At 67.7% G+C, this 50,174-nt stretch carries 43 protein-coding genes; 12 read left to right on the forward strand and 31 right to left on the reverse strand.

The window, feature by feature from the left end; genetic code table 11:
- Positions 1-923, forward strand: a 923-nt coding sequence (locus tag LWF15_RS33345; RefSeq protein WP_232814985.1) for a helix-turn-helix domain-containing protein, incomplete at its 5' end; no start/stop codon positions are given.
- Positions 920-1,309, forward strand: coding sequence for a DUF397 domain-containing protein (locus tag LWF15_RS33350; protein ID WP_232814986.1), 390 nt, complete (start codon positions 920-922; stop codon positions 1,307-1,309). The genes LWF15_RS33345 and LWF15_RS33350, both read left to right, overlap by 4 nt.
- A 171-nt stretch (positions 1,310-1,480) precedes the next feature.
- On the opposite strand, the gene LWF15_RS33355 is transcribed toward LWF15_RS33350, so the two are convergent.
- From LWF15_RS33355 to LWF15_RS33370, 4 genes are all read right to left on the reverse strand, one after another.
- Positions 1,481-2,497: a lytic transglycosylase domain-containing protein gene (locus LWF15_RS33355; protein WP_232814987.1), complete on the reverse strand. Its 1,017-nt coding sequence runs from the start codon at positions 2,495-2,497 to the stop codon at positions 1,481-1,483.
- Positions 2,494-3,099: a hypothetical protein gene (locus LWF15_RS33360; RefSeq protein WP_232814988.1), complete on the reverse strand. Its 606-nt coding sequence runs from the start codon at positions 3,097-3,099 to the stop codon at positions 2,494-2,496. The genes LWF15_RS33355 and LWF15_RS33360 overlap by 4 nt, the downstream gene beginning before the upstream one ends.
- Positions 3,096-3,746 carry a hypothetical protein gene (locus tag LWF15_RS33365; protein WP_232814989.1) on the reverse strand — a complete coding sequence of 217 codons (651 nt, stop codon included), beginning with the start codon at positions 3,744-3,746 and terminating at the stop codon, positions 3,096-3,098. Before LWF15_RS33365 ends, LWF15_RS33360 begins: the two co-directional genes overlap by 4 nt.
- Positions 3,747-3,877: 131 nt before the next feature.
- Complete coding sequence (locus LWF15_RS33370; protein WP_232814990.1) at positions 3,878-5,260, reverse strand: MinD/ParA family ATP-binding protein; 1,383 nt, start codon at positions 5,258-5,260, stop codon at positions 3,878-3,880.
- Between the two features lie 288 nt (positions 5,261-5,548).
- Between LWF15_RS33370 and LWF15_RS33375 the strand changes: the two genes are divergently transcribed.
- The 8 genes from LWF15_RS33375 to LWF15_RS33410 all read left to right on the forward strand — a co-directional run bounded on the left by LWF15_RS33375 (position 5,549) and on the right by LWF15_RS33410 (position 13,962).
- Positions 5,549-5,932, forward strand: coding sequence for a DUF6668 family protein (locus LWF15_RS33375; RefSeq protein ID WP_232814991.1), 384 nt, complete (start codon positions 5,549-5,551; stop codon positions 5,930-5,932).
- A gap of 64 nt (positions 5,933-5,996) precedes the next feature.
- Complete coding sequence (locus LWF15_RS33380) at positions 5,997-6,308, forward strand: hypothetical protein (RefSeq protein ID WP_232814992.1); 312 nt, start codon at positions 5,997-5,999, stop codon at positions 6,306-6,308.
- Positions 6,309-6,435: 127 nt separating this feature from the next.
- Entirely contained in the window at positions 6,436-7,152 is a 717-nt protein-coding gene (locus LWF15_RS33385) for a hypothetical protein (protein WP_232814993.1), read from the forward strand.
- Positions 7,152-8,768, forward strand: coding sequence for a hypothetical protein (locus tag LWF15_RS33390; protein WP_232814994.1), 1,617 nt, complete (start codon positions 7,152-7,154; stop codon positions 8,766-8,768). The genes LWF15_RS33385 and LWF15_RS33390 overlap by 1 nt, the downstream gene beginning before the upstream one ends.
- The gene (locus LWF15_RS33395; RefSeq protein WP_232814995.1) at positions 8,765-10,264 is read left to right on the forward strand and encodes an SCO6880 family protein; all 1,500 of its coding nucleotides are present in this window, start codon (positions 8,765-8,767) and stop codon (positions 10,262-10,264) included. The genes LWF15_RS33390 and LWF15_RS33395 overlap by 4 nt, the downstream gene beginning before the upstream one ends.
- 143 nt (positions 10,265-10,407) lie before the next feature.
- Positions 10,408-11,787, forward strand: coding sequence for a hypothetical protein (locus LWF15_RS33400; RefSeq protein ID WP_232814996.1), 1,380 nt, complete (start codon positions 10,408-10,410; stop codon positions 11,785-11,787).
- On the forward strand, positions 11,784-13,514 hold the full coding sequence (locus tag LWF15_RS33405) for a type IV secretory system conjugative DNA transfer family protein (RefSeq protein ID WP_232814997.1): 1,731 nt from the start codon (positions 11,784-11,786) through the stop codon (positions 13,512-13,514). The genes LWF15_RS33400 and LWF15_RS33405 overlap by 4 nt, the downstream gene beginning before the upstream one ends.
- Positions 13,507-13,962 carry a DUF4913 domain-containing protein gene (locus LWF15_RS33410; RefSeq protein ID WP_232814998.1) on the forward strand — a complete coding sequence of 152 codons (456 nt, stop codon included), beginning with the start codon at positions 13,507-13,509 and terminating at the stop codon, positions 13,960-13,962. Before LWF15_RS33405 ends, LWF15_RS33410 begins: the two co-directional genes overlap by 8 nt.
- A gap of 45 nt (positions 13,963-14,007) precedes the next feature.
- On the opposite strand, the gene LWF15_RS33415 is transcribed toward LWF15_RS33410, so the two are convergent.
- The 23 genes from LWF15_RS33415 to LWF15_RS33525 all read right to left on the reverse strand — a co-directional run bounded on the left by LWF15_RS33415 (position 14,008) and on the right by LWF15_RS33525 (position 43,354).
- Entirely contained in the window at positions 14,008-16,653 is a 2,646-nt protein-coding gene (locus LWF15_RS33415) for a relaxase/mobilization nuclease domain-containing protein (protein ID WP_232814999.1), read from the reverse strand.
- A 53-nt stretch (positions 16,654-16,706) separates the two neighbouring features.
- Complete coding sequence (mobC, locus tag LWF15_RS33420; protein WP_232815000.1) at positions 16,707-17,090, reverse strand: plasmid mobilization relaxosome protein MobC; 384 nt, start codon at positions 17,088-17,090, stop codon at positions 16,707-16,709.
- Positions 17,091-17,427: 337 nt separating this feature from the next.
- The gene (locus LWF15_RS33425; protein WP_232815001.1) at positions 17,428-17,694 is read right to left on the reverse strand and encodes a hypothetical protein; all 267 of its coding nucleotides are present in this window, start codon (positions 17,692-17,694) and stop codon (positions 17,428-17,430) included.
- Positions 17,695-17,772: 78 nt separating this feature from the next.
- Positions 17,773-18,252, reverse strand: a complete 480-nt coding sequence (locus tag LWF15_RS33430) for a hypothetical protein (protein ID WP_232815002.1) — start codon at positions 18,250-18,252, stop codon at positions 17,773-17,775.
- A 251-nt stretch (positions 18,253-18,503) separates the two neighbouring features.
- Complete coding sequence (locus LWF15_RS33435; RefSeq protein WP_232815003.1) at positions 18,504-19,280, reverse strand: hypothetical protein; 777 nt, start codon at positions 19,278-19,280, stop codon at positions 18,504-18,506.
- A gap of 196 nt (positions 19,281-19,476) precedes the next feature.
- Positions 19,477-20,502: an ArdC-like ssDNA-binding domain-containing protein gene (locus LWF15_RS33440; protein ID WP_232815004.1), complete on the reverse strand. Its 1,026-nt coding sequence runs from the start codon at positions 20,500-20,502 to the stop codon at positions 19,477-19,479.
- Between the two features lie 149 nt (positions 20,503-20,651).
- Positions 20,652-21,065 (reverse strand): hypothetical protein, encoded by a 414-nt coding sequence (locus LWF15_RS33445; RefSeq protein WP_232815005.1) that lies wholly within the window; start codon positions 21,063-21,065, stop codon positions 20,652-20,654.
- Positions 21,066-21,948: 883 nt separating this feature from the next.
- The gene (locus tag LWF15_RS33450) at positions 21,949-22,320 is read right to left on the reverse strand and encodes a hypothetical protein (protein WP_232815006.1); all 372 of its coding nucleotides are present in this window, start codon (positions 22,318-22,320) and stop codon (positions 21,949-21,951) included.
- Positions 22,321-22,596: 276 nt separating this feature from the next.
- Positions 22,597-23,427, reverse strand: coding sequence for a hypothetical protein (locus tag LWF15_RS33455; RefSeq protein WP_232815007.1), 831 nt, complete (start codon positions 23,425-23,427; stop codon positions 22,597-22,599).
- Positions 23,428-24,259: 832 nt separating this feature from the next.
- Positions 24,260-24,670: a hypothetical protein gene (locus LWF15_RS33460; RefSeq protein WP_232815008.1), complete on the reverse strand. Its 411-nt coding sequence runs from the start codon at positions 24,668-24,670 to the stop codon at positions 24,260-24,262.
- 99 nt (positions 24,671-24,769) lie between these two features.
- Complete coding sequence (locus tag LWF15_RS33465; protein WP_232815009.1) at positions 24,770-25,111, reverse strand: hypothetical protein; 342 nt, start codon at positions 25,109-25,111, stop codon at positions 24,770-24,772.
- Positions 25,112-25,222: 111 nt separating this feature from the next.
- Positions 25,223-25,615 (reverse strand): hypothetical protein, encoded by a 393-nt coding sequence (locus LWF15_RS33470; protein WP_232815010.1) that lies wholly within the window; start codon positions 25,613-25,615, stop codon positions 25,223-25,225.
- A 750-nt stretch (positions 25,616-26,365) separates the two neighbouring features.
- On the reverse strand, positions 26,366-26,635 hold the full coding sequence (locus LWF15_RS33475; RefSeq protein ID WP_232815011.1) for a ParB family protein: 270 nt from the start codon (positions 26,633-26,635) through the stop codon (positions 26,366-26,368).
- Between the two features lie 411 nt (positions 26,636-27,046).
- On the reverse strand, positions 27,047-27,676 hold the full coding sequence (locus tag LWF15_RS33480; RefSeq protein WP_232815012.1) for a hypothetical protein: 630 nt from the start codon (positions 27,674-27,676) through the stop codon (positions 27,047-27,049).
- 203 nt (positions 27,677-27,879) lie between these two features.
- A complete protein-coding gene (locus LWF15_RS33485; RefSeq protein ID WP_232815013.1) occupies positions 27,880-28,356 on the reverse strand; it encodes a DUF6573 family protein in 477 nt (158 codons plus the stop codon).
- An 83-nt stretch (positions 28,357-28,439) separates the two neighbouring features.
- Complete coding sequence (locus LWF15_RS33490) at positions 28,440-29,066, reverse strand: hypothetical protein (RefSeq protein WP_232815014.1); 627 nt, start codon at positions 29,064-29,066, stop codon at positions 28,440-28,442.
- 278 nt (positions 29,067-29,344) lie between these two features.
- Complete coding sequence (locus tag LWF15_RS33495; protein WP_232815015.1) at positions 29,345-30,976, reverse strand: ParB/RepB/Spo0J family partition protein; 1,632 nt, start codon at positions 30,974-30,976, stop codon at positions 29,345-29,347.
- 82 nt (positions 30,977-31,058) lie between these two features.
- A complete protein-coding gene (locus LWF15_RS33500) occupies positions 31,059-31,418 on the reverse strand; it encodes a hypothetical protein (protein ID WP_232815016.1) in 360 nt (119 codons plus the stop codon).
- A gap of 1,448 nt (positions 31,419-32,866) precedes the next feature.
- On the reverse strand, positions 32,867-34,654 hold the full coding sequence (locus tag LWF15_RS33505) for a coiled-coil domain-containing protein (RefSeq protein WP_232815017.1): 1,788 nt from the start codon (positions 34,652-34,654) through the stop codon (positions 32,867-32,869).
- An 818-nt stretch (positions 34,655-35,472) separates the two neighbouring features.
- The gene (locus LWF15_RS33510; RefSeq protein WP_232815018.1) at positions 35,473-36,276 is read right to left on the reverse strand and encodes a ParA family protein; all 804 of its coding nucleotides are present in this window, start codon (positions 36,274-36,276) and stop codon (positions 35,473-35,475) included.
- Positions 36,277-36,305: 29 nt separating this feature from the next.
- The gene (locus tag LWF15_RS33515; protein WP_232815019.1) at positions 36,306-37,754 is read right to left on the reverse strand and encodes a ParB/RepB/Spo0J family partition protein; all 1,449 of its coding nucleotides are present in this window, start codon (positions 37,752-37,754) and stop codon (positions 36,306-36,308) included.
- A gap of 1,033 nt (positions 37,755-38,787) precedes the next feature.
- A complete protein-coding gene (locus LWF15_RS33520) occupies positions 38,788-39,852 on the reverse strand; it encodes a hypothetical protein (protein WP_232815020.1) in 1,065 nt (354 codons plus the stop codon).
- Positions 39,853-39,871: 19 nt separating this feature from the next.
- Positions 39,872-43,354 (reverse strand): hypothetical protein, encoded by a 3,483-nt coding sequence (locus tag LWF15_RS33525; protein ID WP_232815021.1) that lies wholly within the window; start codon positions 43,352-43,354, stop codon positions 39,872-39,874.
- Between the two features lie 485 nt (positions 43,355-43,839).
- On the opposite strand from LWF15_RS33525, the gene LWF15_RS33530 reads away from it, so the two are divergent.
- Complete coding sequence (locus tag LWF15_RS33530; protein WP_232815022.1) at positions 43,840-44,157, forward strand: hypothetical protein; 318 nt, start codon at positions 43,840-43,842, stop codon at positions 44,155-44,157.
- A 73-nt stretch (positions 44,158-44,230) separates the two neighbouring features.
- Here the strand turns inward: LWF15_RS33530 and LWF15_RS33535 are convergent, their stop codons facing one another.
- From LWF15_RS33535 to LWF15_RS33545, 3 genes are read right to left on the reverse strand one after another with little or no spacing between them, the layout of a single operon-like run.
- Positions 44,231-44,416 (reverse strand): hypothetical protein, encoded by a 186-nt coding sequence (locus tag LWF15_RS33535; protein ID WP_232815023.1) that lies wholly within the window; start codon positions 44,414-44,416, stop codon positions 44,231-44,233.
- A 31-nt stretch (positions 44,417-44,447) separates the two neighbouring features.
- Complete coding sequence (locus tag LWF15_RS33540) at positions 44,448-44,648, reverse strand: hypothetical protein (protein WP_232815024.1); 201 nt, start codon at positions 44,646-44,648, stop codon at positions 44,448-44,450.
- A gap of 5 nt (positions 44,649-44,653) precedes the next feature.
- Positions 44,654-46,174, reverse strand: a complete 1,521-nt coding sequence (locus tag LWF15_RS33545; RefSeq protein WP_232815025.1) for a coiled-coil domain-containing protein — start codon at positions 46,172-46,174, stop codon at positions 44,654-44,656.
- Positions 46,175-46,473: 299 nt separating this feature from the next.
- Here LWF15_RS33545 and LWF15_RS38320 point away from each other — a divergent pair, with 299 nt between their 5' ends.
- Positions 46,474-46,638, forward strand: coding sequence for a recombinase family protein (locus LWF15_RS38320; protein ID WP_408624554.1), 165 nt, complete (start codon positions 46,474-46,476; stop codon positions 46,636-46,638).
- 218 nt (positions 46,639-46,856) lie between these two features.
- Here LWF15_RS38320 and LWF15_RS33550 read toward each other — a convergent pair whose 3' ends face one another.
- Complete coding sequence (locus tag LWF15_RS33550; RefSeq protein ID WP_232815026.1) at positions 46,857-49,316, reverse strand: hypothetical protein; 2,460 nt, start codon at positions 49,314-49,316, stop codon at positions 46,857-46,859.
- Positions 49,317-50,174: the final 858 nt, after the last annotated feature.

A 50,174-nucleotide genomic window follows, 5' to 3' on the forward strand; every position in this document is an offset into this window, starting at 1 on the left:
CGTCAGCTCAGGGCTACCCCAACGACGCAGCTGCACGACGATTCATCGGCAGGACGGTGAACGAAGCGCGCGAGGCCTTGAAGATGAGCCTGGATCAACTGGCCATCGAGGCCGAGTGGACCAAGTCATCACTCCAGCGCGTCGAGAAGGCGGATCCGCACGTCCGGTTCAAGCCACGAGACTTCCGAGGCCTCCTCACTGCACTCGGAGTCGAGGACGACTTCCAGACCGTTCTCATGGGCCTGGCAGCCACGCTGCAGAGCAGCCAGAAGGGCGACGCCTCCACGGAATGGTGGAGGCAGTACATCGGCCATGCCGTCCCCGCGTGGTTCGAGCTCTACATCCGGCTGGAGCACGAAGCCAGCCTGATTAGGACGTACGAGGCCGAGCTGATCCCCGGTGTCCTCCAGGTTCGTAGCTACGCAGCTGAGGTCATCAAATACTCCCTTCCCAGCCTCTACTCAGATGAGGAGGCCGAGCAGCGCATCGAGGCACGGATGCAACGACAGACGCTGCTTACCCGCGAGAACCCACCGCACCTTTCAGTGATTCTCAACGAGGCCGTCATCCGGCGAACCATCGGTATGGGGACGGACATCGCGCGAGACCAACTGGAAGGGCTCCTAAAAGCCGGTGCGCTCCCCCACGTGGAGCTGCGTATTCTGGCGTTCGAGGCAGGCATCCACGGAGGGATGACCGGAGCCGCGGGATTCAGTGCACTGACGTTCCCGCTGCTACCCGGAACCGATAAGCCCGTTGAAAGACCGATGGTTTACAGCGACTTCACAACGGGCGCCCTGTACCAAAGCGAGCCAGAGGACGTTGCGTCCCACAATCGCGTCTGGGACGCCTTGGGAAGCAAGGCTCTCGACCCACGGGCCTCTGAGGAGGCCATCCGTACAGCCCTTGGAGAACTGTCATGAGCTCTGACATCACCCCGATCCGCACCACCCCCCGTGGCTATTTCAAAGCTCAGGCGAGCGGCGGGAACGGTGGCAACTGCGTAGAGGTCAACCTCGACGCCGTTGTCACGGAAGGGAAGATCCGACTGCGGCACAGCAAGCACCCCGAGGTCGCGCCCTTCGAGTACGACCGCACCGGCTGGTCCGCCGTTCTGACCGGTACACGCGCTGGCTCGTGCCCCGGCGCTGACATGGATCAGCTGGCAAGCAAGGGTGTGGTGTTACTGCACGACACCACGAATGCAGCGACCCCGCCATTCACGTTCACGGCGGCCGAATGGGCCGCCTTCGAGGACGGCGTCGCCAAGGGCGAGTTCGACATCGCAACCGAACCCAGCGTGGCGTGACCTGCCCCTGAAGCCGCGGCCGGCGTCGACCCTCCCGGAACGAGGGTCGGCGCCGGTCCCGTTTGCGCCGGGCCGAACGCTGCACGGCGCATCCGCGTGGCATCCCGAAGCGAGCTCCATTCTGCCCCTTTTGCGACAATAGCGCTCCGCCTCGCGACGGGTAGCTGACTGTCAGTACATGCTGGCGTGGATGTGGTCGTAGTGGCCGCCGGTGATGTCTCCCGGGTCATAGACGCCGCCCCCGCCGTAGGGGCGCCAGCCCTCGTTGCTGCGCTCGGTGCTCCAGATCTGGCCGGCCCAGATGAGGTAGTTGATGCCGAGGGCGGGTGCTGCTGCTTGTAGTTGTGCTGCGAGCTGGTCGCCTTGGGCCTGTTCACTGATGTTCGGGCGGCGGCCGAGGCGTCCGATGGTGATGTCGCAGGCGCGGCCGAGGGGGTGATCGCTGGTGGGGTTCCAGGCGTGTTCGTCCCAGCAGGTCACCTGGTTCCATCCGGAGTTGCGGAGGTGGGTGACCAGGTTCGCGGTGCGGGGGGTGATGCAGCCGGTGCCTGTGGTGGGGTCGGGGGCGATGGTGCAGGTCTCGTCGGGCCAGGTCCCGTCCGGGGCTCGACCTGATGCGGCGGGTAGCGCGGTGGTGAACGTGGTTTGGTTGTCGCGGACCTTGGCCACGTATTTGACGACGTCGGGGTAGGGCGGCATGCCGCCGTACTGCTGGACGGCTCCCGGGCCGGCGTTGTATCCGGCCAGGGCAAGGTCCACGACGTCGCCTGCGTATCCTGCTCGGCGGAACTGCTCGATCAGGGAGCACATGTAGCTGGCCTGGGCGGCGATCGCGTCGGCGGGGTCGAAGGGGTCGGCGACGCCGTCGCTGTTGGCGTCCGTTCCCCAGTCGGTCCAGGTCGGGGGCGTGAATTGGGCGATGCCTTGCGCGTTCGCTGGGCTGACGGCGTTCGCCTGGAACCCGGATTCGACCCAGAGCTGGGCTGCGATCAGGGGGGCTGTGAGTTGCGGGCAGGTGCCCGCGGCGGCCTGGATGTGCTCGACCAGGTGTAGGGGGATCTTGCTGGTGTTGAGTTGGCCGCCAGCGCTGTCGGCGGGCTGAGCGCTTGCCAGGATGGGTAGCCCCACGGCCAGGGTCAGGACCGTTCCTGCGGCCAGGACAGCGAGGCGGGTGGCCCAGCTGCTCACGCGGCGGTGACGTCGGCCGTGGTTTGCCAGGTGAGGGTGGCTGAGGTGACCAGCCAACCAGCGCGCTCAGGGGCTCGGTCGGTGATGCATGTTACCTGCCACTGCTGCGCTTTGAGGGATCGTCCTCGATCGGTGTGGGGGGTCTGGGTCGCGGTGAGCATCGCCCAGGGCGAGTCCTTCGGGGGTGCGTCGAGGCCTCCCAGCACGGCGGTGTTCACGGCGATGGAGGTGACGCCGGCTTCGGCCCATTCATTCCAGGTGCTTTCCGCATGCCCCTCGGTAGGGGGCATGGTGCGCAGGGCGTGGGCGTAGTCGGTGGTGGCGTAGATGGAGGCTCTTGCGTAGGCGGCTTCCTGGCCCTCAGCGCTGGGGTTTCCCCCCAGAAGTGCTTGTGCCAGGGCTGAGCACGCGGCCCGCGGGTTTGGGGCCGGCGCGGTGTGCCCGACCTGGTGCTGTGACGAGGTCGCAGCAGCGGATGGGGCGCTGGGGCGGGTGTCGGCTGGTCGAAGTGACGAGGCCTGCGTGGAGCAGGCCGTGAGGAGCGCCGCGCCGACGAGCGCGGCCGATAGGACGGCGGCGGGTCGAGGGTGTAGGCGGTTCATGAGGCTCCTCCTGTGGGGCCGAGGCGGTTGTAGGCGGTGAGGGCGCGATCGGCGGTGCTGGTGCGCCGCGGTGTCCAGGTGCCGGCGGGGGGCGGGATCATCCGCCAGTCCCCGCGGCGCCAAAGGAGCTGCACGGTGTACTCGTTCAGCTGCCCGTGCGGGGTGCAGCCGTCTGCGACGGCCACTCCGATCGTGATGCTCCTGATCGGTGGTGACATGGCGTGCGCTCGCGGTGGTAGGCGGAACGCGACCGTCTGGGCGCTGGGGTCGTCGGCCTGCTGCTGGCGGGGGGATGCTCGGCGGGTGAGCGCCAGGAATTGCCCGGGGGTGGGACGTCCGGGTATGGAAACAACCTGCTCGGTGATGGTGGGGGTGAAGACCGCGCTGCCGGCGCTGGGCTGGGTGTGCTGGAGCAGATGGGCCGCTGCGAGGGCGGCGCCGTCTGTGGTGGGAGCGAAGCCTCTGGCCTGGTGGGTGGTCAACTGTGCGGGGCCGGCGGAGGCGGAGATCGGCAGGGTGCGCCCGGCGGTGTGCCGCCAGCTGATGTCCTGACCTGGCCGGTGGTTCAGGGGGATGGGTGAGGCGGTGGCGATGGCGCTGGTGGCGGCGGCACGGCTGTCCTCGGATGAGGCCAAGGGGATTGCCACGGGGATTGCTGCGAGAGAAGGGCGGCTCGGGTGGTGTGAGGCTGTCAGCGCCCCTGCCGTGAGGACTGTGATGGCGCTGACCAGGTAGAGGGTGCGCCGTGTGCGGCGTTGGGGCGGACCGGGCTTCGCGGTCATGGCTGGTCGCTGGTGCGGGGTGGAAGTACCGCGAGGTGGCGCACGATGGTGGCTGCCGCGTGCAGCCAGGCGCGCTGGCTCTTGGGGCTGAGGGCGGCGTGGTCGATGGGCCCGCCCAGGGTGAGCGCCGGGTCGTACGGTATTTCGATGACGGCGCCGGTGGTGGCCGAGAAGTGCTGAGCTATGTCGTTTTTGATTTTCTTGTGCCGGTCGGACGGGCGCTGGTGGATCAAGGTCACGGCGCTGGCGACCAGGTCGTCCCGGCCGGCCTTGGCCAGGGCGTCGAGCATCCAGGCTGCGGCCCGGCTGGCGTCCTGGCGCACGGTGGTGGTGACCACCAGCAGGTCGGTGACGGCCAGCGCCCGGCGCCAGGTCTCGGCGCGGATGTCGTGACCGGTGTCCAGCACGCGCAGGCGGTAGTACCGGGCCAGGAGCTCGTGGAGGGTGTCGACCTCACTGCCGTCCAGGCTGGGCGCTGCCAGGTCGGCGATGTCGTCCATCGGCAGGGCGTCGAAGCGGGCGCTGCCCTGGCTGTGGACGTGGCGATCGAGGTCACCGATGCGGCCGGTGGCCGAGGTGAGGGTCCGGGCCTCGTGCAGCAGCGTGCGCACGGTGCCGGCGTGCGAGGAGCTGTTGATGCGCCAGCCCATCGTTCCTCGACCTCGGGTGACCTCCAGGGCGAGCACACCTCCGCCGCGGCTGGTGCCCAAGGCGGCGGACAGCAGCAGCGCCGACGTGGTCTTCCCGACGGCGCCGGCCGGGTTGACGATCGTGATGGTCCGGCCGCCGGGCAGTTGGGTCTGGGCGTCCGCCAGGTCTTGCAGGTAGCTGCGCTCGGCCGCTGCCGGTGGCAGAGGTACACCGGTGGATCGCACGAGGCGCCCCCGCCAGCCCTGCTGGGCCCGGTGTGCGCCGATCGGGCCGAGCGTTGATCCGGGCTCGCGGATCTGAATGGCACTCGCAGGCAGGTGTGGTTGCTCGTGGCCGGGGTGGGCCAGGGCCGAAGCCCTGGCAGGCGCACCCGCCGACGCACCGGCTGGGTGGGGATCGACGACCGGTGGCTTCGGAACGCTGGCCGCATCCGGCGGCATGTGGTGTCCCGGGACGTCGTCGGCGCCGGCTGGGCCGTCGTGTTCGGCGAACCGGGATGCTCCGTCGGGTGTGACCTCGAGATGCAGTTCCACCCCGTCTTCGGGTGTGGCCACGACGGGAATGGGCCGGCTCATCGTGCGGGCGATCTGGGCGACCCAGGCAATGGCGGCCTGCTCGGGTTCGAGGGTGGAGCCGTCGGGCTGCGGGAGTAGCGGGAGGAGCTGGCCGTCTGCGTAAGGCTGCCCGTCCCGGACTTCCAATCGGATGGGCCTGAGCGTCTCGGTCACAGATCCTCCTCCGTCAACGATTCATCAACTGTAGTTGATGACTGTATAGTGCCACTCGTTTCTAGTTGAGAAGGTGGGTGGAGTATGGCGGGCCTGAACGGCAGCAAGTCCCCCTGGTTGATCCCCTCGACTACGCCGCCGCCTTCAGGTACGGCTGCGAGCTCCCCCGCCGGGCAGGGCCGGAATGCAGAACCTCCAGCGGATCTACAGGCAGACCTGCCTGTAGATGAGCGATTTCCTCGAGCGAGCCAGCCGACCCTTGGTTTCCGTCCCTCGCCGATCTGCTGGGTGGGCGCTCACGGGGGCGCCGGCACCAGCAGCATGCGCGCAGTGGTGGGGCTGGGGGTTGACTGCGGGCGCACCTGGCCGGAGCATCCGGGCCCGGTGGTGCTCGTGGCTCGCACCCATGCCCACGGCCTGGAGTGTGTGCGCCGGATCTTCGCCGAGCGCGGCACGGCCAGCATTTTCGCCCTGGTCCTGGTGGCCGACGCTCCCGGTCGGCGCCTGCCCAAGGCCTTGCAGGAGCAGGTGCACGTGCTCTCAGGGGTCGTGACCCATCTGCGGCGGGTGGCCTGGATCGAGGACTGGCGCACCCGGCCAGGACACATGAGCGCTGCAGCACAACGCGCCCTGGAACAGCTCGTGGACACGAACTTCGCGGCCGCGACCTGACCCCGCCTCAGCACCATGGGCCGGCGCCTCGGCCAGCACGTACTGTCATGGAGGGACCGCTGAAATGAATTCAACCGTCTTGGCTTCCGGCTTCTCAGTTCTCAGGCAGCAGATCGCCCCGACCCCGAACGTTCCCGATCCGGGGCTGGGTCAGGCGCCGCCGGAACTCTCGGAGCGGGTGGACACGGTTCTGGCGCTGGTGGCCTACCTCGGCGTCGCAGCCTGTGTGGCCGGTTTCGTCGGGGTGGCCATCGCCATGGCCGTCACCTACCGGCGAGGCGAGATCGGCGAGCACGCCATGCAGTTCTTCGTGGTGCTGGTCGCCTCGAGCATTGTCGGCAGTGCCTCCAGCATCGCTGCTTTCGGCCTGGGCTAGTCCTCGATGGGTCTCAGCCGTGCCCTCATCCCTCCGGCCAGCGATTTGGCCCGGCCTCTCGGAGAGGAGAACCGTGCAGGATCAGCAGGATCAGCAGTTTGAGCGCGACAGCGGACGGTCTCGCTGGATGCTCGTCCTTGGCATCACCATCGTCGTCCTGGCCCTGGCTGCGCTGTTCTTACAGGAACGGGAAGATGCTGGCGGGCAGGAGCGGTATCCGGACGTGACCGGAACGCCGTCGCTGGCTCCGCCGGTCTCTGATCCTCCTAGTGCTGGCGAGCGCAGCCAGCGCTGTGGTGACGGTCTGGCACCGCCCTCCTCGGATCGGCCGACCGCAGCACCGGCGGACCTGCAGTTGCGGGTGGAGAACCGGGCGCTGATCCCGGTGAGCGACACGTTCGGGCCGGCCGAGCGCTCCGGCGATGTCTGGCGCTGTTTCGCGCACACCCCGATGGGCGCGGTGATGGCCGCGCAGGTGATCAGCACCAGGCGTGTGGCCTCGCCTTACCGGGTAGCGGTCGGGCAGGAGCAGTTAGTGGCCAACACCGGCCGGGAGACTTTCCTGGCGGCAGCCCGTCAGATCGACGACGTCGCCGCCCAGCCGGGCACTTTCGTCCAGCCGGCCGGATTCACGGTGAGGGCGTTCGCCGAGGACAGTGCGGTGGTGGCGCTGGCGTCACGCACCGCCTCGGGGCAACTGCGCTCAGCCACCATCACGTTGCGCTGGGTCGAGTCCGAGCAGGTAGGCGGCGACTGGAAAGTCGAGCTCCTGCCTGACGGCTCGGACACTCCAGCGCTGACACCGCTGAGCACGCTGGACGGCTACCTGACCTGGGGACTGTAGTGCCCGGCCCGTGCGATCTGCCCGGTGTCGGGGCCGTCTGCGAGGGCGCCCAGCAGACCGTGATCAGCGCCTCGAGCAGCATCATCGACGCGCTCGCCCATGAGTTCGCGGATGCGGCAACGACGCTGCTGGAGACCTCGACATCGTTCTGGCTGGAGCTTGAGGCTCCGGCCGTGGACTCTCCACAGGGCCTGGCCGCCGAACTGCAGGAACGAACGACGCTCCTGACGTTCGCTTTCGCTGCGGCGGGCATTATCGCAGCGGGCATCCGCATGGCTCTGACCCGTCGCACCGAGCCGGGAAAACAGATGGCCTGGGGCCTGGCCCGGATGATCTTGGCCAGCACCGCCGGTGCCTTCATCGTCTCGACCCTGACCGCCGCGTCGGACATTTTCGCGACCTGGCTCTACGCCAGTCTGACTGACGATTCCGATGACCCCAGTGGGCTTCTCGGGCTGGCCGCCGTCACCAATCCCACACTGCTGATGGTGATCAGCCTGGCCGCGGTCCTGATCGGCATCGTCCAGGTGATGCTGATGGCCGCCCGCAGCGCCTTCATCCCCCTGCTCACCGGGCTCCTGCCGCTGGCAGCCTCAGCCTCCACCACCCGCCGCGGCAGCCAGGCACTGGATCAAACGGTGGGCTGGCTCGCCGCGTTCATCCTGTTCAAACCAGCTGCAGCCGCCGCTCAGGGAGGAGCCTTCCGCCTGAGCACAGGAGCCGAGGGCCCCGTGGCCGCGATCAGCGGTCTGGCGCTGCTGGCCATGAGTCTCCTGGCCCTGCGGGCCGTGCTGGTCATCATGTCCTCGGTCATGAAGGAGATGCAGACGGCCAACGCCGCGGGTGTTGTCTCGGGAGTAGCGGGCGCGGCCGCCACCGGGGCAGCCATGCTGGTCACGGCCGGCACAGCCGCCAGCGCGGTAGCCGCCCGGGGTGCTGCCAGCGCAGCAGCGGGCCAGACCGCCGCCGGCGCCAGGACCGCCCAAGCCGGAACCGCAGCCGCGACTCCGGGCCAGCCGACAGCGGCCCCGACCGGCGGGCAAGGCCACCATGGTCCTGGACCGGCTCAGGGCGGCGGCCCCACCGACATCTCCCCCGGCTCCGGTCACGGTGAGGATCAGGGCCGATCGACCCCCGGTGCAGAGCCCCCCGGGGGGAGAACGGATGCGGCGCCGGGCGCCGCGCCCAGCGGAACTCGCCCGGAGGACGCGAACTCCGGGTCTGGTGCCCGATCTGGCTCTGCTCCTGGCGCTGGTGCTGCACACAGACCCACCGGGGCCCCGTCCACTTCCACTCCCCAGCCCGCTTCGCAGGGTCCCGGGCCCGCCGCGCCGGCCGTTCCGCCCTCAGGCGGTTCCAGCCAGCCCGCCTCTTCCGGGCCCCGACCCGCGGGCCCCCCGCGTCCGGCACCAGGTACCCCATCCCCGAGCAGCGCTGAGGGACCCTCACCGTCGGGAGCGGGCTCGCCGGATCGTTCCCGCTCCACCCCGCCGCCGCGTGGCAGGCCGGGGCACAACCCCAGCGGGGCGCAGCCAGGTCGCAGGCGTCCTGCCCGGCCTCCTGTCCGGCCTGCTGCCCCTGCCGATGACGACTCGTCCGAGGAGACCGACCGGTGAGTTCCCACTCCGCCTCTGCCCCTCCCACCTACGGCAACTGGGTCCAGCCGAAAAGCCCCGGCCTGGCCGGTCTGGGGCTGATCCCGACCGCCGCCCTGATGAGCGGGGTCGTGCTCACCCTGCTGGTCTCCATGCTCGTGTCCGCGCTCGCAGCCCTGGTGACGGCGGCCGTGGTGCTGGTGCCTATCGCACTGGCCTCTGTTCCGATCGGCGCCCAGACCCTGGGGGCGGCGATGACCACCCGCCTGGGGTGGATCCTGCGCAAGCGCCGACGCGAGGACACCTACCACTCGGGGGTTTTCGCTTCGCCCTTGTCGGGGCGGCCTTTGCCGGGGGTGCTGGCCAAGACGCGGATGGTCGCGACCGTCGATGCGCTCAACCGCCAGATCGCGGTGCTCTACCGTCCGGGCCGGCATCACTACAGCGTGGTGCTGCACTGCCGGCCTGACGGGGCCGGGCTGGTCGACCCGGAAACAGTCGATGTCTGGGTGTCTCACTGGGGCGGCTTCCTGGCCGCGTTGGGGCAGGAGCCTGGCCTGCGTGGGGCGAGCGTGGTGGTGGACACCGCGCCCGATACCGGTGACTGGCTGGCCAGTGAGCACGCCCGCACGCTCTCCCCGACCGCGCCGCAGCTGGCGCGGGATGTGCTGGAGGAGGTGATCCGGGAGTTTCCCCAGGCCAGCGCCGATCAGTCGGTGTACGTCTGCCTGACTTACGCCGGGGCCGATCTGTACCGCAAGCCGGGCGACACCGGCGCCGTCGTGGCCGAGCTGGTGCGCAGGCTGCCCGGGTTGATGGGCGCGATGGAGATGGGCGGCTCAGGCCCGGTCGAGCCGCTGGCCCCGCGCGAGCTGGCCACCCTGGTCCGCGTCGCCTACGACCCCGCAGCACAGTCGGTGGTGGCCGGTGCGGAGGCCGAGCTCGCTCCGGTGCAGGTCGAGTGGTCGCAGGCCGGCCCGGTGTCGGCCCGCGAGTCCTGGGGCAGCTACGCGCACGACTCCGGAGTGTCCGTGACCTGGGAAATGGTCGAGGCGCCACGGGGAGTCGTGTTCTCCAACGTCCTGGCTCCGCTGCTGCAGCCCGATGTCCGTCTGACCCGCAAGCGGGTGGCGCTGGTACTGCGCCCGCACGATGCCGGGGAGGCCACCGGCATCACCGAGCGCGATGCCTCCGCGGCCAGTCTCAACGCCCGCAAGCCGGGGGGCCGGATCACCGCCGACGCCGAGCGGCGGGTCCAGGCCACCCGCCAGGCCGAGGGAGACGTCTCCGCCGGGGCGGGCCTGACACGGTTCGCGCTGCTGGTCACGGCCACCGTCGCCTCGGTGGAGGATCTGCCCGAGATGCTGGCCACGGTGGACCGGGTAGGGCGGATGTCCCGGCTGCGGCTGCGGGTCAGCTACGGCCACCAGGCGGCGGCGTTCGCCGCGAGCTTGCCGGTGGGGTTCCTGCCCTGGGACTACACCGTGCTGCCGTCCTCCGTCCGGAGCCTCCTGTGAGCCGGCCACCGAAGAACACCACGGGTACAGCGGGCACAGCGGGCACAACGGGCGCGGCGCCGGTGGGCGCAGCAGGTCCGGTCGTTCGTCCCACGGCCCGCGGGTACCGGGGAGCGGGCCGGGGCCGGTGGAACACTCTGCCGGTGCCGGCGGAGTGGCGGGGCACCTCCACGCAGGTGTGCGGTCTGTGGCCGCTGGTGGCCGGTTCAGCGCGGCCCACTGTGGGAGTCCCGCTGGGCTGGGATCTGCTGACGGGCACGACGGTCAGTTGCGACCCGGTCAGCTGGTTTCGGGCCGGGCTGATCGCCAACCCTTCGGCCCTGATGCTGGGCCGGCCCGGTCTGGGTAAGTCCAGCACGGCGGTGCGCATGGTGATCGGGTTGGCGGCGCGGGGTATCGCCCCGATGATCCTGGGTGATCTGAAGCCCGATTACGTCGAGGTGGTGCGGGCGCTGGGCGGGCAGGTCATCACGCTGGGACGAGGCCGTGGGCAGATCAACGTCCTCGACCCCGGTGCGATGGCTGAGGCCGCTGAGCGGATCGGTGGGCCGGCCGGTCAGCGGCTACGGCAGGAAGCGCGTGATCGGTCTCTGCAGATGGTTGCCGCCCTGGTCGCCATCGTGCGCAGATCCCCGCTGGCCGACCACGAGGAGATGCTCCTGGCGGAGGCCCTGAGGCTGCTGGACGCCCGTCACCGGGGCATCCCCACGCTGCTGGACCTGATCGCGCTGCTGGAGGAAGGCCCCGAATCCCTGCAGACCGCGGCCCTGGCCCGCGGCCAGGAAGGCACCTACCGCGGCGCGGCCGACGGGGTGCAGAAGTCCCTGCAGGCGGTCATCGCCGGACCGCTGGGAGGGACGTTCGCCGGGCAGACCACCACCCGAATCCCCCTGGACTCCAACGGCATCTGCGTGGACATCTCGTCGCTGAGTGAGAGCGACGACCGGCTGACGGCCGCGGTCATGCTGGCCACCTGGTCCGACGGGTTCGGCGCCATCGAGGCCGCCGGGGCCCTCGCCGACGCGGGTCTGGCCCCGCAACGCAGCTGGCTGGTGGTCCTGGATGAGCTGTGGCGGCCCCTGCGCATCGGCGCCGGCCTGCCCGATCGCATGGACGCCATCACCCGCACCAACCGCAGCCTGGGGGTGGCACAGCTCATGATCACGCACACCCTCGCGGACCTGGAGTCAATGTCCGACACCGCCGACCGGATGAAGGCGCGTGGGTTCGCCGAACGCGCCGGGATGCTGATGTTCGCCGGTCTGCCCCGCCGGGAGCTGCAGCGCCTGACCGGCATCGCTGACCTGTCACAGCCCGAGATCGACATGGTGGCTTCCTGGTCCACCCCTGCCTCCTGGGCGTCTCGTGCGGGCGAGGACGGGCGCCCGGCCACCCCACCAGGCGCCGGGCGGATGATGATCAAAATCGGCGCGCGGCCGGGCATCCCGGTGCATGTGCACCTCACCGAGGCCGAGAAGCGTCTGCACGACACCAACTCCCGGTGGTCGGAGACCCACGAGTGAGCCGCAGGAGCCCCTCCGGGCGGTTCACCGATACCTCCGAGGTCAACCCGCTGGCCTTGCTGGCGGTGCTGGGCGCGGCGGTCGCGGGCGCCGGGTTCGTCTGGCTGGCCGTGCTGGTGGACGCGGTGCGCACCGGACGGCCGCGGCCAGCGCATCCGCTGCTCCTACTGGCCCATCTACGACAAGGTCTGACCCCGTGGCCTTCCCCGGTGGGCTGGGCCGTCGCCGCGCTGGTGTACGTGCTGCTGGGAGGGCTGCTGGGTGGAATCGGCCTGCGGGTGTGGCGCAGGTTCGGCCGGCGCGCCGAGGTCGACCGGCGCGTGCGGCACCTGGCCGACCACGCTGATCGGCAAGCCTTGTCACCTCAGGCCCGCCGCCAGCAGGCCAAGCGGATCGCTCCGGTCGTGCTGGTGCTGGACGGCCCGCCCGGCACCGTGCTGGGCCGGGAGGTTGGATCGGGTCAGCCGGTGCTGGCCGGCTGGGAGGACGTGCAGGTCCAGATCTGGGGGCCGCGCCGCGGGAAAACCACCACGCAGGCCGTGCCCTCGCTGCTGGCAGCGCCCGGCCCGGCGATCGCCACCAGCAACAAACGAGACCTCCTCGATGCCAGCGCGGGCATGCGCGCCAAACGCGGCAGAGTGTGGGTGTTCGACCCTCAGGGCGTAGCCGGAACCCTCCAGCCCGCATTCTGTTTCAATCCCCTCACGACGGTCCGCGCGGCTGTTCAGGCGCAGCGGCTGGCCGCGCTCTTCGTCGCCGACACCCGCGAGCCCGGCGCCCGCACCGACCCCCAGTGGGACACCGCCGGCGCCGACCTGCTGGCCTGGCTGATGCTGGCGGCCGCCGCCGACCAGCGGCCCCTGGGAGACGTCTGGAGCTGGGTCACCGACCCCGAAGACCGCACCCCGATCACGATCCTGCGCCGCCACGGCCACGACGGCCCGGCCCTGTCGGTTCAGGGAGTACAGCAGCAGCCCGACAAGATGCGCGGCAGCGTCTACGGCACCGCCCAGCGGATGGCCCGGCCCCTGATCAACCCGCAGCTGCTGGCCTGGGTCACCCCCACCGCAGGCCTGCCGGCCTTCGACCCTGAACGCTTCGTGAGCAGCAAAGACACTCTCTACGCGTTGTCGCGGGAGGGAGCCGGGTCCGCCGGGGCCATCGTGACGGCGCTGACCTCGGCCGTGTGCGAGGCCGCCGAGCAGAAGGCCATCGCCAACCTGGACCGCTCCGGCCGGCTCGCGGTGCCGCTGGTGTGCGTCCTAGACGAGGCAGCGAACGTCTGCCGGTGGCCCGAGCTCCCGGCGCTCTACAGCCACTACGGCTCGCGGGGCATCAACCTGATCACGTTCTTGCAGTCCTACGCCCAGGGCGTCTCGGTCTGGGGCCAGGACGGCATGGCCACCCTCTGGTCGGCCGCCACCATCCGCATCTACGGCGGTGGCGTCGCCGATCAACGCTGGCTCTCAGAGCTTTCCGACCTCATCGGCGACCACGACGAAACGCACCGCAGCATCACCCACCGCCGCGGCGAGCGCTCGGTCTCGGTGGACGTGCGCCAGCGCCGCACCATCACCGCCGCCCAGCTGGCGGCCCTCCCCCGCGATCGCATCATCCTGTTCGCCGGCAGTAAGCCGCTGGTCCTGGAACCCCAGCCCTGGTACACCGGAGACCAGGCCGATGAGATCAACGCCGCCAGAGAGGCATGGGCAGCCCAGCATGACTGAACAGCTCCTGTCCCCCACCCCGCTGCCCGAGGCCGCCGGCGAGCGGGTCGAGACCTTCCTGCGCTGGTTCACCGACGTGCTCTCCCCGGTCCTGACCGCAGAGTGGGGCCGCAACGATCGGGTGCTGTGCGAGCACTGGTGGGAGCATCCCGAGGCGGTAGCACGGCTGCTGGCGCTGCACGACGCCTGGACGGTGATGGTCGAGGGCGACGAGGACTCCGAGCCCAGCGCCGACGGCCCGTCACGGTGGTGGATCGAGCATTTCGACCCGCACCTGGACGCTCTCCTGCACCCGGGCAAGGGCCCCTTCCGGTTCTGCCGCAACGGCCATGCGCCCGAGAAGTTCACGGGCTGGCCGGCGCCCGACGCCGGCCAGCTACACCTGCCAGCCATCGACGGGCCCGCCGACGCTGGTGAAGCTGCGGCGGCACTGGACCTCACCGACTGACATCCGGTCCCCGGCCGGTCCCCAGCCCGATCGGCGGCCGGTCGCTCAGCGCTCGCGGTCATCGCGGTTCTGTTCGTCCTGACGCTGCTGCCGGCGCCCGCGCAGCGCAGCGGTAGAGGGCCCGGGCAGTCCTGAGGAGGGCCGGGTACGGCCCCGGCTGCTGCCGTAACCGGGCGCCTGAGGGCTGGCAGGGCTGCTGCCGGTCCCCGGGTCGGTATCCGGTTGGTCGGCCCCCGCGCCCGGCACCTCAGACGACGAGGCGGCCTGCTGATCGCGAGCTGCGTCGCGGTAGCGATCAAGGGTCTGGCGCACCAAATCTGCTCCAGCCGCACGCGGGCTGCTGGTCACAGCAGCCTGGCTGTTACCGCGGGCCTGGCTCGACGCATCGGTGCGGACTTCAGGTGCAGACCGATCAGCCCCGCCCACAGTGGGCTGCTCACCCTGCTGCCCCTGCTGCCCCTGCTGCGAGCGGCTGCGCCAGCCCTCACCGAAACGCTCGCTCGCCGAGCGCTCGAATCTGGGACGCGCCGCCTGACTGCGCGGATCGCGGGCGGCAGTAGCCTCCATCGCGGTAAGGGCACGATCAAAGTCATCCGGGGTAGCAGCATTGAGCCACTCCGGATCACGCGACACCATCTGGTAGCCCTGAACCATCTGCTGCTCGCGGTGCTGGGCGTCGCGGGTTACCTGCTCGGCCTGGCGCTGTTCGTCGCGGGCAGCCTGCTCGGCCTGACGCTGACCGTCCCGCTCTGCCTGCTCGGCGCGGCGCTGTTCATCGCGGGCAGCCTGCTCGGCCTGACGTTGTTCGTCGCGGACAACCTGCTCTGCGCGGCGCTGTTCATCGCGGGCGGCCTGCTCGGCCTGACGCTCCTGGCGGATGCGTTGTTCTCGTGCTGTCTGCTCGGCCTGGCGCTGTTCGTCGCGGGCGGCTTGCTCGGCTTGTCGCCGCTGCTCGTGCTCCAGTTGTTCGGCTGCCCGGAGTTCGTCTTGCTGCCGCTGTTGGGCCGCGCGTGCCACGATGGCCGCCGCGGTGGCGGCACCGACACCGGCAGGCCGAAGTGCTTCTAGCGCCTCCGACTCGGGTGCTTCACTCATCGCAATTCTCCTCTGCCCTGGGCTGGATGTCGGGCCCGCGCCGTGCGCCGGGACCGGGATCGGCGCTGGCGCCGGGATCACCGGTATTGCGGCTGGGGGACTGAACTCGCGCAGGCGTACCTCGGCCAGGCGTGTCTTGTGCCGGGCGGTGTAGGTGTCGCTGAGGGCGTCCACGGCGCGGGTGAGCTGGGTGAGCATGGTGGCCGAGCTCAGGCGGCGGTCTCCGGCCATGACCAGTGCGGCCACGCTGACCAGTGCTGTGGGAGCGGGCGGCCGGCGGGGGGCGGTGCGGGGTCTGATCATGCTGGAGCGCGCCAGGACCCGGGAGGCCTCGTCGTAGATTCCGGGTTCGGTGCCTTCCCAGCGAGCGGAGGCAGCGGCGAGCAGGTCGGCGCTCTGGGCGGCGGCCTCGGCCCACTCAGGCGACACGAAGTCGTCCCGCAGCGCGGCGGGCTCGAGGTCGGGGACGTCGGTCTCCTCGCGCGCAGCGTCGGCCTCGCGGGGCTGTTCCGGCGGGGAGATGGGCTCGGCGCCGTCACCTTCTTGCTGGCCGGGCTCCTGACCGGACTCCGCGCTGTTCGTTTGCCCCGGGGTGCGTGGTGGCTCGCTGTCGGCCAGCAGTGAGCGCAGAGCCTGGGTTGCTTGATCGACGGTGCGCTGGTCGGGGATGAGCCCGATGACCGCGCCGGGATGCTGGGTCAGGCGCTCGGCGGAGGCCCCTCCGCGCCAGGTGGCGACGGCTGCCTGGCGGGCGGTGATGTCGTCCTTCCACCGTGCCCGCAGGGCCGGCAGCGACAGGTCTGAGGCCAGCCGTCCGCCTCCGAAGTAGATGATGTGCCCTTGTGGATCGCGTTCGCGCAGGGAGCCGACCTTGTAGCCGGTGACGTCCGTTCGGCCGCCGGGGGCGTAGCGGGGAACGGCGTGCAGGCCGGCTGCGCGCAGTCTGCGCACGAAGTCGGCCTCACTGTCGGCGGCGGCCGCGGCCGCGCGCACGTCGCGCTGCAGCCGCGTCCGCAGCGGCACGGGCTCGGCCAGGCGGGCGCTGATTTCCTGGTCGGCGCGGCTGGGTTCGGGTAGGGATCCGCCGCCCACGCGGGCCGGGGTCCGGTTGGAAATCAGGCCGTGGGTGTGCTCCATCCGCTGCGCGAAAGTGTTGAGCCGCCGGAAGTCGCCTCGCGGTTCCACGGCCCTGCTTCCGTCCGGGCGCATCATGACCACGGCCACGTGGATGTGGTCGTTGCCGGCGGAGCTGAGCCCGTGGCGCACCGCGGCCCAACGGGCCCCGGCGGCGGCCGGCGCCGCGTCCCATGCCCCGGCGCCGGTGTCGAAGCCGAGCTCGGCCACCGCCTCACGCGCGACGGATGCCCATTCCTCGTCGGTAAGGACGCGGTCATCGGCGGGGTTGGACAGCGAAAAGTGGTACACCTCCCCCTTGCTCATGGCGGGCCGGCCGTACAAGTCGTAGTAATGGTTCAGCTGCTGGGTGAGGTCCTTCTGGGCGCCGGGGGCGCTGAGGTGGGGCGTGGAGATGGTGATCTCGCTCGAGGTGGCGATGACGTGCTGGTCGGTGTGCTCGTCACTGCGGCCAGGGCCCATGAGATAGCCGATGAGGCCTGCGACGCGGGTCCCCCGGGAGACCTTGGCGATCACTAGCTGGCCTGAGCGCGACGGGCGGGGGCGGCTGCGCGGCCGCCCAGTCGCTGCGTCAGCTCGTCCAGGCGTGCGGTGACACGGTCCACCTGATCCAGCACCGCGGCAGCCTGCGGCGCGAGCTCACCTGTCGAGTTCCAAGCTGCCGCCAACTGGTTCAGGTTCGTGGCGGCGCCTCTCAGCAGGCGATGTGCGGCCACGAATTCGGCGGTCAGGGCGTGGCGTTCGGGGGCGCTCATCGTGGATACAGAGATACCGCCATGGGTGTGCTCACCGGTGTTCGGGGACAAGTTCGCCAGGCCGGCGGCCACGAGCCAAGCCGGGATCGACAGTCCCGTGGCGGCTGCTCGGGCGGAGATCTGGGTGTGCTCCTGCTCGGTCATTTTGACCAGAGCACTCCGTTGCCGGCCCCCCGGTGCCCGGCGCTGGCGACGTCCGCGACGCGCGCTGGACCGGTCGTGTGCCTGGTCCTCGGTCGTGGTAATCACCTCCCAGCGGAGCGCCCGACATGTCCCATCGTCGGATAGATCGCGAGGCGAAGCCAGCGATCAGATATCTGTTCTCCTACCTTGCTCCGCCGGAGGCCGCGTTTTTGGGCCCGGGGACGGCCGGCCTGGGGGACGACAAAATGCAGCGAGGGAGATGCCGCTTTCGGCGTCTCCCTCGCTGCATGAACGACCCGGGCGGCCGGCGGTAAGCCGGCCGCCCGGTGTCTGCTCGTCACGATGCCGGGGGCCTCCATGAGCGCATGAACTCGACGTCGTGGGGGATTTTCCGCACACGCAGCCACGCGATGATCTGGTCCATGCTGCGGGTACGGGTGTGCATCGCTTGGCTGAGCTCTACGTCGGCCAGGGGCGTGCCCTGGAAAGGGCCGAGATCCTTCCGGCCGGGGCCGACGAATTCGGACAGTTCGTTGAACGTGGTCTCGTCGATGCCGAGCGCCAGGACGCTGGACTCCGTAGTCACGTAGGGGATCTGAGCCATGGGTGTATGGCCTTTCGTTGGTTGATTCGGGGCTTCGTCTCCCGGAGCTGCAACTCCGTTCAACGGATCTATTATGGCTTATTCAACGTGTGTCTGCAATTTCTCCGCGCCAGGGCCTGGGGCGCTGGCTGGCCCTAGGCCGGCCAGGAGGGGGCGCGGGCCGGCGGGGTAGGCGATGAAGACGGCGAGCAGTGCGCCGGTCACCTGCGAGGTGATGCCGACGAGGTGGCGTGGGACCCGGAGCAGTCCGGGGCGCGTGCCGAATCGGTGGGGCGTTGCTGGGTACAGGTGGTGGCCAGCGCTGTAGTAGAGCTGCCCTTCGGGCTGGGGCACGAAGGGGGGCGGCTCAGCCTCCATGCTGTGCAGGTATGCGCTGTCAATGATGCGGATCTGGGATTCGCTGACGTAGACGAACTGGGCCAGGGTCTGGGTGCCGTCGGGGAATTCTTCGTGATCGGCGATGTCCCAGAACTGGTCGTCGGTGAGAGGTCCGAGGTAGCCGGGGTGGGCAAGGGGTGGGGTGGGAAACTGTCGGCTGGTGGGGGTGTGCTCGGTCATCGTGGAAGGCTCCCGGTTGGTTCGGCGGTGGGTTTTGGTTCTCGTCTTGGGTCGGAGTGCGGTGAGGCCGGCGCTTTCCCGGCCGCGCACGGGGCCGAGAAAATACTGCGGCGGCGTAGCCGTCTCCGCTGGCGACTAGGCCGGGTGCTGCGGGCGGCGTCCGGGCCTGCGCGCTGGGCGGGATGTTCCTGCGCGGTCGGTGCCCGGCCGCTGGGGCCGGGCACCGACTGCGCGGGAGAGTGCGGGGCGGGTTAGGAGGCGACGCTCCGGGCCGGGACAGCTGAGGGCTTGTGCAGGTATCCGGCCGTGATGCGGTCGGCTACGGCGTCGCACTCGCCGGACATGGCGCCGAGGAAGAATGAGGCCAACCCCTGCGGGCGGAGCGGTTCGGGGCGGGCCAGCAACGCGGCGACGTGGCGGAGGGTCTCGATGACCGGCATCACCTCGTCGATGTCGGGGTATGTCCAGAGGGCGCCGCATCCGGCGCACTCGGTCTCCAGAACGAGGCGGTACCCGTTGAATCGCTGGGCTGCGATGGTGACGGGCCACAGGAGGGCGGGGGGCGTTTGGTACCGCACGATTTGCGGAGTGCCGGGCGACTCCACGGGGCGTAGCTCGGTGTCCCGGCCGATCAGGCGGGTGGCCTCGGGCGAGACCGGGCATGGCACGGTGACTGACCAGTTCCGCTCTTCGTTCGTGACCTGAACGCTGTTGTGCATGACCCCGGGCGGGATCGGCAGGCCGGGGATGTGCCAGCGACGCTCGGCCGTGAGGAACTGGCCGGGTGCGATGCCGTCCTCATCGGGGTAGGGAAAACGCCAGTGGAAGCTTTCGGGCTGGATGAGGGCGGTTGTGTCGTTGGGCTGGCGGGTCTCGATGAGGTGGGTCTGGTCGTAACGGATCTGGGTGAGCTGGCTAGCGGTGCCGAGCTGAACCGGCTCGCCGGTCGCCTTGATGAATGCCTGCTGGATCACGGGTCTAGGACCTTTCTCGGTTGGTGTTTCGGGGCGTATCTCCCGGAGCTGCAACTCCGTTCAATGTGTCTATTATGGCTTATTCTTCGTGCTGGGTCAATTCTTTTTATGCCTGAGCGATGATGTCTGGACATCTATCGGGGCGGGCATTTCCGGCGCGCACTTGAAGTTCGCGCGGGATGCGCGTTGCTGAACGGCGGTGCCCCGGGGCCGCATTGTGGCTGACCCCGGGGCGTCCGAGCTGGGTGACTCAGGGCTGGCCGGTCATGGCTTCTTCAGGTGCGGGGGGCACGTCGTCGGCGCTGCTGGCGTCCTGCTCGTCGGCGGTGAGGGTGCCCTCTACGTGGGCGATGATCCGCCGGGCGGTGTCCATGATCCGGGTGCCGGACGTAATGAGGGCGTCGGGGTTCTTCTGGCTCCATCCGGCGACGTAACCGGCGGACGTGGCTCCCATGTCGATACCGAAGTGACAGGCCACGACATAGGCGGTGCCTTCGGCCTCCACTTCGGCAGTGCCCCGGTGCTCGGCGTAGTCGTAGGCGGGGCGCCCGTCCTCGTCGGTGCCGGTGTGCAGCAGCATGTGGGCGATCTCGTGGAAGATGATCGCTGCCGCGCGGGCGGTGTGCTCGTACTGGCTGTCAATGACGATGGACTTCGTGGCGGGATCGGTCAGCCCCTCAGCGCCGCCAGGGATCGGCTCGAACCGCAGGGTGTAGCCGTTGGCCTGGATCATTGCCTGCAGGCTGGCGGGCATCTGCTCGGCCACGTCGCCAGTGATCTTGCCTAGGGCGAGCGCCTGCGTGGGGTCCTGGGGAACGCTGTCGGGGTCGCTGACCTGCTGGACGTCAAAGACACTGGCGAGCGTGAATCCCCGGATACGTTCGCGGCGCGTGCCGGGCTCGTAGCCGGGCTCGCCCTCCCTGATGACGGTCCTCAGCGGGGCAAAGATCTTGAGGGCTTTCTCTCCCTTCCGGACTGGATGCTGCAGTTCCCGCCAGAGCCCGAAACCCCCAACGCGCGTCAGCGGCTGCATGCCGCGTTCGATCTGCTGAGCCCAAAGGAGAATCTGATTGCTGAAGGAGTAGCGGTGAAAGCGGGCACCGAATGCAAGATAAGCCTTCCATTCCTGGCTGCTGGTGATGCTCCCTACCATCTCCATCAGCTGCTCATGTGCCTTCTCGATCGCCTGCTGTCGCCGTTCGTTTGCGGCCTCCTTCTCGGCCGGGGTCATCGCCGACTTGGTCGATGTGCGCTTCTGGGGCTTCCTGGTGCCCATGACGGGTTCTCCTTGGTTGGTATCTCGGGGCGCGGGCGAAGCTGCAACTTCATCCGAAATTGCTTTTATGGCTTATTTTCTGGGCGCTGGGCTCCCGGGGGGCCGGGTTGGTGTGCGCCTAACGGGGCGCACACCAACCCGGGCGGAGGTCAGTCGGCCCAGAGGACTGCCCGATCGAGATCGGGATAGATCTGGAGGGCGACGGCGGACACCGGTTCGGGGATGCTGGCGGGCCGGGTGTGCGTTCCGCCGAGGAAGAGCACGGATCCGCGTAGGTTCACGGACGTGGGGGCGCCGATGTTTTCGGCCAGGTAGTCAGCGGCGAAGTTCAGGGGTGCGCCGAACCGGCCTGCCTCGGCATCGGTGTAGATCACCCACGGCGCGCCTTCGTGCTGGCCCAGGATCGCCGTTACCGTCTGGGCGTTGAGCACTCGGCTCACGGCCGTAGGCCCGGCGAGCGCCACAGGCGCGTGAAACGCGTGCCGGGTCTGGTGGCGGCCGTCTTCGGCGACGATCCGGCTTTCGGGGGCGAACAGCAGACCCGAGATGCTGGCGTTGGTCATCTTGTAACTCCTTGCGGTCGGTGTTCGGGGCGTATCCGGCAGAGCTGCAACTCCGCCCGATGTGTCTATTATGGCTTATTCGTGCTCACGAGGCAAGGGTTTCTTAGTCAAATTGACTGTTGCATAGGTTTTTTCGGGACTCATTGTTGTTTGGGTCGGGGTGTGGGGCGGAGCCCCGCGGACTTGTGATCGCCCGTAGGGCGATGCGTGTCCTGAGGGTGAGCAGGTGGTGGGGCCTGAGGGGTCTCACCGTCGTCCGGGCGGGAGACGGTTTTGCCGTGGTGGGGGCTGCCGGTGATGGGCGGGCCCTGGGAGGTCTTCGGTGCTCTTGCGAAGACCTTCTAGGGTGCCCTTCGCCGGTGGCCCCCACCACGGCATGGTCTTTGGCCCGGGCGACGGTGAGAGCCTTGCTGCGGGCGAGTCCCGGGCTCGTAGCGATGGCCGAGATGTGCGCTGGTGCCGGCCTGCACGGTCGTGGACGGTAGTGGATCTGGCGGCGCAGCCGGCCGATCTCTGACAGGTTTCGGTGGGCTCTGGCGCATTAGGGATCTGGCCGCTGGTAGTGAGAGGGCTGGACCAGCGCCGGGGGTGAGCGAAGCAGGCAGCCCCCTTGCTTGTCGGGGCTTCCTGCGTAGTAGCGGTGGGTGAGTCCGCCGCTCGGCGTTGATCCGATTTGGGTTCTTCGCTTTTGGGGGGATAGTGCGGCCGGCCCGACGTGTGCGGGGGGCCTTCGGGTTCTTCCTGTAGGGCCGCTGCGGCGGATTCCCGCGATCGAAACGCCCTCGGCATCCGGAACGCGTCGTTGGCGCTGGATAAGGCTGCGCCGTGTCTTGTTGCCCGGTGGCTGGACCTGGCGGTCCGGCCACCGGGGCCTTGCGTGGGGTCAGGCTGGCCAGAGGCGGGCCCAGCCCTCGACGGGTCCGCGTGGACCGACGTGCTCAACGTAGATGCGCAGGGCTCGCAGCTCGGCCGTGGACTGTGACGGAACGGGGAAGCACGAGAGCTCGCGCTCGATCTCATCGCACAGCCCACGGATGCTGTGAGGTTCACCGTCCTGGCCGGGGGGGCCTGAACGGGGGTAGGTGGCTCCGCTGGAGGCCAGGGCGTACAGAGCGCTGCTCTGGCCGTTGTGCCAGCGGCTGGCCAGGAAGCGTGCGCCGGTGTCGTCGATGGGGTTTCCGGTGCGCAGGATCTCGGAGACCTTGGCGTCGTCTCCGGGCTGCTCGTCGTAGATCTCGACGTCGGCGTTGCTCATCGGGGTGTTCTCCCTCGGGTTGGGTTTGCGGGGCGTATCGTCCGGAGCTGCAACTCCGTTCAATATGTCTATTATGGCTTATTTTGGGTAAGGGGTCAAGGTGGGCGTGAGCGTCTGAGGCCTTGGCGGGTTAATCCGCGGGGCGTGTATGGGTTCTCGGTGCATGGGTTTTGGTGCATGCGCTACCTGATGGCGGACCGCTTGCTCGTGCCCAAGTCCCTGAGCAGGCGTCGTGTGCCCTCGGACGCTGGGAGCGCTGTGGGGTGGCAGCGATGATCAGTCGTGCGGGTTCTGGCGTGCGGCGGTGAGGATGTTGGCCCAGGTGCCGGGACTGGTGGGCGGGTGTTGCTCGGCGAGGCGCTTGGGTAGGTCGGGGTGCTGGTCGGGTGGTGTGTCAGTGAGGGCCTGTCGGGCGATGGCTAGGCGGGAGTCTCCGGTGTAGTGAGGGTAGGAACGGATGTTCTCGGTGGGCTGGTTGTTCTTGCTGGTGCCGGGGTTCCCGCGGCGTCCGGCGGGGCGGGGGTTGTCCATGTAGTCCCAGACGTCTCCGCGGCGGTAGTAGTCGCGGGTGCGGCCGCTGGGCAGCAGGTCTTGTTCCACGGGCGCGGGGAAGCCCAGAGGTGGTCGTTTCTTGTATTTTGTGATGTTTGCGGGCTCTTTGCCCAGGACACGGGCAACTTCGGCAAGGGTGATGCGGTCGTCGGGGTTGCCGGTGCGGTTGGTTTTGGAGCCGGCACCGGCCGCAGTGCGTGTGCGGTGCCAGGACAGGTACTCCTGCGTTTCGTAGTAGTTGTTACCACGCAGCTTCTTTCGTGGCTTCGGGTGGTCCGGTTCAGTGGCGAGATCGCGCAGGTAGCTGACGCTTCGGCCGACGTGCTCGGCGAGCTGGGTAAGAGTGGCCAGACCAGAGGTGTCGTTGTAGTCGTTCCACCAGGTGTCGAACGTCTCGGCGTCCCAGGCCAGCGCGTGCCCGCGTCTGCTGGATGCTTCGGGGTGACCGGAGGTTTCGCGCGTGACGTAGAGGTCCTCTAGGTAACTCATGGACAGGCCGGTGCGTTGGACGAGTTCGTCGCGGGTATAGGTGGGCCGGTCGTCCTGGTGGGTCATGGTGCTGGATTTTGGCAGACTGCCGGTGCGGTGGGCGTGCGGGCGGTCTGTTCGAACGGTCCGTTGTGTCTGGTGGGGTGGGAACCTGTCGGAGATCGGGATCGCGGCCTGCCTCGTCGTCACCGCTGGCAGCGATGATGGGGCAGGCGACGGGCGAGGTTCACGGTTCGCTAGATGCCCTGTCGCTGGGGCCTGGCGAGCACTGTTGCTTGGTAGCGAGATCATGATGTGCGGGCTCCGTGATGGGCAGGTGGGCCGGCGCGGCAGGCCAGGTGTGCCGGACCGGTAGGAACAGGCGGGTGCTTGGTGGCATGATGGGAGCGTCGTTCACTGGATTACGAGGCCGGTTGGTTGCCTCGGGGCGCTGGTGGACGTCATGGGCGGCCGGGCGCCTGCAAGCGCATAACCGGCCGCCCACTTATTTTGCCGTCCTGCCGTGTTCAGCGATCTGAAGTACGGCGGCCCGACGGGGCCCGATCATCAGCGTGGTGGGGAGCATCGGTACTGGTGGTGTGCATGGCGTCCATCTCTTTATGGGCTGCGCGTGCCGTGACGTGAGGTGGGCGTTGGGGGTGGCCCGGCGTAGCCGGGCTACCCCCAACCTGGCGTTGTAGCCATAACAGGGCTGGGACGGGCAGCGGCCGGCGGTGGTGTGCCCGTTCGGCAGTGGACGCCTGGTGTTGAGTCCCGGCGGAGCCGGGGCCTGTGGCCCGCGGCCCGGGCCCGGGGGCCGCTGGTGGGCGGTCCCCGGGGTGGTTGGTGCTTCCGGGCGCTTGACTCGAAGCTGCAACTTCAAGCCATGTGTCTATTATGGCTTATTCTTGGTGCCCGATCAATTTCCCGGTATGGCTGGGGGCATGAACCAAGGGTTGCTTCCTGTGCCGCACTGGGGGCACTCGGCTGTGATCTCGGCGTCTCCGTGACACACCGCGCATTCAATGGAGTAACCGAAATAGAATGTCTCCTTTGGGTTCTCGGCTTCCTGTTCGGATCCGGATTCGGCGTGCGTGCCGGACGTGGGACTGTGGTCGGTGTCGAGGGTGACCAGCCAGGTGACCCCTTCTCTCGTGGTGGCGTGGTGACCGGACACGGTGGCGGTGCCCCATCCGATCACGTGGCTGTTGCGCCAGATCGGTACGTAGACACGCGCGCCGGGGACGATGTTGGCGGCCTTCATGGGGGCACTCGTGAGGTACAGCTCGCGCGCGGTGTTGGTGGGGTCCTGGGGCTGGGGGTTGGCCACGTTTACTCCTTGGCTGGTTAGTGGGGGGCGTCCTCGGGAGCTGCAACTCCGTGGGATGAGTCTATTATGGCTTATTTCTGGATATCAGGCGTCAACCTCTCACAAGTCCGAGCCGTCCATACGGGCGGGCCAGGCCGCGTGCTTGATGATGTGCGCCCACGTCGCCTCGTCGATGCCTTCGCCGGGGTGCGCCGACACCTCCTCGGTGTAGCCCTCCGGGTGCGCGTACGAATCCAGCGATGACAAACAGATTGACCGAACATTGATCCTCAGCACCGGGTATGACGATGGCTCCTGGATGCCCTGGCTCTTCAGGTAGTCGATGACCTGGTCGGCGTCGTCGAACTCATGTTCATCCTCGCGCGGCTCGTTGTCCAGCACCCATGTGCTGCAGGCACTTTCGGCTTCTCTGGTGCGCGTGGTGTACGTCGTGATCTTCACGGTCTTCTCTCCTAGGGGGCTTGAACGGTGCTATGAGGGCTCTGGGGCCTCGGGGCACTGCTGGGCGCGGCGGTTCTCTTTCCGCGCCCAGCAGTGAGCGGGACGGCTGGGTTAGCTGCGGAGCTGTGGCTTCGGCCCACCGGGGATGATGTAGAGCGAGCTGGCATCCCGGATCGTGAACCAACTGCCCGTACGGTCGTTGTGACGCAGCACCGATTCACCCTCGCTGATGTGGACGTACAGCAGATCGCCTAGACCGAACCGGCGGTCGGTGTAGTAGTCGTACTCGGCGCTGCCGACGGCGTACTCCCGGTGCGTTCCGGCGGCCAGGGCCAGCGCGCACGCATGATCCAGGCTGTCGGCGTTGAACGTGAGGGTGCAGACGTACTCGAAGCTGTCGCCCGGCTGAATCAGTTCGCTGTTGTGGCGGTTGCGGATAGCGAGATTGCCGTCCGTCGTCGCGCTGACGTTGTGGTGGTACTCGACCTTGTATGTGTGCGGCATGGTGCCGACTCCCTCGGGCTGGATTTCGGGGCCATCTCCCGGAGCTGCAACTCCGCTTGATGTGTCTATTATGGCTTATTTGGATGCATGGGACAAGTGTCCTTTGCTCAAAATAGCTGTTGCGTCTAGTTTTTCGGGACTCATTGTTGTTTGGGCCGGGGTGTGGGGCGGCGCCCCACGGTCTTAAATCGCCCGCAGGGCGATTCGTGTAAGTGAGGGTGAGCGTTGGTGAGGGCCCTTGTGAGGGTCTCACCGTCGTCCGGGCGCAGGACTTGCCTGCCGTGGTGGGGGCCACCGGTGATGGGCGGGCCCTGGGAGGTCTTCGATGCTCTTGCGAAGACCTTCTAGGGTGCCCTTCGCCGGTGGCCCCCACCACGGCATCGTCCTTTGCCCGGACGACGGTGAGACCAGCTCTCCTGCGCGAGGTCCGGTCCTGGGGCACGGCGGGCCGTCAGACTGGCCGGCCCGATCCCGCGTGGACGGGCAGATGGATATGCCGGCGCAGCTGGGCCGTTGCAGCTGTTAGGCCGGCGACGGTGTCGCTGCGGCCTGCCGGTCCCGGTTGTTGGTCGCGACGACCCCACTGCCTGAGTCAGAACCGGGCGCGAAAACGGAGTCCGCTGACCGGCTACTTGTGTGAGAAGTTCTCACACCACGCCGCGGGAGGCAAACTTCCCCGGGTGACTCCACCTGGTCTGCTAGGGCTGCTCCGGGTGGCCTGTGGCTTGGATCCGGCTCGCGGTGCATGGGTCAGGTTCCTACGGGGCGGCCTGCGGGGATCTCACCGACCGCGACGTCTTCCCAGGGCTCGCCACCGTGGTACTCCTTCTCGAGGCGTTCGACCTCTTTCATGACTGCGGCGGCGATGAAGTCACTAAAGCTCTTGTAACCGAGTGAGGCGTTGCACCACTTGTAGGCCGCGCGGGCTCGGGCGCTGTCCTGAGGGTCCTGGTAGAAACCAACTTTCCCCTTCTTGGGACCCTCGGCAGCGGCCGAACGGTTTGCTGCTGGCTTGGTCATGCGGTGCTCCTCGGGTGGCGGCCGGCGCCCGTGCTGTGGTCGCGCTGCCATGCTGGCCGGCACCGCGGGGCTCGTGGCGTGCCGCTGTCGGTGTGCTCGGCGTGGGGCGGGCGGCGGAACCTCACTATTACTAATGCCTCTAATGCTACTGATGGCGGTGGCCATGTGTCTGCTCCTGGTCCTTAGGGCGGCTGAAGAACGGGGGTCCGGCCCCCCTGGCTTGGCTGTGCCAGCCGACGGGCTGCTGCGGCCAGCGGGGTGCGGCCAGCGGGGTGCGTCGGCGGGGTGCGGGCGACTGGTGGAAGGTGAGTCCGTTGCATCAGGCGGCAGGCTGTTCTTGCGGCCGGACGGCTGTGAGCCCCGGGATCGGCGTCGAAGCGCGGTCCCGGGGCTCACAGGTGTTGAGGGCTGCTACTGCTGCTTAGTTCTGTAGAAGCGGTGGTGTGCGGCGATGCGGCGTGCCCAGTCGTGCGGATGCCGGGGTTCGCTCCCTCGCACGACGCCGAGCCCGCCGTCTTCGTAGTCGTCTTCGCTCTCGTAGAACGAAACGGTTCCGTACCAGAGGCCCTCGTCGGTGCGGCCTTCCTCGAGTCCCATGTAGCAGGGATAGGACCAGTCATCGTCGGATTCGGTGCTGGTGAGCGGGATGACGATGGTCATCGTGCCACCGCCGGAGTGCCAGATGACCGGGATCAGACCGGTCAGGCGAATGACCTCCTCGAAGAGCGGGTGGTGTTCCGCAAGCACCTGCTGGTGGTGCTCGCTGACCGCGTGGCTGGGGCAGATATCCGGCACCGCCTGATCGGTGTGGAGGTACTTCGGCGCGTAGAAGATGTGGTCCCCGACGCGGCATGTACCGGGACGCGCGGGGCTCGCCTGACTTGCACTGTGGCTCAGGTGCTCGATGGTGTCGATGCCAGGCAGGTTGGCCTGTCTGAGGGCCTCATGGATGACATCGCCGATGCGCATACCGAGTTCAAAGGTTTCGGTCTCGTCGGGCACCAGGACCGAGAAGGAGTAAGGGAGGATGACGCGCTTCACAGAGCTGTATTCCTTTGCTGAATCGGGTTGTTGACGCTTCACGAGGCGTGGGACCGGGCTGGTTTCGCGGCGGTGCGCTCGCTCCCGGAAACAGGAGCGGACGCGCGCGTTCCGGTGAGATGGCCCCTGGGTGGAGCCGAGGTTGGACCGGGGGCTTGTGCTGCTCCCCCGGCCCTGTCCTGGTCTGTCTGGGCTGCGCGGGGTCAGTCTTCGTGCGGAAGGAGCACCGTGAGCACGGGTTCTCCGTTGTCGTCGCCTCCGAGGTGGACGCGCAGCGTGATCAGCTCGGCCTCGATGTGAGGGCCGGTGGGCGGCACGCGGTACAGCTGCACCATGACGGTGGACGTGTCGCGGTTGCCCCTCATGGCGTGGGCCGTCACGTAGAGGACGTCCCAGAGGCGGCCGGTCTGGTCCTGGCCGGTGAAGACGCCTTTTGCGGTGTCGGTGGCCTCGCTCCACTCCACTGCGTCGGCCCAGGCGGCGGCCGTGAACGCCACCGGGATCAAGAGTCCGGCCTGTCGAACGTCCTTGTCGGGGGCAGGGATCAGCTGCCCTTCGGCCAGCAGCTCGGCGCGGGTGGCGGTGTGGATGACCGGCCCGAACATCTCGGCGAGCTGTTCCGCGACGCTTTGCGGGGCCTGGTGGCCTCCGTGGCTTTCGTTCTCGCGGTTGTCATTCACGTTTCACTCCAATGATTTTGGGATTTCGTGGGCCCTGCCGCGAGTGGCATTCAAAACACTTCGAATGCTACTAACAGTACTATTTACACAACCTTCAAGCCTTCGATGAGCTCGAGGATTTGCACAACGATGGCGGTCGGCAGTTCTCGCAGCTCCATGGCGCTGGTGCCGTCGTGGCAGATCTTGATGTGCCCAGGAACCGGGCTGTTGTGCGGCAGGCTGATCCGGGGCGAGTGATACTGCTTGGGGTCGAGGTCGGGCCGGATCGCGTCCGGCAGAGCGGCGCAGATCCGCTCGGCGGTCTCGACGCACACCCGGTATGACTCGGCAGCCTGACGCTCGAACCCCTGGGCGGTCACCAGTTCAGGCAGGTAGCCCGGCATCAGGCGACGGGTGATCTCGCGGGCAAGCACCTGTGGCCCTCGCACGCGCGCGACCCGGATGGAGTGACTCGCCGGGCTGTAGTGACTGTAATCGGAGGGGTAGCAACCGGTCACCTTCAGATAAGACGGGTCGCGAAAGTCGACACTCAGGAACAGTCGCGCACCGTTGGGGCCATTGAGGTAGGCGCCGGTATGCGTGTCGAGCCGGGGATCGAGGTCCACCGACCACCCCTGCCCCAGCCCGGTCATGGCCTCGCCGCCGATCAGTCGAAGTTCGGCGGTGCGCTGAGTCAGGGCCCGGGCATGGGCACTACTGGCGTGATTCATGAAAACGTCCCCTCAACAAATGTTCGAAGGTCTGAGCGCCTTCGACACGAATTAATAGTACTAACAGTACTGTTTCTGGTCAACCGCATTCCTTCGCTCGACCTGGTGAACGGGGCTGGTTAGAGCCGTTCCGGCCCGGAGCGGGTGGCGGGGAGCATCCGCGCCGGCAACCCGGTCTGGTTGTGATGCCGGAGCGGATGCCCTCTGCGACAGCGGCACCACCGGTGCCCGCTCCCCCACGTTCGGGGCCTAGGCACCGGTGTCGCCGCTGATTGTGCCTAGGCCGCTTCGACCTGCTCTGGGCTTTCGCCCTGTCCGGGGCTATTGGGCTGCTGGTTGGCCTCGTCGGCGTCGGTCTCGGCCAGGGGTTCGCGGCCGCACGCGAGGCGTTCGACGTCGGACAGGGTGTATCCGCAGTGCTCGAGGAACGTCAGGTACCGCGTGGTGCTCGGCGAGACCCTTTTCCATGAGTGGACGTCGGTTTCGTCCTCGTAGCCGCACAGCACGATGGCCAGGGTGATGACCTGGGCGCGCTGCTCGCTGGCCCTTTCGATGAGGGCCTTGATGTGCGAGGAACGTCCGTAACCGGGCTCAGCACCGCCCAGGATCTCGGCCGCCAGGTGGTTTCCACCGATCCGGCTCACGGTGCTGGTGTCGATCGCCATAGCTGTCCCTACGAAGACGCCGTGACCTTTGGGGGGCGTCTTACGGGCCAGATAGGTCCGCAGCCACTCCCGGCGGACGGTCTCGGCCGATCGCCATTCGGCGTTGTTGGTGCGTACCCGGCGCGCGTCTGCGCGGGCGGCGGTGGCCTCCTCCTGGCTCATCTCTGACAATTTGGGTCGGCGGGTGGGCTGGTGGTAGCTGGCGTAAACAGGGCGGGGCTTTTCGGTGTGGCCCTGGGCCTCAACTTCGGTGCAGCCCCACCGCAGCACGGGATAGCTGAGGCGTTTGGTTTTGATCTTCGGGGCGTTCTCGTCGTCCTCGCTGGGGCGGTCACCCTCGTTCTCCTGCCCCTCGTTGAGCGGGCGGCCGGTGGACAGGTCAACGTATCCGACCTTCTGCTTCACGATGGCGGCGTGACCGGGGCACTCCTGGTGCCCTTGCGGGGTCAGGGGCTGGCCGCCATCGTCGATGAGCTCACTGAGCCGGGTCAGGGCCTCGTCGTCCTCGACAATGCGCACCCCCTCGGCGCGGTGGGCCTCGATGAATGCGTGCTCCTGCTGCTGGCGGGTGCGCTCGTCACGCAACTGCTGCGCGACGTGGTCGAACTGCCCGCTCAGGCGTGCGGACATCAGCGCTTGGATGGCCTCCGGGTCGTCCTCGAACTCCCCCACGACGACCGCCTCCGTGAGGTCCAGCTTGTATTGGCTCAGCGCCTCCATCGCGGTGGTGGACTCATGGACCTTGACGGCGTTCCTGACGGTGGTTCCGTTCTTAAGGCCCAGCTTTTTTGCGATCTTGGTAGGGGACACGCCGAACGCGGTGAGCTGGACCATGGCGCCGATCTCCTCGGCCTCGGTCATGTCATCGCGGTGCTTGTTCTCCACGTACTGCTTGGTGATGCGCTCGATTTCACCGGCACTGTCAGTGGATTCGTCGCCGATGACGACCACGGGAACGGTGGGCCGCTCGGCCTCGACAGCTCCCAGGGTGCGGCGGTTGCCCATCCGGACCTTCACGTGCCCCTCAGCGGTGCGCACGGCCACAATGGTCTGTAAGACGCCGTTTTCGCGGATGCTGTCCACGAAACCCTTGCCCAGTCGGATCCCCCGGATGTTGAACTCTGGGTCTACTAGGAGCGTTCGCGGGTCCGGTTCGATGTGCAACGGCCAGATACCCGGCTCGATCACGAGCAGTTTGGGGGCCGGGGTGCTGGTCGAGTCGTTGATGCTGGTCCTGGCGGTCATGTCGTCTGTCCTTCTCTCTAGCTAGGGGCTTGAGGGGCCGCGAGCAGCTATAAAAAAATACTTCTAACAGTACCATTAGGGCTCAGTAGGGGGCTTGTTCGATTTGCCCCTCCCGAGTCCGCTCAAGGAGGCATACGCCGTCCCCGCCGGTGATGTCGCCGTAGCTGATGCCGTCCCAGTTGGCCGTGGGGACGACGTCGGCGAAAGGGGCGCCATGGCCTTCGGCGCGGGCGTAGTCGTTACCGCTGGCCTGCAGCCAGGCGCGGAACAGCTCCCGTGCGCCCTCGATGGTGTCCGTGGTGTTGTGCTCGTTGGGCGGCTCGGGCGCGGGGTGGTAGTTGAAACCGTTGTGGCACAGGACGGTGTAACGCCCGAGCCTGGCCAGCTCCATAGCCAATTCCTCACTGGTCACGCCACAGGTCTTTCCGATCACGCCTGCCATCCTCCTTGTGTAGATACCGACCCGAGGCCGGTCCGGACCACCTCGATCCGTTAGTACTAATAGTACTGTTTTTTGTGGTGCTGGTCAACTTGTTTTGCCTGGTCAGAAGGGGTTCTGCCTTCGTCCTAGGGTGTGTCCGATGTGGCTGGGACTTGACTTTCGAGGTTGCAGGCTCACTGGAGGGAGGGCCGGGGGTGCAGGTGGGCGGAGCCCCCGCGGCTTCCGGCCGCAGGACGGAATGGAAGGACAGGCCGGCCGCAGGTCGGTCGCCATTCTTGGCGCGTGCTCGGGAGTGGGCTCCTGCTGGGGGTCTCACCGTCGGTCGGGCCACGAGGTTCCATCGTGGGCTGGGGGATGGTCAAGGCGGGGTTACCTTGACCATCCCCCAGCCCACGACATCGTCATTGGCCCGACCGACGGTGAGACCCACTCCCCCGCTGGGCTCCCGCAGTTCTGACCACGCGACTTGGTGGGGCGAAGCTGGCGGGCAGGCCGGCAAGTGTCGCGTTGCTGTGAGCGGATCGGGCCACGACGTGACGGAACCGGAGCAGGCAGCCCCCTTGCTTGTGGGGGCTTCCTGCGGAGCGACGGTAGGCGGGAGGCGCCGCTCGGCGTGAATGGTTGTGCTTGCTGTGGGAGCTCTGCAGCCTTACGGGGTGGGGCCAGCATCGCGTGAGCATGTGAGCAGCCTGCGGAGTATGCGCGGGATTAGTGCGCTGATTATTTGCTTGTTGGGCGCAGTTCAGCGTCGACGCGGGTTCTACTGCTTTAAGCCAGGTCTGGATGACGGCTTGGACGTGGGGCAGGTTCGAGGCTGCCTGGTTCGCCTGGTCCGCTGGGTGTTGCGCTGATGGGGTGCTGCGCCGGGTTGTAGCCGATGGGTGCCGAACTGTAACCGGTTGAGCGTGCAGGATCGCGGCTGTCGTGCCTACGTTGCCGTGGATATGGACTTGCTCGCGGGGAGGTAGTCGTGGCGGGAAGACGTAGTGGACGATTTTCGGCTCTTAGTCAGCAGGCGCAGCAGCTGCTGCAGCCGAAGGTCGAGGTGGTTGAGGAATTAGCTGCGTCGTTGTCCTCTCTTATGGAGGCGCAGGAGGCTGTCGAGACTGCTGAGCTGCGGCGGGCTGAGGCGTTGGAAGACGCCGTTCGCCGTCGACAGGCTGCTCTGGATGCGGGTTGGACGGACAGCGAGCTGACGGCTGGATTGGGGTTGGTCGACCCCCGACCCGGGCGAGTGCGTCGTCCCCGCCCCGGGAACGCTGCGGACGGTCGACCAGGATCGACGGCTGGGCGTCGATCGACGGCTGGGCGTCCCGAGTTACCCCACTCCCCCGGGGCGCCCGCTTAGCCTTGGCAGCTCGGAGTGACTTCCTGTTTTATGCGGGGCACGGTTCAACCGCTGATTCTGGATGCTCGCCGAATAGCGAGGGCTGAACTGAGGTGGTTGCCTACACGAGCGCCTCTTCCGGTTCGGAGATATCGGCTTTGAAGGAGTTCTCGGTCCCACGGACGGGCCGCATGGTCATGCCTTGCGGCGGCGTGGGGACGCCGGCTGCTTGGTGCGCTTCTTCCGCGAGGCGCTGTCGAAAATCGTTGAACCAGTTGCGGACGGTGCCGATCTGCACAACCCGCTGGATGGCGTTGTGCACGTCGGTGGCGCTGGGCTCGTGCCCGGTCTTGCGGACGGCGTCACGGTAGCTCGCCCAGCCGGCCTGCTTCTCCGGGGACTTCCATGTTTCGCCTGAAGTCTTGGCCTCGCCGCTCATCAGCGCGCGGATCTGCTGGTGCGCGGCCACGAGGGCAGCCTCGGCGAGCATACGGTCGGCAACTGCCTGGTCAGATGCTCGCTGGTTTTGGTGTGCTTGGGAAGCGGCTTCGTCCGCTGCGCGCTGCGCCGTTTCACAGCTGGCTTGCAGACTCTCGAGTTCGGTGGTTCGCGCGGTGAAGGTTCGGTCCAGCTCGGAGATCTGGGCCTTCATTTGGTCCACCTGCGCCGTGAGAGCCTGGTTGACGCGCTGCGCCTCCGCGCTGGCGTCGCGGGCCTGCTGGGCAAGCTGCTCCTGAACCCTGGCGTCTTCTGCGGCAGCTGCTGCACGGGTCTCTGCCTGCCGTACGGCCTGCTGAGCCTCATACTGCGACTGCCCCGTCGCGGAGAGGCCGGCACGCAGGACGGTGACGGCTTCTTCTGCGGCCGTTCTGGCCTCCTCAGCGAGACGGCTGCGCTGTTCGGCCCGGTGTGTACGTTCGTCAGCGTCACGGGCTCGCTCGTCTGCAGCATTCTGCTGTTCAATCGCGGTATCCCTTCGGCTCTCCAGCATTTGGAGCTCCTCTTGGGCTTTTCCAAGGCGCTCTTCCGCAGCAGTGGCCTTCAGGTTCGCGTCCGTGAAGGCGCGTTCCGCGGCCTCCTGCTTCGTGATGGCCCGCACAGCGGCTTCCTCTGCTAGGGCAGCGCGAGCACCTGCGTGCGCGGCTTCTGCGCTGGGTGTGATTGCCAGTTCGTCCAGTAGGGCCAGAACGGCCGTGGGGTCCGTGACGTCCATGAGCGCGAGGTCTGAGACGCGGCCTCGTGCTACGAGGTTCCGGGCCAGTGATAGGGAAGCGATGTTGTCGTCAGCGATTCCAGCGGAATCGATGGCGCGCTGGGCTCGTGCGGTGGCCCGGTTCACTCTTTTCTCGGCGCGGTCTCGGAGGCTGCGCTTCGCATTGTCGGGCAACGTGTCTCGCATCCGAAGGACCTGGGCGAGGTCGTTGATTCGTGCTGCTGCACGGCGCACCCGGGCTTCGGCTGGTACGCGACCGTCAGCACTTCCAGCGTCCAGCCCCAGAGAGGCGAAGACACGCGACCAGAGATGTAGCCAGCAAAGTTGCACCAGGCGTACGGGCCCGGGGTTGGGGGCCAGCACTTCCTTGCCGGCGTTTGTCTCCAGCATGCGCTCGAGGCCGTGCTCGACGAGTTTCGCGGAGACCACCGGGATCGCTGCGAGCGTGATGGCCCCTAGCAGCCCGCCGGGGGCGTGGAAGAAGTTCATTGCGGCGCTGCCCGCGACGAGCCTCCATGCCATGGTCCGTGTCTTGAGCATGGACGGTGTCCACGTTCCCTCGACACGTGCGGCCCGGTAGAGGTAGAAGAAGCTTGTCAGCTCGGCGACGTCCCAGACGGCGATGAACCCGATGCGGAACAGCAGCGGGAGCTGCGCTGTGTCTGCTGCAAAACCCCATAGTCCGTACAGGGACACGCCCGCCCCCAGCATGCCTAAGACAGCTAGGGGGCCGGCATCACCTAGAGCTGAGCGCACTGCCTGTACGCCTTCACCGCTCCCCCGCCGCGGCGCATGCGCGGCCGGGCTCGTATGAGGGTTCGTGGCTGTGTTGGGCCCCGTAGCGCGCTTGTCCTTGGCGCGGCGCTGCCAGCGCTTGCGGATCGCTCGTAGGGCGCCGCCGAGAAGTAGCGTTCCCAGGAGGAACCCGAGGACTGCCGCAGGATCCCAGGCTGGCAGGCGTGGCACCTCGGCGTTCGCCAGCTCAAGCCAGTGCTGTAGGTCCACGGATTGATGCTCCTCTTCCTTGATGATCCGAAGTGCAGCGTCGGCCGGCGCTTTGTGGTGTGCGTCAGTGCCAGGTGATTCCGGCGGAATCACTGCGGGCAGATTTCGCGGGCTGGGTCGCGTGGTGATTCCGGCGGAATCGCTCCCCGAGGTTCGGTGCCGCGTGTTGATTCCCGCAGAATCACTTCGCTACGAAGCTTTGGTCTTGTTCTAGCTCATGCGGCTGGTCTACTGGGCTCGTCGTCCGGGGCGGAGTCCAGCGTGGGTGGGGAATGCCTTGCCCTCGTTATAGACGGCTTCGAGGTTGCGGCAGTGGGCTGCGAGCGCTTCCTCGGTGAGTTGCGCTAGTGAGTATGCGCCGCCGGTCGCGATCCGAACTCCTCGTACGGTGGCACGGGCACGTTCTTGGATCCGGGGGTCTACCTGGGTAGCGAAAGGACTGCGGGGCGACGTGGGAGGGGTTAAGGGGTCGTTCGTGATTCCGGCGGAATCATCGGAGGGTCTGCCTGTCACGGCATGACCTCGAGCTTCTGCAGGAAGTCGTAGATGTTGCGGTAGTCGGTGGTGACGGGGTCGCGGGGGGCGTGCAGGTTGAGTGGTGTCTGCTGTGCGTAGGCCTCGGGTACGCGGACAGAGCGCCGTACGGGAGGGGTGCAAAGCTCGCCCCACTCTGCTTGGAGCATCGCCAATGCCTGGGCGTAGACGGCGCCGCCGCCCGATGTGGCAGGGCCGTCCTTCCCGTCTGGCTGCCTGACCTGCGGCACGATGCTGGGGATGACGGCGTTGATGGTCAGGTCTGGCCGGTAGAGGTTGGAGACGTCCCGCACTGTGCTCTCCAGCCGTGAGACACCCTGCAGTTCCTTGAGCGTTGGCTGGGCGACGGTGATGACCTTGTGGCTCGCGACGAGTGCGGACAGGGTCACCAGGTTCATCACGCCAGGGCAGTCCAAGATCACAAGGTCTGGTCCAGGGCTGGGGATCTTCTCGAGGGCTACCCGTAGACGCTGTTCGGGGCCCATTACTCGGCCTAGTTCCAGAACGGTCCCTGTCATGTCGGCCGATGAGGGGATGAGCCAGAGGTTGTCCACGACGGTTGCGACCAGGGCATCCGGGATGGTCGCTTCGAGACGAAGGATGTCGCTGATGGTTTTTTCGGGTTCGGTGACGCCGAGCCAGGTGGTGGCGTTTGCCTGGGCATCCAGATCCATCACCAGAACTTCCAGGCCTTTTTCGGCGGCGATGGCTCCAAGGTTCACGACAGCGGAAGTCTTGCCGGCTGATCCCGCTTCGTTGGCCACGCTGACTATGCGCATCGGTACTCCAGGCTCTGAGAGGTATTGGGTCAGGACTGTTTCTGGAGCTCGGATGTGCGGAGGTCTACGTGCAGGCCTGCTTTTACAAGGCGGGCGTGGTGGTCCAGCTGCCATGTGGGGGAGTTAGCGGCTGTGGCCGCCGGTGTGTCCAGTTCGTCCTGAACAACGACGAGAGCCCAGGCATGCCAGGTGCTGGGCTCGATGGAGCCAGTGCTGTTAGCCGGACTGGTTGTCGTAGCGCTGGGGGAGTGGGGCGCGAGGTGCGGGAGCCATTCGGCAACGGTCTTGCGGGCGACGTCGGAGATGACAGCACCGCGCAGGACGGCGCGGGCGAGATCAGCCAGCGCCTCTTCGGTCGTTGGCGGGGTGGTGATGAGCGAACGGCAAGCGTTTCGACGGGCTGTGGCTTCCTGGTCTGCTTCATCGAGTGATTCCGTCGGAATCACCGGCTCTGCAGTGGCAGCAGCGACGACCGGATCGGTTGAGTAGTACTCCAGGCCCTGGGTTGTTGCTGCTCCTACGAGGGTGCCGGCCGTACGGGCGCGTTCGATGGCGGCAGGGTCGTAGAGCCGATGTTTGCGCTTGTAGGAACCAAAATCGATGCCGGGTTCGACCAATCGGAGCCCGGCTGCGCTGGCTTGCGTTTTCGCGTCTTCGATGCGCTGGCGTTCTTCGCGCTGACGCAGTAGTTCTTCCTTCGCTGTGGCCACGGTGATGCCGCGCCGGGAGATCTCTTCCCAGAGGAGAACCTGGTCTTCCTGAGGCTTCGACATGGCGAGGGCGGTGGCTTCGCTGACGAGCAGTTCCCGCTTTTCGAGGGCATCCTGCGCCGGCTGGGGCAGGTAGCGCAAAGACAGACGCTTGCTGACGTGGCCTTGGCTGACCGCGCAACGGGCAGCTATCTCCCGTTGGCTCAGGCCGAGGTCGGCGAGCATGTCGTAGGCGCGTGCCTCGTCCAGGGGGCTCAGTTCAGCGCGATGCAGGTTCTCAGTGACGAATCCGGTGACCGAGGACTCAGCGTTGGCCAGGTCGGGCCGAACTATCGCGTGGATCTTGGGCAGTTCAGCCAGCTCGGCAGCGGCCCGGCGACGGTGACCAGCCAGGCACACCCATTTCTGGGTGCCGATCTCTGAGGCGTACTGGGGATCGGCAGCGCGAAAGTCAGCGGCGCTCATCACCAGGATGGGCTGCATCAGCCCAAAGGTCTTAAGGCTTTCCACGAGCTCGTCGAGATCGCCGAGCGTGGTGCGTGCGTTGCGAGGATGTGGGGCCACCTCGTCCGGCTGCACCTCGATGATCAAGGGGGCGTTCGTGTCCCCGAGTTCCTCCGCTCCACGCAGGGCATGGACGATGCCCTTGTTCTCGACGGCTGTCGGCGTAGAAGTGGCGTCGGTCGTGGTGGTGCCCCAAGCGGGCGCGGTCCGCTTAGCTGCGGCAACAGCTGCGCCGCTGCCAAGCCCTGTGTTCCTTCTGGCCATGATCACTCTCCCTCAATACATGTATTCCTAGCAGATCTTGGTTGGGAGTGTGGATCCGGCCGGTGATTCCGGCGGAATCACCGGCCGGATCCACGCGTTCGTGGACGTTCTAACAAGGCCGCCGCGGCTGTCGTTGCAGGAAATGGCTAGCCTGATTGGGAACTGCGGACTTAGGCGCCGATTACGATTGAGCGCGGTTCTGGTCCCCCTCAGAGCGGATGCGCCACCCTCAGGTAGATAGTCCCCGCACCCGGAGCGGGCTCGCGAGTAGCAGCAGGCTTACGGGTTGAAGCAGGGTCCGTTCGCAGGGGAGGACGGTGGCATCAATATGTGCAGTGGCCGCCCTGTGGCGTGCCCCTCGGGAGGGTGCGAGCTCACCGTCTTGCTGAGGCAGGCCAGGAAGCTTCGCTCGACTGTGCAACGGCTCGTGTAGCTGCCCAGGCTGCTAGCTTTTGGTGGTCCTAGGCATCCTCGGTAGCGCTACTTCCTTGTAAGACTGGTCTGGCTTCGCTACCCCATACCGCTTAGTTGCCAACAGTTTCCGCGCGGATTCGTTCTGCGCGGTCTTCGATGTTCCCGAGCTCGCGCGCCTCTTGATGCCGTATCTGGCAGGCAGTCCGGGAGAAGCACCGGACGCCATCGGTGCTTACCACTACCGGCGGGCCTGGGCGCGGGCGTCTTGCGCAGCAGGCAACGGAGGCCGCCCAGCAGGCGCGGGCAGATGCAGAGCCGGGCACAGGAGGCGGCGCCGACGACATGACAGAAGGCTGCGCTGGAAACGTGCGCGGGCGGAGAAAAGCATGGGTTAAGGCGGATCAGGGCGAGCGCGTGCCGTAGGCGCTGTTACGGGCCAAGCACCCATAGTCCGCCGGGGCAATACGCAGCCGGCCCGCGCATCCCGCATGGGAGTGCGGGCCGCCACCGCGCACATCAGCGCAACGCGAGGGGAGAGGACGGCCCGGCCCGCATCTACCGTGCATCCCTACTCGCTGGCTGAGAACTCACCGGGGGAGAGGCACCGGACGCTAGGTCCTTAGTGCGGGCGTGATTGTTCGGCTCGGTGCAGGGCCGCCTTCTGGGCTGCGGCGAGTGCGGTGAGAGCGAGGGCGGCCATGTCTTCTCTGGTGGGGTTTCTGGTGGTGGCCCATTCGTAGACTTCACGGTCGGTGTGTTCGGCCCAGGTCACGAGGGGGTGGGCGAGCAGCGTCTGCAGAAGCGCGTCCTGGTCGGTAGGGGCGTCGTCGAGGACGGTGTGGCGGATGCTGTCGCGCAGGAAGATCCCCCATTCACCGTCCTCGCCACCGAAACTGACGTCGGCGCAGATTTCCTCGGTGGTGTAGGTGAAGTCCTCCTCGTCGAGTCCTTCGGGGAGGCCGATCCATCGTTGCGGGCATGCGGCTCGGGCTGCTGCGACCGCGGGGGCCTCCAGCATCTCGAGCAGGCTGCCTTTGAGGTCGGGCTCTGGTTCGGGTTCGGGCGTGGCCAGTTCGGGGACGACCTCACCGAACAGTTGCAGGCGCAGGAAGAGCAGCTCGTGCAGCCGGTTGGGGTCGTTGTAGCCGACCCGGGGGTGGTGGGGGTCGTGCTCGGCGGTCTGGGCTCCGATCGTGTTTCCGATGATTACGAGGGGGCAGAACCAGGTGCGGGGTTTGCCGCGCTTGGCGTGTGCGGGACGTAGGAGGGCTAGTTCGCCGTCGTCTGATCCGCTGCGGGTGGGGTGTCGCAGGATCTGCCATTCGACCGGTGGTGCTGCGGCGCGGGCTCTGAAGACTTCGCCGAAGTAGGCCGCGACGGCGCCCCAGAGCCACAGCTGATGCGGTGGCATGGTTTCGGTGCGGTGGCTGTAGGGGCGCCACCGTGTCCAGGAGGGGACGTCCGGTGGTGTGGTGGGCTGGTTGGTCTGGGCGAGTTCGGTGATGGCCCAGGCCCAGAGCGGACGCAGACTGTCTGGGGTGTGGTCCAGGGTGAGTCCGCTCTGGGTCTGTAGCCAGGCGATGGCCTGGGGAACATGGGCGAGCCAGTCGTGGAGACGCTGTTCGTCCTCGGTGGGCACACCTCGGAGGTCGTCTGCGGTTAGTGGCGCTTGTGGGGTGCCCATGTTCACCAGGATGCCTCACTCAGGGTGACGGGATGTGGATGACGAACTTGATGTCGTAGTCGTTCAGGCACTTCAGCACGGCGGCGTCGGGTCCGACGCCGTAGATGCCGCGGCTTTCGGACGGGACGAAGTGGATCACCTTGCTGGCGATGTCGCCGGCGTTGATCATGGCTCGGTCCTTGGCCATCTGGCCGCACAGGTCGCTCTTGCGGTTGAACCGCTTCACGGCGCCGGACTTGACCTCGATCGAGTGCTGGTCGGCTCCGTTGGTGTAGAGGACGTCGTGTTCGCGGTAGAAGACGTTGCGGCCGTCGCTGGGGCGGGGCTGGAAGACCCGGACGTTGGTGGTCTTGTTGCGTTCGGCCACCCAGCCTGGCTTCAGGATGGGCATGACGAGGTCCTGGACCTGGATCTCGGCGATTTCGTTGGCTTTCTGGCTGCCGGCAGCGCGGGCCCAGGGCATGTTGACGGCTCGGGCGTCGGTGATGCGCTTGCTGCTGGACAGGGCGGTGAGCAGGTCGTCGATGTTGCCCCGCTTGGCGATCTTGAGGATGACCTCGGGGTGGAAGCCTTCGGATTCGAGGGCGTTGAAGCGGGTGCCGAGGGCCTTGCGTAGGGCGTGGATCTGGATGCGTTCGCTGAGCAGGTTGCTGCGGACGATCCAGGCGGCGGCGTCGTTGGCCTTGTGGGGGTAGGCGTTGACGTATTTCCCGATCTTGCCCAGGCCGGCGAAGCTGTCTCCGTAGAAGGGCAGGAGTCCAGCGAGGCTGAAGCCGGTGCCGACGAGGTCGTTGTTGCTGATGCCGGCGACGGCGTCGCGGATGTCGATCAGGGGGACGAAGGAGCCGGTGAGGGATCCGGCGAGGCGGGCGATGCTGTCGTCGGGAGCGCAGCCCAGCCAGGTGATGTCTCCGCAGATGGCGCCCTGGAGGAAGTCCTTGAGGTACTGGTTCTGGCTGACGCGGGTGTCGAAGGTGGTGGGGCTCAGGCCCTGGTTGTCGGCGTTGTCGACCTCGTAGCCGTCGTTGAGTTCGTCGCCGTCGGTGTCGGCGGTGAGGGGGTCGGTGCCGAGGTCGAATTCGTCGCCGTCGGCCAGGCCGTCGCTGTCGGTGTCGGCGTGCAGGGCCTGGGTGCCCTCGTCGATCTCGGTGGTGTCGGGGATCCCGTCGTGGTCGCCGTCGGTTGAGCGGGGATCGGAGACCGCGCCGTAGATGAGGGATTCGTCGATGAGCTCGGCGGGCAGGTCGAGCTGTTCGGCCTGGAAGGCGGCGCCGAGTTCGTCGTAGTCGTTCAGGCCGTCGCCGTCGGTGTCGGGCTTGGTGGGGTCGGAGGTGAACAGCCGGCCGTCGAGGCTGGTGGAGCCGTGGATCTCGAGGTAGTCGCTGGCGCCGTCGCCGTCGGTGTCGAGGCTCTCGTCGTCCGGCAGGGTCGGCTTGGGCGGGGGCGGGCGCTTGAAAGCGTCGTAGAAGTCGGGGATCTCGCTGTAGGTCCCGCCGCTGGCGGCGGCCAGTTCCTTCAGCCACGCGTGGCGGGAGGGGGAGCCAACACCCATGACGTGGATCGGGGCGTAGGTGTCGGTCGGCAGCGGGTCAGGGAAGGTGTGCTGGCCGAACTCCGACACTCCGGTCTCACCGTTGCTGACCAGGACGCCGACTGTGGGCCGGCACCAGTTGTTGGCCTCTGCCTTGGTGAGCCCGGCCTGCTCCAGGACCTCGGGAATGCTCTCGGGGGCGTTGATCCAGCGGTCACGGTACTCGTCCCAGTCTGGACCGGGCGGGCCGATGGCCTTCTTCCACCCGGCCAGGTCCCAGGACGCGACCGGCTCGGGCAGGCCCGAAGCTAGACCGTGGGGACGATCGCCGCGGGTCCAGCCGTAGTTGGTCTGGGAGACCTCCCACTGCCAATGGTCGGGGACAGACTCTTCCCCGATCCCACCGGCGTACCAGGCCACAGCTAGTTCGTCGCCCTTGTGCAGCTGGTCAACCACGGCTTTCGTGGCGGTGAAGCGTTCGCCTGAGGGGTCGTCCTGGCTGGTGAAACGCGAGGCGTCCAGCAGGACCCGCATCCGGATGCTGGGAGTGGTGGTCTTGGCGGTGGCGCATGCGGTGAGCCCTTCGCGCCAGGCGTCCAGGTCGACCACGGCGTACCGCACGCCCAGGGTGGCGGAGGTGACGGTGACGGTCTTGTTGGCGGTGGAGTAGCTGAGGTCTTCGTCGTCCTCGTCGACCGGCAGCCAGCCGGTGGCGTCTGGGTCGAACTTCATCAGCGACAGGCCGGAGTAGTCCGCGTCAGCGACGGTGTCGGCGACGTCGAGTTTCAGGGTGACCGTGCTGGGGCTGGTGCTCGAAGTCGTGCGCAATGCCGCAGTCGAGGTGGTGCTGGAATCCGATGCAGGTTGTGAGCTTTGGGCTCCGACGCCGGCGGTGACGGCGCCGGGCAGGGTGCCGGTGAGGTTGGTGCTGGTCAGGGTCCAGGTATTGGCGTCGGCTCGTCCGCGCACGGTGGCCGTTGCCCCGGCGGCGCGCTTGACGCGGTTGACGGTCTCGGCGGCATCGGAGGTGCCGTTGCCGTCGGAGTCAGCTTCGAGCGGGTTGAGGTCGTTGTCGATCTCGACTCCGTCGCTGACCTCGTCGGCGTCGCTGTCGCTGTTGAGGGGGTCGGTGTTGGTGTCGGTGAGCTCGTCGCGGTCGTTCAGGCCGTCGCCGTCGGTGTCGGCTGCGGTGGGACTGGTGTGGTGGGTGGCTTCCCGGGCGTCGGTCAGGCCGTCCTGGTCGGTGTCGCCGAGGCCGTCCTTGGTGCCGTCGCCGTCGGTGTCCTTCTTCAGGGGTGAGGCCACGGCGGCCAGGTCGATCGCTTCGACGGCGTCGCTGAGGCCGTCGTCATCGGTGTCGGGGGCCCAGGGGTTGGTGCCGGCCCGGAACTCGGCCAGGTCGACGAGCTTGTCGGCGTCGGTGTCCTGTTCGGCGGCGGTGAGCGGCACGCCCAGGGCGCTGAGCGCCTGGTGACCGCGCTCGATCGCGGTGGACCACTGGGTGAGCAGGTCCTTGGCGCCGGAGCGGGCGCGGGCGGCTTCGGCATCGTCGCGTGCCTTCTTGCCCTCGTTCAGCAAGGGTGTGGCCGTGGCCACCTTCGCGCTCGGGGCGCCGGCTGCGGACACAGCCAGGGCCGCGTCCGCGAGTACCACTCGCGCTTCGCGTCGTGCCGCCAGGACGAGGGAGCAGGCGTCGATGCTGCCTGCGTCCAGGAAGGCCACGTCGTTGGCACTGGACCAGTTCGCTGAAGCGCGGCGGTCGCCGTCCAGCATGCCTTCGGTCTCTGCCTCGAAAGCGGCCCGCGCGGGGGAGTCCTCGGCGCTGAGCGCTGCGGCAGACCGGTAGGCGGCCGCGGTGTCGGAGGAGGTGTACCAGTTGCAGTACAGCGGGTCCGCAGCGGCCGGCCCTGCAGTTCCCAACCCTGCAATGGCCATCACCGCCGCGACTGCACTCGCGCGCCAACGCTTCACAGAGGTTCTCCCAGGGGTGATCAGAAGGGGATGAGATCGCCCGCCCGAGATCTGGCGGCGTCGCTGCGGAGCAGACCGACGCCGTTTCACAGAGTATTCACAGCAGGACTTCCGGTAACGGTAAGCAACCCCTCCTACTCTTAGCTACTACCTCACCCAGAAGGCCCAACCTTCAAAGGCGCTGAAACTCATTGCGTCACAATGAGCCTGAGGGGCCTGCCATGCAGTGTGCTGGGCCAGTACGCCTGAGCCCGCGTCCCCGGCAGGTTCAGCACCCCGGAAACGATCGACGGAGCTGGCTCATCACTGCTGATCCGCACCTCGCTGGTCTGTGTCGCGCTCGCTCTGGTTCTCCAAGCTGGCGATCTGGGCTTGTAGTGCGGCCACTTGCCCCTCGTGCGCGGCGATCAGTTTTGCCCGGGGCCTCGGCTGCCTGCTGGCGGTCCTCGCGGGCGCTCTTCGCGGATGCGGTCCAGGTCCGTGTCGTGGCGTTCCTGCTGCTGGTCGAGGCGCTCGCGGGCGGCGGTGAGCTCGGCCTGCAGGCGCTCGACCTCGGCCCGGGAGGCATCGGCGGCGGCCTCGGCCTGACTGACGCGCTGCTCGGCCTCGTCCCGGGTGGTCTGGATGTGCTCGGCTGCCTCTGCCTCCGCGATGGCCTGGGCGACCTGCGCGGCCGCGTTCTGCGCAGTGAGCGGGCAGAGCGCTCGCAACAGCTAGCTGCGGCGGTGCGGGATGGCTGGGACGACGACCGGGTGCGTGACGTCCTGCTGCACATCGACCCGGCACAGGGCCTGTTTTTCTGACAACCGCGCCCGGCCGCCGCCCGGCGGCTCTGTTCGGACTCAACATCCGAACTGCGGTCACCGGGCGGCGGCTTCAGCTGCTCTCGGGTGTTCCTTGGACGGGCTGCCACGCGGTGAGCTCGCGATCGATGGCGTCGCTGCGCTCAGCGCGGATCCCGGCGAGGTACGCGCGGTCTGCTCCGCGGCTGGTGTCGATGCTGCCGGCAGCGTAGTCGCGGCGGCCCTGAGCGTAGGCGGTGCTCGTACTTCCGGCGTCCATCCATCCACTGTCGCACCGGATGCCCGGATCGTCACCGGTTCAGGCGGTGCTCGGCCTCGTCGGCGGCCTGTCCGAACATGGCGGCGTAAGCACGGGCCTCGTCCGGCCAGAGATCGACCTCGAAGAGGTGACCCTCTTGAGTCTCCAGCTGCGCACGCACCTTCCCCTCTGCCGTCGCGGCCAGGTTCAGTCGCACGAGTCCTGTTACCGGCTTGCCGGTGTTGTAACTCATCGCTGCTACCCCTTCGTCTGGCTCTGATCGTTCGGGTCGCTGGTCTGGGTGTCGTGGCTGCGGATCTGCGCCTGGAGTGCGGCGACTTGGGCCTCGTGGGCGGCGGTCAGCTGGGCCTGGATGCCGGCCGCGCGTTCGCGGTCTTCCTGGTGCTCGGCTCGCAGCCGGGCCAGTTCGGACTCGTAGCGCTGCTCGTCGCGTTCGCGGCGCTGGCGGGTCTCGTCCAGCTCGGCCTGCAGGCGCTGGGCCTGCTCGCCGGCGGTCTTCGCGGCGGCGGCTTCACGCACCGCTGCGTCGTGCTCGTTGGTCGCGGCTTCGCGGGCCTGAACGGCCTCGTTCCGGGTGGCTTGGAGTTCGGCCTGGAGCCGTTCCTGTTCGGCCTGGTAGCGCTGCTCGTCGCGGTCGCGACGCTGGCGGGTGTCCTGCAGCTCGGCCTGGATCCGCTCGGCCTCGGCCCGGGCAGCGGTCGCGGCCGCGGCTTCGCGGACCGCGGTATCGTGGTCGCGGGCGGCGGCGTCGCGGGCCTGCTCGGCCTGCGTGCGGGCGGCGGCGATTTCTTCGCTGCTTTCGGCCTGGATCCGGGCTATCCACTCGGTCGCTTCGCGCTGGCCTTCGGCGATCTTCTCGCGCGCGTCCTGCTCGCCCTGCTTGACCCGCTCCTCAGCCGCACGCTGGGCGTCCTTGATCTGCCGGGCGGCATCGTCACGGCTGGCCTGGGCCGCGTCCTGGGCGGCCTTGACCTGTGCGGCCGTCTCCCGCTGGTTCTCCTCGATGCTGGCAGCGGCCTGGGCCCGGATCTGCTCGGCCTCCTCCAGCGCGACGCGGATCCGCTCGGCGGTGCCGGCCTCGAGCTCCTCCAGGGCGCTGACGGCCTCGTCGCGGATCTCGATCGCGGACGCGGCGCTCTCGCGCGCTTCCCGTTCGGCGCGCTCGGCCCGCTCGGCCCGGGTTTTGAAGGTGCTGATCTCGGCGGCGGCCTGGGTCCGGGCGTCGGCGATCTCAGCGGAGGCGGCCTCGGGGTCATCCAGGATCGGGGCGACCTGCTCGGCCCTGGTCATCAGCCGCCCAAGCACCTCCAGCTGGGTCCCGATCGTGGTGACGCTGTCCTTCCACAGTGACCCGAGCACCGGCACCGCCGCGGCGCCGTCGGACACCGGGCGCCCTTCATCCAGGACCAGCTCGTCCTCGGCCTCACTCATCCCGGCCCGGCGGCGCTTCTCCTTGCCCCACTTCTCCCGCAGGCGGAACGCCTTCAGCGGCGTGTGCTGCGGATCGTCGCAGTAAGCCGCCGGGCGCCCCGTGCTGGACCCCTTGCCCTTCCCGACGGGTTTCGCCGGCTTGGGCGGCACCTCCCGCCCGCACACCCGGTCCTCGTCCTGGCCACCGTCCAGCAGTCCCACCGGGAACGAACACACCCCGGCCGGCACCCCCGTCGGCTCAGGCGCCGGTCCGGCCCCGCTGCCCGGGACCCCCGCATCGGGCAGAGCTTCACCGTCCGGCCGCCCACTCACGCTCTGTTCGCTCATGGGTACATCCTACCGGAAAAAATTTCATTTCATATTATTATTTCATTTCGTTTCGTTGTTAAAATGAAATGAAATAAATAGTGAGACCGAGAGGCGGAATCGGCCGAATGGAGGGATGCGGACATGGGTGAGACTGCTCATCTCGATGGGCAGCGACCACTCCGTTCTGCTCGCCGGGGCGTCAGTGCTGATGGCTGCTGTGCTCGCTCAGGTGTCAGTAGCTGCTCGCTGATGTGACAGTGGTTTGCTCATTCGTGTCAGTAACCAGTTCCGTGGCTTAGCGCGGTCTCCAGCGTCAGATGGACGCACTCACGGCAGCCGGGTGCTGGCGGATCTTCGCCGAGAAGCGGTCCGGGCGTGACACCGCCCGCCCGCAGCTGACCGCGTGTCTGGACTTCATGGCCACGGCGACACTCTCGTCGTCCCGTGAGCGGTCACGTGCTGGGGAGCGGCTGGCGTTATAGCGGGAAAACGTGGGGCCCTTGGTGCTTCGGGGGCGATGGTCCGAGGTTGAGCGTGCTGGTTGGTCGGCGGCACTTGCGGTGACAAACGCACTCCGGACTCGACTAGGGCTCTGCGCGCATTCTGCCCAGTGGCTCCAAACGTTTGCCCGGAGACCATCGGCGTTGCTCAAAGGGGGGAAGCCGTTCGAGCATGGCAGGGCCTCTCGTCGTAGATGGGGCTAGGTGCCGGTGAGCGAGAGCTCCTGATGAGCCGCGGGGGGAGGAACGGGGATGGGCAGCCGCAACTGCAGGCTGCCGGTGTTGGTGTGTTCGGGGTGCTGGTCTTGCTGTATATGCCTGCCGCGTAGGGAGTTATGGCTGCGTTGGAGGGCTGGTAGCCCCCATTGAATGCGGTGGGCGTCCCAGTCCTGGACCAGGGCGTGCTGTTCGTGGGTAGGTCTGGACCGCCACAGTTGGGCGCGCTGGGTCGAACGAGCTGCGAGCTCTGTTGGGGTCATGCTGGTCAGCCACTGCTGATGGCGAGTGCGCTCGTCCGGAGCGCCGGCCTGACGGCGTTGCTGGGCCCAGGTCGTTTTGAGTGTGGCCTGGGTTTGGGGGGCCTGTTGTGCGAAGTGGTCTGCTCTGGCGATGCGGCGGGCTTGGCGTTCTTCCGCGGAAAGGTCTTCCCACCAGCATTTCTGCCGGGCGATGCGGGCTCTCTGGCTGCGGGCTATGGCTGTGGCGCGCAGGGCCTGCCAGCGGGCGGCGCGCTGGTCTCGGTCGAAGTTCAATCGAAACTGGGCCCTTTCGGCCGCAACTTCGGCTTGCACACGTTCGTCGAGGTACTGACCGATTTTCTCGGCGGCCGAGTCCCCGGTGAGCGGGGCACCAGCTCGCCAGTGGCCGTGGTCGTCGATCTCGGCCCACCCGTACCGAGCCAGCGTGTGCAGGTGGCCGGTGACGGTACGGCGCTGGGCTGGAGACAGGACCTCCGCATCAGGGGGGCAGAGGCCAGCCCTGCGAGCGAGTGATAACAGGCCACTGCCCTCGGGAGCGGTTTGGGGGGGGAGCTCGGCTAGGAGGGTCGAGCAGGGGAGCCCGAGGAGGCGCCGGGCGGGGAGGGGGGGTGTAACCCTAGATGGGGGAATTACCGACAGAGTTCCCGTTCGGTCCCCCGGTTGGGATGGAACTTGGTCGGGCAGGCGCAGGGTGTTAGCTGTGTCCGTGGTGCCGGGCACGTAAGTGGGGAGCACCTGCAGACCGATGGACTCCTGCAGCCTGGCCAGGGATGAGCGGATGGTCTTGCGGTCGTAGATGGCGCAGTCCTGCAGCAGGTCGCGCTGGGGGATGGCGGCCTCGGTGCTGCCGATCCTTGCCAGGCGGACCAGCACAGTGGTGGCCAGCTCTCGGTCGATGTGGCGGGTGCGGGCCGGCCACGAACGCCATGTCGCCTCCACGAGGGCGAACGTCGTGGCGACTTGGGGCGGCACGACCACCGAGCACAGGTCCGGGTTCGGCGAGGTCGTGTCCGGGGTGCTGGTCTGCTCGACTGCGGAAAGCAGGTCGAACAGGTCAGTGACATCCTCCGTACCGTCTTTGGCGACGTTCCCTACGAGGTTTTCGGTGATGTGCTGGAGGCCTTGCTGGCGGGCGCGGCGGCGGGAGGTGAGCCAGGCGTCGGCGTCTCGAACGGCTGCATTCCACAGCCACCACCACCAGAGCCTGCCTTTAAGACGGCTTTTGGTGAAGGCGGTGGGGTGCGCGTGGGTGATCGCGGTCCAGGCCTCATCCTCGGTGTATCCGCAGATCACGAGCTGCCGGGTGGCGTCGATCTCGATCTGAGAGCGGGTGTGGGGGTCACGGTCAACCGGGCCGGCCGTGGCCCGTCCTTCACGGAAGTAGACATGCCAGGCCAGCGGCAGCTCTCGACGCCGGCGCGCCAGCGGGCTTAAGGGCGCCGCCGGGCCGCTACCGGCAACACTCGCGGACCGTGCCCGCGTCCCTGTCGCTGTCTTCGGGGAGCCGGGACCGCGACGGCGGCCGGCTGTGCGCGGCTGGTCAGGCAGCAGAGACAGCAGATCGGCGTAGAGCGCGGCTGGCTCGCCCTGGATGGGAGTAACCAGGCCGGTGCGACGGTGCGGCGCCGACAGAGGGCGCAGGTGGTCACGGACACCGAGCTGGACCGGTTTGAGGCCCAGCTCGCGTTTGATGTCACTGACCAGCTGGTACAGGTCACGAGCCCTGACCCCATGCACGATGTAAACGTGCCAGCGACCAGGCCCACCACCCGAGGGCCGGGCCAGGTGCCATAGGCGCCGTGAAGCAGCCCAGTCAGTGATCATCTCGCGTGCAAGGTCGCCGAGAGATGCTGGCGCGTCGATGTCTACGCCGGTGACCTCAGGGCGCAGCTGACCCACAATCGAGGTGGCCTTACCACGACCGATCAGGGACAGCGCGGATTCGAGGGATCCAGGGTGCGCTCCCTTCACACGCTCGTTGTCAGGGTCGATGACTAACCAGCGGTTCGGGGCAAAGAGATGCCGGTCCAGGTCGACCGTGCCCGCGGGTGCGGGGGGCGCGACCTGCTGGTGTTGGCCCACAGTAGGGCTCGGGTTGGTTCGCTTTAAGAGCTCCGACGGTGCACTGAACCGCTCGTGAAGGCCGTAATCAAGAGGGTGTCTGGCTGTTGTGTCGTCCATGGTGCGCTCGCACGCAGGTTCCCGAAGGGCGCACTTGTCCCACCCCTGCGGTTTCCAGCGGGGGTCCCTGCCCTAGATGGGCATGCGACATAGGCCACTTCACAAGGAGCTGTGAGGTAGCGGGCGTCGCTCTGACTAGGAGTTTTGGGTGTGCGGAGCCATCAAGGCATGGGCCATCGCCGCGACACGCCAGATTGGCGCGCGCTCAATGGAGACCCCTGCCCGGGGTCCGAGGTACGATTCCTCCAGTAGTTGTCGCAGAAGGCCTCACCCAAACGCTTTGGCCGGCAGAGGGTGGGGTCTTCTTCTTTTCTCAGGCGCCGGTTGGCGTCCGAGTGGTGCGGCTGCTGGGGCGAGCTAGATGGCTAGCCAGCCAGCAGGCGTAGCTGCTCACCACCAGAGTCCTCTTCGGTCGGAGCGGACCACCAAACAGGCTGGCCATCGTCTCCGACGGAGGGGGCTGTGAGTGCGTGCTCAAGGATGGCGTCGACGATTGCATCGCGGCTGACGCCCAGGCGCGTGGCCCAAGCAGCAAGTTCGTCTTTGCGCAGAGGCTTAACGCGCGCGTTGAGCTGCACGTGATCCTTCGCGCACTTGCGATGCTTCCTGCCTGCGACTGCTGCCATGGGGATGATCCAACCGTGTTGGTGCTAGCAAATCGCGGATTTGCTGGGCGTGTCGCAACCCTTTTGCTAGCACTCGCCGAATAGAGAGGCGGCTGTGGCAGGAGTTCAGGCAGGTCTTTGAGGCTGGTCGGCAAGTCCCGGCTGGCTGTTGGCTGCACTGCGCTCCCGTCCTCCCGTTCACGGATGGCCGATATCAACTGTAGTTGATGAGTATGCATGAGAACAGGCGCGA

The sequence above is a fragment of the Kineosporia rhizophila genome (genome assembly GCF_021277265.1).
Lineage (GTDB): Bacteria > Actinomycetota > Actinomycetes > Actinomycetales > Kineosporiaceae > Kineosporia > Kineosporia rhizophila.

Excerpts from the sequence above, each read along its gene's own strand:
- LWF15_RS33550 (WP_232815026.1), bottom strand. The coding sequence starts at position 49,316 with ATGGACGACACAACAGCCAGACACCCTCTTGATTACGGCCTTCACGAG.
- LWF15_RS33385 (WP_232814993.1), top strand. The coding sequence starts at position 6,436 with ATGCTCGTCCTTGGCATCACCATCGTCGTCCTGGCCCTGGCTGCGCTG.
- LWF15_RS33470 (WP_232815010.1), bottom strand. The coding sequence starts at position 25,615 with ATGCCGCACACATACAAGGTCGAGTACCACCACAACGTCAGCGCGACG.
- LWF15_RS33515 (WP_232815019.1), bottom strand. The coding sequence starts at position 37,754 with ATGGCCAGAAGGAACACAGGGCTTGGCAGCGGCGCAGCTGTTGCCGCA.
- LWF15_RS33475 (WP_232815011.1), bottom strand. The coding sequence starts at position 26,635 with ATGACCAAGCCAGCAGCAAACCGTTCGGCCGCTGCCGAGGGTCCCAAG.
- LWF15_RS33380 (WP_232814992.1), top strand. The coding sequence starts at position 5,997 with ATGAATTCAACCGTCTTGGCTTCCGGCTTCTCAGTTCTCAGGCAGCAG.
- LWF15_RS33445 (WP_232815005.1), bottom strand. The coding sequence starts at position 21,065 with ATGACCAACGCCAGCATCTCGGGTCTGCTGTTCGCCCCCGAAAGCCGG.
- LWF15_RS33500 (WP_232815016.1), bottom strand. The coding sequence starts at position 31,418 with ATGGCAGGCGTGATCGGAAAGACCTGTGGCGTGACCAGTGAGGAATTG.
- LWF15_RS33360 (WP_232814988.1), bottom strand. The coding sequence starts at position 3,099 with ATGAACCGCCTACACCCTCGACCCGCCGCCGTCCTATCGGCCGCGCTC.
- LWF15_RS33490 (WP_232815014.1), bottom strand. The coding sequence starts at position 29,066 with ATGAATCACGCCAGTAGTGCCCATGCCCGGGCCCTGACTCAGCGCACC.
- LWF15_RS33350 (WP_232814986.1), top strand. The coding sequence starts at position 920 with ATGAGCTCTGACATCACCCCGATCCGCACCACCCCCCGTGGCTATTTC.
- LWF15_RS33510 (WP_232815018.1), bottom strand. The coding sequence starts at position 36,276 with ATGCGCATAGTCAGCGTGGCCAACGAAGCGGGATCAGCCGGCAAGACT.
- mobC (WP_232815000.1), bottom strand. The coding sequence starts at position 17,090 with ATGACCGAGCAGGAGCACACCCAGATCTCCGCCCGAGCAGCCGCCACG.
- LWF15_RS33520 (WP_232815020.1), bottom strand. The coding sequence starts at position 39,852 with ATGGGCACCCCACAAGCGCCACTAACCGCAGACGACCTCCGAGGTGTG.
- LWF15_RS33455 (WP_232815007.1), bottom strand. The coding sequence starts at position 23,427 with ATGACCCACCAGGACGACCGGCCCACCTATACCCGCGACGAACTCGTC.
- LWF15_RS33535 (WP_232815023.1), bottom strand. The coding sequence starts at position 44,416 with ATGGACGCCGGAAGTACGAGCACCGCCTACGCTCAGGGCCGCCGCGAC.
- LWF15_RS33430 (WP_232815002.1), bottom strand. The coding sequence starts at position 18,252 with ATGACCGAGCACACCCCCACCAGCCGACAGTTTCCCACCCCACCCCTT.
- LWF15_RS33545 (WP_232815025.1), bottom strand. The coding sequence starts at position 46,174 with ATGAGCGAACAGAGCGTGAGTGGGCGGCCGGACGGTGAAGCTCTGCCC.
- LWF15_RS33410 (WP_232814998.1), top strand. The coding sequence starts at position 13,507 with ATGACTGAACAGCTCCTGTCCCCCACCCCGCTGCCCGAGGCCGCCGGC.
- LWF15_RS33440 (WP_232815004.1), bottom strand. The coding sequence starts at position 20,502 with ATGGGCACCAGGAAGCCCCAGAAGCGCACATCGACCAAGTCGGCGATG.
- LWF15_RS33415 (WP_232814999.1), bottom strand. The coding sequence starts at position 16,653 with ATGGGCCCTGGCCGCAGTGACGAGCACACCGACCAGCACGTCATCGCC.
- LWF15_RS38320 (WP_408624554.1), top strand. The coding sequence starts at position 46,474 with ATGGACGCACTCACGGCAGCCGGGTGCTGGCGGATCTTCGCCGAGAAG.
- LWF15_RS33450 (WP_232815006.1), bottom strand. The coding sequence starts at position 22,320 with ATGAGCAACGCCGACGTCGAGATCTACGACGAGCAGCCCGGAGACGAC.
- LWF15_RS33495 (WP_232815015.1), bottom strand. The coding sequence starts at position 30,976 with ATGACCGCCAGGACCAGCATCAACGACTCGACCAGCACCCCGGCCCCC.
- LWF15_RS33540 (WP_232815024.1), bottom strand. The coding sequence starts at position 44,648 with ATGAGTTACAACACCGGCAAGCCGGTAACAGGACTCGTGCGACTGAAC.
- LWF15_RS33425 (WP_232815001.1), bottom strand. The coding sequence starts at position 17,694 with ATGGCTCAGATCCCCTACGTGACTACGGAGTCCAGCGTCCTGGCGCTC.